The 51,587-nt window shown below is 70.0% G+C and carries 52 protein-coding genes; 18 read left to right on the top strand and 34 right to left on the bottom strand.

What is annotated here, in order from left to right:
- The first annotated feature begins 25 nt into the window (after positions 1-25).
- Together GAS53_RS17370 and GAS53_RS17365 are read left to right on the top strand one after the other, a co-directional pair.
- On the top strand, positions 26-247 hold the full coding sequence (locus GAS53_RS17370; RefSeq protein WP_151478512.1) for a hypothetical protein: 222 nt from the start codon (positions 26-28) through the stop codon (positions 245-247).
- Positions 248-325: 78 nt separating this feature from the next.
- Positions 326-1,540 (top strand): TerD family protein, encoded by a 1,215-nt coding sequence (locus GAS53_RS17365; protein ID WP_151478528.1) that lies wholly within the window; start codon positions 326-328, stop codon positions 1,538-1,540.
- Positions 1,541-1,800: 260 nt separating this feature from the next.
- Here GAS53_RS17365 and GAS53_RS17360 read toward each other — a convergent pair whose 3' ends face one another.
- From GAS53_RS17360 to GAS53_RS17340, 5 genes are all read right to left on the bottom strand, one after another.
- Positions 1,801-2,817 carry a 1-aminocyclopropane-1-carboxylate deaminase gene (locus tag GAS53_RS17360; protein ID WP_151478511.1) on the bottom strand — a complete coding sequence of 339 codons (1,017 nt, stop codon included), beginning with the start codon at positions 2,815-2,817 and terminating at the stop codon, positions 1,801-1,803.
- Positions 2,818-2,831: 14 nt separating this feature from the next.
- Positions 2,832-3,479, bottom strand: coding sequence for a GntR family transcriptional regulator (locus GAS53_RS17355; protein ID WP_151478510.1), 648 nt, complete (start codon positions 3,477-3,479; stop codon positions 2,832-2,834).
- Between the two features lie 110 nt (positions 3,480-3,589).
- Positions 3,590-4,795, bottom strand: coding sequence for an SMI1/KNR4 family protein (locus tag GAS53_RS17350; RefSeq protein WP_151478509.1), 1,206 nt, complete (start codon positions 4,793-4,795; stop codon positions 3,590-3,592).
- Between the two features lie 141 nt (positions 4,796-4,936).
- Positions 4,937-6,520 (bottom strand): TROVE domain-containing protein, encoded by a 1,584-nt coding sequence (locus GAS53_RS17345; protein ID WP_151478508.1) that lies wholly within the window; start codon positions 6,518-6,520, stop codon positions 4,937-4,939.
- A gap of 508 nt (positions 6,521-7,028) precedes the next feature.
- Positions 7,029-8,489 carry an alkaline phosphatase PhoX gene (locus tag GAS53_RS17340; protein WP_151478507.1) on the bottom strand — a complete coding sequence of 487 codons (1,461 nt, stop codon included), beginning with the start codon at positions 8,487-8,489 and terminating at the stop codon, positions 7,029-7,031.
- Positions 8,490-8,793: 304 nt separating this feature from the next.
- On the opposite strand from GAS53_RS17340, the gene GAS53_RS17335 reads away from it, so the two are divergent.
- Positions 8,794-9,030 (top strand): hypothetical protein, encoded by a 237-nt coding sequence (locus GAS53_RS17335; protein ID WP_225858955.1) that lies wholly within the window; start codon positions 8,794-8,796, stop codon positions 9,028-9,030.
- Between the two features lie 122 nt (positions 9,031-9,152).
- Here the strand turns inward: GAS53_RS17335 and GAS53_RS17330 are convergent, their stop codons facing one another.
- The gene (locus GAS53_RS17330; RefSeq protein ID WP_151478506.1) at positions 9,153-10,580 is read right to left on the bottom strand and encodes a hypothetical protein; all 1,428 of its coding nucleotides are present in this window, start codon (positions 10,578-10,580) and stop codon (positions 9,153-9,155) included.
- Between the two features lie 315 nt (positions 10,581-10,895).
- Here GAS53_RS17330 and GAS53_RS17325 point away from each other — a divergent pair, with 315 nt between their 5' ends.
- Positions 10,896-12,728, top strand: coding sequence for an endonuclease/exonuclease/phosphatase family protein (locus GAS53_RS17325; RefSeq protein WP_151478505.1), 1,833 nt, complete (start codon positions 10,896-10,898; stop codon positions 12,726-12,728).
- Between the two features lie 130 nt (positions 12,729-12,858).
- Here the strand turns inward: GAS53_RS17325 and GAS53_RS17320 are convergent, their stop codons facing one another.
- The 3 genes from GAS53_RS17320 to GAS53_RS17310 all read right to left on the bottom strand — a co-directional run bounded on the left by GAS53_RS17320 (position 12,859) and on the right by GAS53_RS17310 (position 15,046).
- Entirely contained in the window at positions 12,859-13,596 is a 738-nt protein-coding gene (locus GAS53_RS17320; RefSeq protein WP_151478504.1) for an SRPBCC family protein, read from the bottom strand.
- A 29-nt stretch (positions 13,597-13,625) separates the two neighbouring features.
- Positions 13,626-14,258: an ArsR/SmtB family transcription factor gene (locus tag GAS53_RS17315; RefSeq protein ID WP_151478503.1), complete on the bottom strand. Its 633-nt coding sequence runs from the start codon at positions 14,256-14,258 to the stop codon at positions 13,626-13,628.
- Positions 14,259-14,344: 86 nt separating this feature from the next.
- Positions 14,345-15,046 (bottom strand): antibiotic biosynthesis monooxygenase, encoded by a 702-nt coding sequence (locus GAS53_RS17310; protein WP_151478502.1) that lies wholly within the window; start codon positions 15,044-15,046, stop codon positions 14,345-14,347.
- Positions 15,047-15,172: 126 nt separating this feature from the next.
- Between GAS53_RS17310 and GAS53_RS17305 the strand changes: the two genes are divergently transcribed.
- The gene (locus tag GAS53_RS17305; RefSeq protein ID WP_151478501.1) at positions 15,173-16,210 is read left to right on the top strand and encodes a YihY/virulence factor BrkB family protein; all 1,038 of its coding nucleotides are present in this window, start codon (positions 15,173-15,175) and stop codon (positions 16,208-16,210) included.
- Positions 16,211-16,319: 109 nt separating this feature from the next.
- Here GAS53_RS17305 and GAS53_RS17300 read toward each other — a convergent pair whose 3' ends face one another.
- The 4 genes from GAS53_RS17300 to GAS53_RS55175 are packed head-to-tail and all read right to left on the bottom strand — an operon-like array spanning position 16,320 to position 18,073.
- Positions 16,320-16,790, bottom strand: coding sequence for a DUF3618 domain-containing protein (locus GAS53_RS17300; RefSeq protein ID WP_151478500.1), 471 nt, complete (start codon positions 16,788-16,790; stop codon positions 16,320-16,322).
- Entirely contained in the window at positions 16,787-17,200 is a 414-nt protein-coding gene (locus tag GAS53_RS17295; RefSeq protein ID WP_404829243.1) for a phage holin family protein, read from the bottom strand. Before GAS53_RS17295 ends, GAS53_RS17300 begins: the two co-directional genes overlap by 4 nt.
- 52 nt (positions 17,201-17,252) lie before the next feature.
- Positions 17,253-17,936 (bottom strand): hypothetical protein, encoded by a 684-nt coding sequence (locus tag GAS53_RS17290; protein WP_151478499.1) that lies wholly within the window; start codon positions 17,934-17,936, stop codon positions 17,253-17,255.
- On the bottom strand, positions 17,933-18,073 hold the full coding sequence (locus tag GAS53_RS55175; protein WP_192583144.1) for a hypothetical protein: 141 nt from the start codon (positions 18,071-18,073) through the stop codon (positions 17,933-17,935). The genes GAS53_RS17290 and GAS53_RS55175 overlap by 4 nt, the downstream gene beginning before the upstream one ends.
- A 162-nt stretch (positions 18,074-18,235) precedes the next feature.
- Between GAS53_RS55175 and dapA the strand changes: the two genes are divergently transcribed.
- Positions 18,236-19,144, top strand: coding sequence for a 4-hydroxy-tetrahydrodipicolinate synthase (gene dapA / locus GAS53_RS17285; RefSeq protein ID WP_151478498.1), 909 nt, complete (start codon positions 18,236-18,238; stop codon positions 19,142-19,144).
- Here dapA and GAS53_RS17280 read toward each other — a convergent pair.
- Complete coding sequence (locus GAS53_RS17280; protein ID WP_151478497.1) at positions 19,131-20,351, bottom strand: WD40 repeat domain-containing protein; 1,221 nt, start codon at positions 20,349-20,351, stop codon at positions 19,131-19,133. The two genes, dapA and GAS53_RS17280, sit on opposite strands and share 14 nt — an antisense overlap.
- Positions 20,348-20,920 carry a SigE family RNA polymerase sigma factor gene (locus GAS53_RS17275; protein WP_151478496.1) on the bottom strand — a complete coding sequence of 191 codons (573 nt, stop codon included), beginning with the start codon at positions 20,918-20,920 and terminating at the stop codon, positions 20,348-20,350. The genes GAS53_RS17280 and GAS53_RS17275 overlap by 4 nt, the downstream gene beginning before the upstream one ends.
- A 131-nt stretch (positions 20,921-21,051) precedes the next feature.
- On the opposite strand from GAS53_RS17275, the gene GAS53_RS17270 reads away from it, so the two are divergent.
- A complete protein-coding gene (locus GAS53_RS17270) occupies positions 21,052-21,555 on the top strand; it encodes an HAD domain-containing protein (protein WP_151478495.1) in 504 nt (167 codons plus the stop codon).
- Between the two features lie 138 nt (positions 21,556-21,693).
- On the opposite strand, the gene dapD is transcribed toward GAS53_RS17270, so the two are convergent.
- From dapD to GAS53_RS17240, 6 genes are all read right to left on the bottom strand, one after another.
- Positions 21,694-22,683: a 2,3,4,5-tetrahydropyridine-2,6-dicarboxylate N-succinyltransferase gene (dapD, locus tag GAS53_RS17265; RefSeq protein ID WP_151478494.1), complete on the bottom strand. Its 990-nt coding sequence runs from the start codon at positions 22,681-22,683 to the stop codon at positions 21,694-21,696.
- Positions 22,684-22,772: 89 nt separating this feature from the next.
- Entirely contained in the window at positions 22,773-23,663 is an 891-nt protein-coding gene (locus GAS53_RS17260) for a CU044_5270 family protein (RefSeq protein WP_151478493.1), read from the bottom strand.
- 2 nt (positions 23,664-23,665) lie between these two features.
- Complete coding sequence (locus GAS53_RS17255; protein ID WP_151478492.1) at positions 23,666-24,256, bottom strand: RNA polymerase sigma factor; 591 nt, start codon at positions 24,254-24,256, stop codon at positions 23,666-23,668.
- A gap of 103 nt (positions 24,257-24,359) precedes the next feature.
- Positions 24,360-24,896: a TetR/AcrR family transcriptional regulator gene (locus tag GAS53_RS17250; RefSeq protein ID WP_151478491.1), complete on the bottom strand. Its 537-nt coding sequence runs from the start codon at positions 24,894-24,896 to the stop codon at positions 24,360-24,362.
- A 28-nt stretch (positions 24,897-24,924) separates the two neighbouring features.
- Positions 24,925-25,245 carry a DMT family transporter gene (locus GAS53_RS17245; protein ID WP_151478490.1) on the bottom strand — a complete coding sequence of 107 codons (321 nt, stop codon included), beginning with the start codon at positions 25,243-25,245 and terminating at the stop codon, positions 24,925-24,927.
- Positions 25,246-25,307: 62 nt separating this feature from the next.
- A complete protein-coding gene (locus GAS53_RS17240; RefSeq protein ID WP_151478489.1) occupies positions 25,308-25,673 on the bottom strand; it encodes a VOC family protein in 366 nt (121 codons plus the stop codon).
- A gap of 149 nt (positions 25,674-25,822) precedes the next feature.
- On the opposite strand from GAS53_RS17240, the gene GAS53_RS17235 reads away from it, so the two are divergent.
- Both GAS53_RS17235 and GAS53_RS17230 read left to right on the top strand, forming a co-directional pair.
- On the top strand, positions 25,823-27,598 hold the full coding sequence (locus GAS53_RS17235) for a hypothetical protein (RefSeq protein ID WP_404829242.1): 1,776 nt from the start codon (positions 25,823-25,825) through the stop codon (positions 27,596-27,598).
- Positions 27,599-28,035: 437 nt separating this feature from the next.
- On the top strand, positions 28,036-28,893 hold the full coding sequence (locus GAS53_RS17230; protein ID WP_151478488.1) for an AbfB domain-containing protein: 858 nt from the start codon (positions 28,036-28,038) through the stop codon (positions 28,891-28,893).
- Between the two features lie 110 nt (positions 28,894-29,003).
- On the opposite strand, the gene GAS53_RS17225 is transcribed toward GAS53_RS17230, so the two are convergent.
- The 8 genes from GAS53_RS17225 to GAS53_RS17190 all read right to left on the bottom strand — a co-directional run bounded on the left by GAS53_RS17225 (position 29,004) and on the right by GAS53_RS17190 (position 35,552).
- Positions 29,004-29,336: a metal-sulfur cluster assembly factor gene (locus tag GAS53_RS17225; protein WP_151478487.1), complete on the bottom strand. Its 333-nt coding sequence runs from the start codon at positions 29,334-29,336 to the stop codon at positions 29,004-29,006.
- The gene (gene sufU, locus GAS53_RS17220) at positions 29,333-29,800 is read right to left on the bottom strand and encodes a Fe-S cluster assembly sulfur transfer protein SufU (RefSeq protein WP_151478486.1); all 468 of its coding nucleotides are present in this window, start codon (positions 29,798-29,800) and stop codon (positions 29,333-29,335) included. The genes GAS53_RS17225 and sufU overlap by 4 nt, the downstream gene beginning before the upstream one ends.
- A 16-nt stretch (positions 29,801-29,816) precedes the next feature.
- Entirely contained in the window at positions 29,817-31,073 is a 1,257-nt protein-coding gene (locus GAS53_RS17215; RefSeq protein ID WP_151478485.1) for a cysteine desulfurase, read from the bottom strand.
- Positions 31,070-31,834: a Fe-S cluster assembly ATPase SufC gene (gene sufC, locus GAS53_RS17210; protein ID WP_151478484.1), complete on the bottom strand. Its 765-nt coding sequence runs from the start codon at positions 31,832-31,834 to the stop codon at positions 31,070-31,072. Before sufC ends, GAS53_RS17215 begins: the two co-directional genes overlap by 4 nt.
- 7 nt (positions 31,835-31,841) lie before the next feature.
- Positions 31,842-32,165, bottom strand: a complete 324-nt coding sequence (locus GAS53_RS17205; protein ID WP_151478483.1) for a non-heme iron oxygenase ferredoxin subunit — start codon at positions 32,163-32,165, stop codon at positions 31,842-31,844.
- Positions 32,165-33,346: a Fe-S cluster assembly protein SufD gene (gene sufD / locus GAS53_RS17200; RefSeq protein ID WP_151478482.1), complete on the bottom strand. Its 1,182-nt coding sequence runs from the start codon at positions 33,344-33,346 to the stop codon at positions 32,165-32,167. The genes GAS53_RS17205 and sufD overlap by 1 nt, the downstream gene beginning before the upstream one ends.
- 62 nt (positions 33,347-33,408) lie before the next feature.
- Complete coding sequence (gene sufB, locus GAS53_RS17195; protein ID WP_151478481.1) at positions 33,409-34,830, bottom strand: Fe-S cluster assembly protein SufB; 1,422 nt, start codon at positions 34,828-34,830, stop codon at positions 33,409-33,411.
- The gene (locus GAS53_RS17190) at positions 34,827-35,552 is read right to left on the bottom strand and encodes a helix-turn-helix transcriptional regulator (RefSeq protein ID WP_151478480.1); all 726 of its coding nucleotides are present in this window, start codon (positions 35,550-35,552) and stop codon (positions 34,827-34,829) included. Before GAS53_RS17190 ends, sufB begins: the two co-directional genes overlap by 4 nt.
- A gap of 160 nt (positions 35,553-35,712) precedes the next feature.
- Between GAS53_RS17190 and GAS53_RS17185 the strand changes: the two genes are divergently transcribed.
- From GAS53_RS17185 to GAS53_RS17170, 4 genes are all read left to right on the top strand, one after another.
- Positions 35,713-36,552 carry an aminoglycoside N(3)-acetyltransferase gene (locus GAS53_RS17185; RefSeq protein WP_151478479.1) on the top strand — a complete coding sequence of 280 codons (840 nt, stop codon included), beginning with the start codon at positions 35,713-35,715 and terminating at the stop codon, positions 36,550-36,552.
- A gap of 68 nt (positions 36,553-36,620) precedes the next feature.
- The gene (locus GAS53_RS17180; RefSeq protein ID WP_151478478.1) at positions 36,621-37,544 is read left to right on the top strand and encodes an ABC transporter ATP-binding protein; all 924 of its coding nucleotides are present in this window, start codon (positions 36,621-36,623) and stop codon (positions 37,542-37,544) included.
- Positions 37,541-38,335, top strand: a complete 795-nt coding sequence (locus GAS53_RS17175; protein ID WP_151478477.1) for an ABC transporter permease — start codon at positions 37,541-37,543, stop codon at positions 38,333-38,335. The genes GAS53_RS17180 and GAS53_RS17175 overlap by 4 nt, the downstream gene beginning before the upstream one ends.
- Positions 38,336-38,400: 65 nt before the next feature.
- Complete coding sequence (locus GAS53_RS17170; RefSeq protein WP_151478476.1) at positions 38,401-39,408, top strand: COX15/CtaA family protein; 1,008 nt, start codon at positions 38,401-38,403, stop codon at positions 39,406-39,408.
- A gap of 64 nt (positions 39,409-39,472) precedes the next feature.
- On the opposite strand, the gene GAS53_RS17165 is transcribed toward GAS53_RS17170, so the two are convergent.
- The 4 genes from GAS53_RS17165 to GAS53_RS17150 form a co-directional block, all read right to left on the bottom strand.
- Positions 39,473-40,243, bottom strand: coding sequence for a nucleotidyltransferase domain-containing protein (locus GAS53_RS17165; RefSeq protein ID WP_151478475.1), 771 nt, complete (start codon positions 40,241-40,243; stop codon positions 39,473-39,475).
- Positions 40,244-40,261: 18 nt separating this feature from the next.
- Positions 40,262-41,368: an amidohydrolase family protein gene (locus tag GAS53_RS17160; RefSeq protein WP_151478474.1), complete on the bottom strand. Its 1,107-nt coding sequence runs from the start codon at positions 41,366-41,368 to the stop codon at positions 40,262-40,264.
- Between the two features lie 181 nt (positions 41,369-41,549).
- A complete protein-coding gene (locus GAS53_RS17155) occupies positions 41,550-41,906 on the bottom strand; it encodes a hypothetical protein (RefSeq protein ID WP_151478473.1) in 357 nt (118 codons plus the stop codon).
- Positions 41,907-42,005: 99 nt separating this feature from the next.
- On the bottom strand, positions 42,006-42,965 hold the full coding sequence (locus GAS53_RS17150) for a heme o synthase (protein WP_192583145.1): 960 nt from the start codon (positions 42,963-42,965) through the stop codon (positions 42,006-42,008).
- A 354-nt stretch (positions 42,966-43,319) separates the two neighbouring features.
- Between GAS53_RS17150 and tkt the strand changes: the two genes are divergently transcribed.
- The 5 genes from tkt to pgl are packed head-to-tail and all read left to right on the top strand — an operon-like array spanning position 43,320 to position 50,006.
- Positions 43,320-45,422: a transketolase gene (gene tkt, locus GAS53_RS17145; RefSeq protein ID WP_151478471.1), complete on the top strand. Its 2,103-nt coding sequence runs from the start codon at positions 43,320-43,322 to the stop codon at positions 45,420-45,422.
- 34 nt (positions 45,423-45,456) lie between these two features.
- A complete protein-coding gene (gene tal, locus GAS53_RS17140) occupies positions 45,457-46,575 on the top strand; it encodes a transaldolase (protein ID WP_151478470.1) in 1,119 nt (372 codons plus the stop codon).
- A 1-nt stretch (position 46,576) separates the two neighbouring features.
- Entirely contained in the window at positions 46,577-48,103 is a 1,527-nt protein-coding gene (gene zwf / locus GAS53_RS17135) for a glucose-6-phosphate dehydrogenase (protein WP_404829244.1), read from the top strand.
- Positions 48,100-49,227 carry a glucose-6-phosphate dehydrogenase assembly protein OpcA gene (gene opcA / locus GAS53_RS17130; RefSeq protein ID WP_151478468.1) on the top strand — a complete coding sequence of 376 codons (1,128 nt, stop codon included), beginning with the start codon at positions 48,100-48,102 and terminating at the stop codon, positions 49,225-49,227. Before zwf ends, opcA begins: the two co-directional genes overlap by 4 nt.
- Entirely contained in the window at positions 49,224-50,006 is a 783-nt protein-coding gene (pgl, locus tag GAS53_RS17125) for a 6-phosphogluconolactonase (RefSeq protein WP_151478467.1), read from the top strand. The genes opcA and pgl overlap by 4 nt, the downstream gene beginning before the upstream one ends.
- Positions 50,007-50,139: 133 nt before the next feature.
- Here pgl and GAS53_RS17120 read toward each other — a convergent pair whose 3' ends face one another.
- Complete coding sequence (locus tag GAS53_RS17120; protein WP_151478466.1) at positions 50,140-51,525, bottom strand: FAD-binding oxidoreductase; 1,386 nt, start codon at positions 51,523-51,525, stop codon at positions 50,140-50,142.
- Between the last annotated feature and the right edge of the window lie 62 nt (positions 51,526-51,587).

The following is a 51,587-nucleotide window of genomic DNA, read 5'->3' as shown; positions in this document are numbered from 1 at the left end:
CTCCCCCACCCCCTACCATCCCCCCATGCCCCGCCCCAACGGCTTCACCTACGAGCACCACCCCGACGGCACCGTGAACATCACACACGGCACCCGCCCCGCCACAACCCTCCGAGGCCCAAGAGCCACCCAGTTCCTCGCGGAGGTGGAATCCGGCGACCCCCAGCTGGTCATGGCCCGCTGGACCGGCAACTACAAACACGGCAACGAACGCACGGCCCGCAACCACCCCCGCAACCGCCGCTGACCCAAAGCCGCTGACCCGATTGGCGGCCAGGTAAGGGAACGGTAAAGCGGGCCCGCTCGTTCACCGGGCATGACAGCTATGACCCCCGGCTCGAACATCCCTCTCCCCGTCACCCGCGTGACGGTGGACGTCGCCGCCCCGGTGCGGCTAGACGTATCGGGCCTGCTGCTCACCGCCGACGGCAAGGTGCGCTCCGACGACGACTTCATCTTCTACAACCAGCCGACCGGCCAGGGCGTGACATACCGCTCCGGCGGCGGCACCAGCCCCGACTCGATCACGGTCGACACGACGGCCGTGCCCCCGGGCATCGAGAAGATCGTCGTCACGGCAAGCCCGGACGCCGCGGGCCAGACCTTCCAGGGCATCGAACCGACGGCAACGATTCGCAACGCGGACGACAACTCCGTACTGGCGACCTTCACACCCCCGCAGCTGGGCTCGGAGACGGCCCTGGTGATCGTCGAGGTCTACCTGCGCAACGGCGCATGGAAGGCCCGAGCGGTCGGCCAGGGATACTCGAACGGCCTGGCGGGCATCGCCACGGACTTCGGCGTGACGGTGGAGGAACCGGCCGCTCCGGCCCAGCCGACGCCGGTCGCCCCGCCCGCCCCCACGATCCAGGCCCCGGTGACACCCCCGGCCCCGCCGCTCACCACGCCCCCGGCCCCCTCCGCACCCCCGGCGGCACCCGCACCCCCCGCCCCGGGCGCCGGAAAGATCAACCTCGACAAGGGCCGCGTAAGCCTCCAGAAGAACCAGACGGTCTCCCTGGTCAAGGGTGGCCGCCCGTTCCTCGCCCAGGTGAAGATGGGCCTCGGCTGGGAGCCGGCGTACCGGGGCAAGGACATCGACCTGGACGCGTCGGTCATCGCGTACGGCCCGCAGCGCAACCACATCGACAGCTGCTATTTCGGCAAGCTCTCGATCGTGAACGGCGCGATCAAGCACTCCGGCGACAACCTCACGGGCGAGGGCGGCGGCGACGACGAGGTCATCACGGTCGACCTCGGCCGCCTCCCCCAAGAGGTCACCGGACTGGTCTTCACGGTGAACTCGTTCTCCGGCCAGAAGTTCACGGAGGTCGCCAAGGCCTACTGCCGCCTCCTCGACGCCGCCACGGGCGAGGAGCTGGTCCGCTTCGACCTCACCAACGCCGAGTCCCAGACCGGCGTCATGATGGCCAAGCTGATCAAGCAGTTCTCCGGCGAGTGGGAAATGACGGCCCTCGGCAACTTCGTCAAGTCCCGCACGGTCCGCGGCATGGTGAAGCCGTCCGCCCAGGCGCTTTAGCAGTCCCCTGCCCCGCGACATCCACCCTCCCGAGCGGGGCGGGGCAAAGCCGGGGAAGCCGGGAGGAGAAGCGGAACGGCCCCGCACCCGCGACTCAACCGGGGGCGGGGCCGTGCCGGTATGTCATGCCCGCCACAGCCGTACGCCCGAGAGCGACGGGCAGACATACCGGAACGGCCCCGCCCCCACCCACAAACCGCAGGCGCAGCCCAGCCCAGCCCAGCCCGCAGCAGCCACCCACCCATCTACCCTCGACAGAATCAGAACAACGCGCTGTACGCATTGAGCGCGGGCTGCCCACCCAGATGGGCGTACAGCACGGTCGAATCCCGCCCGATCTCCCCACGCGCCACCAGATCGACCATCCCGGCCATCGACTTCCCCTCGTACACCGGATCCGTCACCATCCCCTCGGTCCGCGCCGCGAGCCGCATCGCCTCCAGCGTGGTCTCGTCGGGAATCCCGTACGTGCCCGCGTGATACCGGTCGTCCAACTCGACGTCCGACTCGTCCAACTCCTTCTGTACGCCGATGAGTTGGCCCGTACCCCGGGCGATCCGCGCGATCTGCTCACGCGTGCGCGCGGGAGCCGCCGACGCGTCGATGCCAAGCACTCGCCGCGGCCGCCCACCACCCTCCTCCAAAGCCGCGAACCCGGCGACCATGCCCGCCTGCGTCGACCCGGTCACCGAGCAGACGATCACGGTGTCGAAGAAGACCCCCAACTCCCGCTCCTGCTCGGCGACTTCATAGGCCCACCCGGCGAACCCGAGCCCGCCGAGCGGATGATCGGAGGCACCGGCCGGAATGGCGTACGGCGTGCCGCCCGCCTCCTCGACCTCCCGCAGTGCCTGCTCCCAGCTCTCCTTGAACCCGATCCCGAACCCGGCCCGCACGAGCCGCACATCCGCGCCCGCGAGCCGGCTGATCAGAATGTTGCCGACCTTGTCGTACACGGAGTCGGGCCACTCCACCCAACTCTCCTGCACCAGCACGCACTTGAGCCCGGCGCGGGCGGCGCAGGCGGCGACCTGCCGGGTGTGGTTGGACTGCACCCCGCCAATCGAGACGAGCGTGTCGCACCCCTTGGCGAGCGCGTCCGCGACGAGGTACTCCAGCTTGCGGGTCTTGTTCCCGCCGTACGCGACACCGGAGTTGCAGTCCTCCCGCTTGGCCCACAACGAGGCACCACCGAGCTGCGCGGTGAGCCGCTCCAGCGGATGCACGGGCGACGGCCCGAAGAGCAAGGGGTAACGGTCGTACGAGGAAAGGGACATGGATCCTCCCGGGATCAGTCGCCGTCAGCGAGGCCTTCGAGCCCCCGCCAGATCTCCGCGGTGACATGGACGGCCTCGGCCACGTCACCGTTCGCACACGCCTCGATGAGCCGCTCGTGCAGCCCGGCCGAACGGCAGTTGCCGCCCTCACCGAAGCGCTGCCGCTCCAGCCGCCGGATGAGCGGGGTGTAGCGGGCGATGGTGGCGGCGGCCGCGCGGTTGCCGCTCACCCGCACCAGGACGTCGTGCAGTTCGTCGTCGGCGCGCAGGGCCGCGTCCACGTCGCCGCCGCGGACGGCGGTCGCGAACCGCTCGTTGGCGGCGCGCATCACTTCTACATCCGCACCGCCCAGCCGCGGCACGGCGACCCGAGCGGCCAGTTCATGCATCGCCCCGACAACGGCCGCGGCATCCCGCACATCACCGGCGACCACGGGCGTCACCCGCGTATAGCTCTGCGGCTTGCTCTCCAGCAGCCCCTCGTCGACGAGCCGGGCGAAGGCCTCGCGCACAGGCGCCCGGGACAGCCCGAGCCGCTCGGCGAGCTCGGCGTCGCGCACCGCCGCGCCCGGTTCGATGTCCCCGGCCACGATGGCGTCCCTGATCGCTTCGTACGCCCGGTCCCTGAGCAGGGTGCGGGGCACTGGTCGGATGGTTCCCACAAATTGAAATGTTAGATGTCAGCAACGGACGAGCACAAGACCGCGCCCCGCCCTCCAACGGCAGACCCAGACGGCCAGATCGGACGAGAAGGGATTCGGATGGGAAGGGCTCATGTCCCCAGGGCTCGCCGGCATTCTTCGAGAGCGAAGGACCCGAAGTTGTCGCCAACCTGCTCCAGGACGTCGCGGCCCTCGGGATGCCACGCGTACACGGGGTACTCGCCGTCCCGGTCCGGTCGGGAGGTGTCGAGGACGATCACGTTCCACACGTCGTCGTGCATGATCACCATGAAGTGATGCGGCAGTCCCTCCGCGGCACGATCGTCCAGGGTGTGTTCGACCGTGCCCAGCAATACGTCTCCCATGGCCGGCGTCCGGTACACGCCGGGGAATTCAGCGGGCGGAACGTCCCACGTACCGAACTCCTCCAAAAGCCGCCGGTACGAGGGCGGGAACGTGAGTCCCATCTCTTGTTCGGCCCGCTCGACCATGGCCTGGGTGCACCCGTCGCCGTGGTGCGAGATGTCCTCATTCTCGCGAACCAGCCGAATCACCCGCTCACTCGCCTCGACAGCCCGGTGACTGTAGGGGGTGAAGTGCAGATGCAGGCAGTCCCAGCACACGAACTTGGCCGTGTTGTGGCGCTCGTCCCAGTAACGCACCGCCCACGCCCGGCCGAGGTTCCTCGCCACTCTTTGAGCGATCCCCACGCCCTCCCGTACGTGCTGACGCAGAGCCGAGCTGCTTCCGGGCCGATCCTTGGACCATGCCATCAGCTGATCCGTCGTGGCCTCGGGAAACCCCAGAGACTCGGCCGGAACCGAGCGGGTGAAGTCACCGATGCCCGGCCACGGTCCCGCATCCGCCACATACAGCGGAGAGGCGTCGCCTTGGGCACGGACGAGTATCTGGCGTGGCTCTTCACCGTGATCACCCCGGAAAGCACGCTCGATGGCCGCACCGCTCAGGTCTTCGACGACGACAGCGCCGTCCCTCACTGACTCCGGCAGGTGGGCGCGATCTTCTTCCCCGCGCAGGATGATGGGACCTCCCGGAGCGATGATCGTCGCGTCAAGGCGGACGGCCAGCTCCGCGAGGATGTCGAAGATCCCGCCGGGGCCGGGGCGGTCGAACGTGATGCTGTGCTCGTGGATGAACACTTCGGCTTCGTAGCCGTCGGCGGCCCGGATCCACACATCCTGGGACGCGTCGTAGTTGTTGACCGCGTGCGGTTCCAGCACGGCGCGTATCACGTTCGGGTCCGGCGGCACCGGTTCGCCGCCGACGAACCGGTACAGGTAGATGCTGCTGCTCATTGAATGATCCTCGTTGTACGAGATGCCGGAGGCGACCCCGCCCGTCGGTCGGAAGTTGACCAAACAGCACCGGGCCGCACCTGCGGACCCGTACAAGCGTGTGGCCCGCACCGAAGTGCGGGCCACAGCACCTACCGTCCTTCAAGCAGTCCAGGGCCAGTCGGCGTCCCGGGCCGCCTCAAGAAGCGGGACCATCCGGAAAGCCGCGTCCGAGAGGCCGCCGAACGTGTGGCGGTTGCCCTTACCCGACGGACCGTGGCCCGCCCGGTACCCGGCCAGGTTCCAGGTGTAGACCGGGACATGCGCCGGAACCTGCTCGGTCGGGTCGCCGTAGTGGCTGTACGTGGCCTGCTCGTCCGTGACGATCAGGACGCGGTCGTGCTTCTTGTAGTGCTTACGCACCGCCTCGGTCGTGTTGGTGCCGCCGAGGTCGCCGAAGCGCTCCAGCACCTTGAGCACCGACTCGCCCTTGCGGAACTTCACACGACCGCTCGTCGTGCCGAACTCGACGAGATCCGCGTCCGCCGCCCGCAGCGCGAGCGCCGTGCCGAAGATCGCCGCCGCGTCGGCCCGGTCGAGCTCCGAGCGGTCGGACAGCCGCGAGTAGAACATCGAACCCGAGCGGTCGACGAGCACCAGCGTCCGGCCGGGCAGCGCAGGCACGTTGGCCAGCGAGTGGCCGAGCGCCTGCTCCAGCGGGTACGACCAGCGCAGCGACGGCGCGTGCTGGTACGCGGCGAGGTAGCGGAACGGGAACTGCCGCGAGCGCGCGACCTCCGCCGGGTCGCTGATCTTCACGGCGACCCGGGCCGCCACCTCGTCCGAGACTCCCGCCTCGTCGCAGTTCCGCAGGTTGCGCACCAGCGCCATGGCGCCCATGGACGGGATCACGGCCTCCCAGGCCGCCTTGTCCATCGGGCCCTGCAGCCAGCCGGCCAGCGCCTCCCACGTCATCCCGGCCGCCGCGAGCCGCTCAGCGCCGTCCGCCGACGTCACCACCGCACGCCGCTCCGCCACCGGCAGCGCCATCAGCTCGCGGTGCGCGGTGAGCACACGGTTGGACGCGGGCGGCACGGCGGTGTCCGGGTTGTGCCGGCGGTCGAGGGCGTACTGGAACAGCTCGCCCTGCCACGGCTTGTCCGGGTCCGGTGCCGCGTGCACGAGGTTGAGGATGTCGCCGAAGCGGTAGCCCTTGGACGCCGTGTCGTACTTCAGCAGCGACTTGCCGCTGTAGAGCCGGCGTACGGCATCGGCGATGCCCCGCTTCACGGGCTTGGGCACGTTACGGCCGTACAGCGCGGTCCAGTACGCGAGCAGCTCGCCGGGCTCGTCCGGGCGTCGCAGCACGGAGGCGACGACCTGCCGGTTCGCCGGGCCGTCCGTGGCACCCGCGTCGAGGCGCGCCTTGACGTACTCGGCGGCGCCCACGATCGACGCGGTCCGCATGTTGCCCTCGCCGCGCAGCCAGCCGAGCATGCTCGCGGTCCAGGACGGGTCGCTGACGGCCAGCTCACGGACGAGCCGCGCGAACCGGTCGTCGCGGGCGGCGCCGGTCTCGTAGAAGGTGTTCTGCGAGACGAAGTTGGCGATCGCCAGCAGGAAGAGCTCGGAGCGCGGGTCGCGCTCACGGCCGCGGCCGCCCTCGTACGTCCGCAGAATGCGACCGGTCGAGGTCACGCGCGAAGTGCCCTGTGCCTTCGCCGCCTTCGTGTTGAATCGCGCCATGATGAATTCCCCCGAATTCGTTCGCATTTCGGAGGGAGGTGCAGCAAATGGAATGTGCCCGAGGTCGAGGTCGGCGGCGGGCTTATCTCCTGACGCGTCTGCCAGTTCCGCCACATCGACCGAATCGATGACGGGATTCGAACCCGCACGGTCTCCCATCAGGTCCCGAAGTATCCGCAGCCTGCGCACCGGGCACACACCATATGCTGCGCCTCCCGAGATCAAGTCGGCGGCGGCCTGGATTCTTTGGAAGAGAAGTAGCCGCTGCCATCGCACCGGGAGGTGCATGAAGTTGTGGTGTCCAGAGTTCAAGGCCGGCGGAACCGACGTAGGTGCTCTAACCCCTGAGCTACACCGGCGCGTTGTACCGGTGGCGGGACTCGAACCCGCGGCCGCCCCATTATCAGTGGAAGTAGGTCCTGCCTTCGCACCTGGACGTTCATCACTGTAGGAGGCGTACCGCGGGACGGGCGAGCGAATTAATTCCCGGCGTATGGAATCGGGAGGGTCAGCCGCGCTTCTGGCGCTTCCAGGGACCGGTGATGGCGAGCAGGATGCCCGGGTCCTGGATGTTGGCGTACAGGGTCTTTCCGTCGGGCGAGAAGGTGACGCCGGCGAACTCGCTGTACTCCGGCTCCTCTTCGGTGCCGACGTTGAGGTCGTTGCGGGCGATGGGGTACGTGCGGCCGCTGTCGGTCGCGCCGAAGAGGTGCGAGACGCCCTCGCCGTCCTCGGCGAGGACGAGGCCGCCGTAGGGGGAGACGGTGATGTTGTCGGGGCCGTCGAAGGCGCCGTCGACAGACGGGTCGGGGTTCACGCCGAGGAGGACCTTCAGGGTCAGCGTGCGGCGCTTGGGGTCGTAGAACCAGACCTGGCCGTCGTGCTCGGCGCCGGGGCTCTCGTCACGGGCGTACGAGGAGACGATGTACGCGCCGCCGTCGCCCCACCACATGCCCTCGAGCTTGCGGGCGCGGGTGACCTCGCCGGTGTCGAACTGCTCGCGCACAGCGACCGTCTTGGCGTCGCGGTCGGGTACCTCGACCCAGTCGACGCCGTACACGGTGCCGATCTTCGTGGCGCGGGACAGGTCGTCGACGTAACGGCCGCCGGAGTCATAGCACTTGGGCGCCTGGAGTACGCCGGCGTCGTCGGCGAGGGTACGGAACTTGCCGCGGCCGTGGGTGAAGCCCTGCGGCGGGACCCAGCGGAAGAACAGGCCGTTGGGGTCCGAGTCGTCCTCGGTGAGGTAGGCGTGCCCGCGCTTGGGGTCGATGACGACCGCCTCGTGGTCGTAACGCCCGAAGAACTTCAGGGGCTTGGGGTTCCGGTTGGCACGGCGGTCGGCGGGGTCGACCTCGAAGACGTAGCCGTGGTCCTTGGTCATGCCGTTCTCGCCGGCCCGGTCGGAGTTCTCCTCGCAGGTGAGCCAGGTGCCCCACGGGGTGCTGCCGCCGGCGCAGTTGGTGGAGGTGCCGGAGATGCCGACCCACTCGGCGACCGCGCCGCCCGGACGCACCTCGACGACCGTGCAGCCGCCGGACGCGGCCGGGTCGTAGACGAGGCCCTCGGTCAGCGGCACCGGGTACTTCCACTTGGAGCGCGGGCCCTTGAGCTCGTGGTTGTTGACGAGCAGGGTCGTGCCGCGCGGGCCGTCGAAGGTGGCCGTGCCGTCATGGTTGGAGGGGGTGAACTCGCCCGACTCCAGCTTGGTCTTTCCGCTGTAGGTGATGACGCGGTACCGGAACCCTGCGGGCAGCGCGAGGATGCCCTTGGGGTCGGGGAGGAGGGGACCGTAGCCGACGGCTCCGCCGTGCCGGTCGCCGGAATCCGCGTCGTCGCCCGTGGTCTCGGTGTCCTGGGAGGCGAGGGCTCCGGGGGCGGTGGCGAAGGCCCCGACGCTGCCGACCAGGGCGACACCGGCGCCGGTGATCGCGGATCGTCTGGCGAAGTCCCTGCGGGTGAGCGGCATGCTGTTCTCCTGTGACGCTGGAGTGTGACCGTGGCGAGTGGAGGGTGGCGGACCCGACTGTCGGCCACACGGTCCCGCCCGTGGCTGAACACCGGTTGAACGCGGGCCGACATCCCAGGGCCCCCTTCCGTGAATCCGGCTTCCGTGAATCCGGCTTCCGTGAATCCGGCTTCCGTGGATCCGGCCGGATCCGCCCGTCCGGGCCAACGGCACCCCATACGGCCCAGCAGTCCTCGCATCCGAACTACTGGTCGGAATAATCTCCATACCAAGGACCCGCACGACCTATGGGAGGCGAGCCGAAGTGGACGCACGTCAGGCGCGCCGCCTCCACGAGGACCGGCTGATGGCGCTGGCCAACGTGACCGGGGTCGGGACCGGGCAGGACGAGGACTCCGGCGAGGACGTGATCGTCGTGTTCGTCACCCGCAAGGTCCCCCGCGACCGGCTCCGCCCCGAGGACGTGATCCCCGACGAGCTCGAGGGCGTGCCGGTACGGGTGCTCGCGATGGGCGAGCCCGAGGAACCGGCCGAGCCGTAGCAAATCAGCCCCTCCGGCGTTTGAGGAGCGGGGGTCCAGGGGGCAGAGCCCCCTGGCGGGGTCTGGGGCGGAGCCCCAGGGGATGGGACGGGTAGGGGCGGCGGGGGCGAAGAAAACCCCCCTCAACCCCCTTGCTGCGACCGCGCCTTGAACGCCGCCTTACGAGCCTCTTTGGCCACCTTCTTGTCGGGATGCAGCCGCCCCATCGCCTCCAGCACATCAGGCGTGGCGGGATGGTCGACCCGCCACGCCGCCGCGAAGAAGCTGCTGTGCTGCGCCGCGAGCCCCTCGACGAGGGACTGCAGCTCCGCCGAGTTCCCCTCCGCGGCAAGCTGCGCGGCAATCGTGTCGACGGTCAGCCAGAAGACCATCTCCTCGGACGGCGCCGGCACGTCCGGCGCACCCCGCTCGGAGAGCCACACCCGCGCGAGCCCGCCCAGCTCGGCGTCGTCGAGCACCTCACGGAGCGCCGGCGAGGCCTCCGTGCCGACCAGCGACAGCGCCTGCTGGCAGCACAGCCGCCGCAGCGGGGCCCCGGCGTCGGAGCCCCGGGCCGCGGCGAGCAACTCCCGTGCGGCGGCGAGGGGTTCACGCCGGGCGAGCCACTGCTCGGTCTCGGCCTGCGCGGCCGCCGGCGGAAACGTGGCCGTGCCGTCGAGCAGTACGTCCGCTCCCTTGTCCGCGAGGTCCCCCACCGCGGGCGCCGTGAACCCGGCCTCAAGGAGCCGCGCCCGGATCCCGTACACCCCGAGCGGGGTGAGCCGCACCATCCCGTACCGCGAGACGTCCGTGTCGTCGACCGCCGCCGCGGGCTCCTCGTCGGTGTCGGCCATGAGCGCCTCGTCGACCGGCTGGAAGTCGACGAGCCCGGCCGGCTCCAGGAGCCGGAACTGGTCGTCGAGCCGCATCATCGCGTCCGACACCTGCTCCAGGACGTCGTTGGTGGGCTCGCCCATGTCGTCGGGCACGATCATCGACGCGGCGAGCGCGGGCAGCGGCACCGGCCCGTCGCCGGGCCCGTCCTCGCTGGCGGTCAGCAGATAGAGGTTCCCGAGCACGCCGTCGAGGAACTCCGCTTCCGCGTCGGGATCCCAGCCGAGCGCGGAGAAGTCGATCTCGCCGCCGTCGTCCATGGCCTCCACGATGTCGTCGAGGTCGGGCACGCTCGCGTCGGCGAGCACCGTCTCAAGGGCGCCGAGCCACAGTCCCAGCACATCCTGCGGTGCCCCGGAGAGGACGAGGCCCAGGTCGGCGCCCGCGGCGACCGTGCCCTCCTCCTCGTCCACGATCTCGACGAGCCCGGTGTCCACGGCCACCCGCCAGGCCTCGCTCGCGAAGGCCGCGGCGTCCTCGCCGTCGAGACCGAGTTCCGCGGCGGCCGCCGGCAGCTGTTCCTCGACGAGTTCGCCGCCGGCCCCGACCCGGGTGTCCTGACCGGCCCAGCGGGCGAGCCGCACGGCCCGCGAGAGGAGCGGCGTGGCGAGCGCGTCCCGCGCGAGCTCCGCTTCGGAGTGCAGACGCACCGGCGGCAGGGGGGAACTGTCTGACATCGGCTGGTTCTCCTAGGACATGGGGGGTGCGCGGGCCGCCCGGGACAACGCCCGCCGGCCGCCCCGGCAACTGCAGCCTCAGCCTAGACGGATTTCAACCCATGCCGCCCGGTTCATGAACCTGTCAGAAGTCTTAACCCGGGAAACCTTGACAAGTGCCTTGGCCAGACACGAGATTGACGCGCGTAGAAACTCACGAGTAGCACCTCGCTCCGGCTTCTACGCGCGTCACCACCGCCCCACCGGTTGTCGCGACTCCCCCACTGCTGCTCCACCCTCGTCCCGGCGCCCACGCACGTCCCCGGAGGGATCCCGTTGCCGAGCAAGTCTTCCGCGCGCATAGCCGCGCTCACCGTCGCAGCCGTCTGTTCCACGGTCTCCGCGGTGGTTCTCACCACGCCCGCCCAGGCCGATTCCGTAGCCGTCCATGACATCCAGGGCTCCACCCGGACGTCCCCGCTCGCGGGCCGGCAGGTCACGGACGTGGCCGGCATCGTGACGGGCGTACGGACCTACGGTTCGTCCCGTGGCTTCTGGATCCAGGGTCCGTCCGCGGACGACAACCCGGCCACCAGTGAGGGCGTCTTCGTCTTCACCAGTTCCACGCCGAAGGTCGCCGTCGGCGACTCGGTCACCGTCTCGGGCACGGTCACGGAGTTCGTGCCGGGCGGCGCCTCGTCCGGCAACCAGTCGATCACCGAGATCACCAAACCGACGGTGACGGTGGTGTCGAGCGGCAACGCGCTGCCCGCGGCCACGGTCATCAACAGCCGTTCCGTACCGGCCGCTTACACGCCTGAGGGCGACACGGCGGCCAACGGCTCGGTCAACGGCCTCACGCTGCGGCCGAAGAAGTACGCCCTCGACTACTACGAGTCCCTCGAGGGCATGAACGTCGCGATCGGCTCGTCGCGCGTGGTCACCGCGACCGACCCGTTCTCCGAGCTCTGGGTGACGGTCAAGCCGTGGGAGAACCCCAACCGCCGCGGCGGCACCGTCTACGGCGCGTACTCCGCGCAGAACACCGGCCGGCTGCAGATCCAGTCGCTGGTCCCGACCGCCACGCAGCCGTTCCCGACCGCGAACGTCGGTGACACCCTGAAGGGCACCACCGAGGGCCCGCTCGACTACACCCAGTTCGGCGGCTACACGCTGACCGCCCGCACCCTGGGCACGGTCGAGACCGGCGGTCTCGAGCGCGAGACGACGCGCAAGCAGTCGCGCTCCGAGCTGGCGGTGGCGACGTACAACGTCGAGAACCTCGACCCGACGGACGGCACGTTCGCCGCCCACGCGGCCGCGATCGTGGACAACCTGCAGTCGCCCGACATCGTGTCCCTGGAGGAGATCCAGGACAACAACGGCGCGAAGAACGACGGCACGGTCGCCGCCGACCAGACGATGCAGAAGCTGGTCGACGCGATCAAGGCGGCCGGCGGCCCGGCGTACGACTGGCGGTCCATCGACCCGGCGAACCTCGCGGACGGCGGCCAGCCGGGTGGCAACATCCGCCAGGTGTTCCTCTACAACCCGGCGCGCGTCTCCTTCGTCGACCGCGCGGGCGGCGACGCCACGACCGCCGTCGGCGTCACGAAGGTGCGCGGCAAGGCGGCGCTGACCCTGTCCCCCGGCCGTATCGACCCGGCCGACGCCGCCTGGGACAACAGCCGCAAGCCGCTCGCGGGCGAGTTCGTCTTCCGCGGCAAGACGGTCTTCGTGATCGCGAACCACTTCGCATCGAAGGGCGGCGACCAGTCGCTGCACTCGCAGTTCCAGCCGCCGGCGCGCAGCTCGGAGACCCAGCGCCACCTCCAGGCGACCGCGGTGAACGCCTTCGTCAAGGACATCCTGGCCGCGCAGAAGAGCGCGGACGTCGTCACGCTCGGCGACATCAACGACTTCGAGTTCTCGCAGACGACGAAGCTCCTGGAGGCCGACGGCGCCCTCTATCCGGCGATCAAGTCCCTGCCGAAGAGCGAGCGTTACAGCTACGTCTACCAGGGCAACAGCCAGGTCCTCGACCAGATCCTGATCAGCCCGTCGATCCGCAAGGACTGCGACTTCACGTACGACAGCGTGCACGTCAACGCGGAGTTCTCCGACCAGATCAGCGACCACGACCCGCAGGTGCTGCGGTTCCGCCCGTAGCCGCTCCGCCGGTAGGCCACTGAGGCTCGTACGCCACTTGAGCCTCGTAGGTCACTGAGCCCGGCCCCGCTGTCAGGGGGCCGGGCTCAGTCGTGCGCCGGGAAGGGGCAGTCCTGCCCCGGGGAGCGGCTCAGGCTCCGTACACCCCGTTCAGCCAGCCCTGCCAGGCGGCTTCGTTCTGCTTGGCGTCGGCGCCCGGTGCGAAGTCGTGGACGCTCACGCCGACCGGCGCGCCCCAGTGGTTGCGCCCGAAGAAGCGGATGAGGGCGTCGTCGGTGCGCAGCCCGATGAAGTACGGGGTGCGGTAGTCGACCACGGCGTCGAGGACCTGGCCGTCGGGGCCCTGGGCCCGCACGCGCGCGCCCTCGGCGGCGTCGTCCGCGAGGCCGAGCGCCCGGCCGACGGCGGTGAAGGCGTCGGACGCCTTGGACGCCTCGGGTCCGTCGAACGCGGCGAAGGCGACCGGGCGGGCCGCGAACTTCGTCAGGTACTCGCGCAGGGTGTGCAGGTAGAAGTCCGTGTGCTTGTTCGCCCCGTCGTACTGGTTGTCCCAGTCGTCGACGAAGATGCCGCTGTGCACGTACCGCACCCAGGCGCGGCGGCCGCCGTCGCGCGGCTCGACGGTGTAGTCGAGCTGGTTGAGGGTCTGCCCGGAGCTTTCGTCCATGCCCTCGAGGCGGTTGGTGTACTTGTGCGGCGGGTCCCAGGCGGTGACCGTGGATCCCCAGGGACCCTGGCCGCCCTCGCGCGGCTCGGGGGCGTCCATCGGCCACAGCCAGCCGCCGGTGCCGTTGATGATGGCGTCCCACACCTGGTCGGGTGTGGCGTCGACCTCGAACTCGCGGGCGATCTCGAATTCCTTGGACATGGTGGGCTCCTGCGCGTCAAATGGGCTTGTCAGTCGGTGAGTTCGGCAGCCGCAGGGGCTGTCTCGGGTGACGGTGTCGCGGGCTTGACCGTGGGATGGACGGCTACGACGATCCGGTGGTCGCGGCCGCCCTCGGCGTCGGGGGCGTCGTACTTGCGGATCAGGGCGCTGACGCCCGCCGTCAGCTCCTGGATGAACGCGGCCCGGTCGGCGGCGGAGGCGAAGCGCACCTCGCCGTCCAGCGCGTATGTCGCCAGCCGCTTGCGGGCCTTCGTCGCACCCGTGATGAGTGTGCCGACGTCCCGCACGAGCCGGGCGCCGAGGGCGAGCAGCCAGCGGGCCGAGAGCTGGTCCCGGAAGCGGTCCGGGTCGGGCTGCACGGCGGCGAGCGCGAGCGGCGAGATGACGTACGACGCGGCGGTCGCCCGCATCAGCCGCTCGGTGACGTTGCCCTTGCGGCGCTCGCCCGCGAGCTCGACCAGGCCGTGGCGCTCCAGCGTCTTCAGGTGGTAGTTCACCTTCTGCCTCGGCAGTCCGACCTTGCCGGCCAGCATGGCGGCCGACGCGGGGCCGACCGCCAGCTCGGCAAGGAGCTGGGCCCTTATGGGGTCCAGCGAGACGGCGGCTGCCGCCGGGTCCTCGATCACGGTCACGTCCAACATGACTCCACCGTCTCACCGAAAACTTTTTTTGTCCAGACGGTTGGAGTTGTCGGTGGGGAACTCGCGCTGCCGAGCCGGCCCGACGCTCACTCGGGGACGAGCCCCAGGGCGTACGAGTAGCGGCCGACCGTGGACTGCTTCAGCCCGGGATACCTCTGTACGCGCTCCCACTGCGGCGTGCTCGACCCGACGCCGTCGCCCGGTGCGGCCATCGCCTCGATGTGTGCCTGAGCGCTCTCCCACTCGGCGTAGTTGAGGACCTTCGTGCCGTCGGTGCTCAGATGGAAGTGGGCGGAGATCCCGCCCGGACGCGGCTTCGGCTCGCTCTCCAGAGCCTCGAACACCGCGTCCACCCAGGTGCGCTGCCGCTCGGGGTCCGGCCCTTCGAACTCGATCTCGACGATCACGACGCAGCCGGGCACCCGGGTCTCCTCCTCCCGGACGCCACTGCGGTAGCGCCGGTACCGGTCGAGCGCCACCCGCTCGATCCCGGGCACGGCCATGTCGATCTCGTCCACCCGCTCCTGCCGGTGGACCTTCACGAACGCCTCGTAGTCCTGCTCACTCCTCCACTGCGAGTGGTGCAGCAGGGTCGTGCCGTCGTCCCCGGCGTAGACGTAGTACCCGAGCAGCCCGTCGGCCGGCCACGGCCTGCGCTCCCAGGCGGCGGCGATCGCCTCGACCGTGGCCCGCTGCCGCTCGGGGGTTCCCACCCGCCAGGTACTGAAGAACGGGGCTCCGACCTCGGGACGGGTCAGGTCGGGGTGCGCATGGATACGACGGGTCATCACGGACTCCAGTGATCGCTGTTCGGCATCTGCGACCCACCCTCCAACCTCAACCAAACTTCAGGTCAAGCCGTGACGTGTGTGCTCAGGGGATTCGCCACCGCGTTCGGGGAGACTCGCCAGGTCATGGAAGAGAACCGGCCCCTGACAGAGAAGGACGGCCCGAGCGAGTTGCCCAGGCGCTCGTGGTGGGCCGTGGTGCGGCGCACGGCGAAGGAGTTCCAGGACGACGAACTCTCCGACCGGGCCGCCGCGTTGACGTACTACGGCGTCCTGTCCCTGTTCCCCGCGATCCTGGTCCTGGTGTCCCTGCTGGGCGTGGTCGGCGACCGCGTCACCGACAGGCTGCTCGACAACGTCGAGGACCTCGCACCCGGCCCCGCCCGGGACATCCTGCGCGACGCGGTGGTGCAGCTGAGCGACAGCGGCGGCACGGGCAGCGTGCTCGCGATCGTCGGCCTCCTCGCGGCGGTCTGGTCCGCGTCCGGCTACGTCGCAGCGTTCATCCGCACCTCGAACGCCGTGTACGACCTCCCGGAGGGCCGCCCGGTGTGGAAGCTCACCCCGCTGCGGCTCGTCCTGACGGTCGTCCTGATGCTGATGCTCGCCGCGAGCGCGTTGATCGTGGTGTTCACCGGCCCGCTCGCGGAGCGCGTGGGCACGGCGATCGGCCTGGGCGACGCCGCGATCACGGCGTGGTCCATCGCCAAGTGGCCCGTCCTGGTCCTGCTGGTCGTCCTGATGATCGCCCTGCTGTACTGGGCGGCCCCCAACGTCCGCAGCCGCGGCTTCCGCTGGGTGAGCCCCGGCAGCGTGCTCGCCGCGGTGATCTGGCTGCTGGCCTCGGCGGGGTTCGCCGTGTACGCCGCCAACTTCGGCTCGTACAACAAGACGTACGGCACACTCGCGGGCGCCATCATCTTCCTGGTGTGGCTCTGGCTCACCAACCTGGCGATCCTGCTCGGCCTGGAGCTCGACGCGGAACTCGCCCGCGAGCGCGCGATCACGGACGGACATTCGGCGACCGAGGAGCCGTACGTGGAGCCGAGGGACATCCGGAAGTGGCCCGCGCGCCTTCGCACGTCGTGGACGCGGACGCACACGAAAGGCCATGCGGGCCCCACGAGCCATACGGGCCACCCGACGGGCGGCGGGACCCCGTAGGTCCCCGGCGGATGCACGACGAGCGGTGAATGCACGACGAGCGGCGGGGCCGAGTGGATCGGCCCCGCCGCTCCGACACCGACCGGTGCCCGGTGTCAGCTGCCCGGTGTCAGTGGTGGTGGTGTCCGTTGTGCCGCCGCCGCAGCAGCCCGGCCGCGACCACCGCTCCGGCCCCGGCGATCAGCACCGGGCGGGGGTGCCGCAGCCCGGCCTGAACGACCGCGGTCGTGGCGGTGCGTACGGGCTGGGGCACGTGGTCCTGCACGACGTGCCCGGCCTGTGTCGCCTTGCTCTGCACGACATGCCCGGCCTGGACGGCCTTCCCCTGCACGGTGTGCCCGGCTTCGGCGGCCCTGCCCTGCACGACATGCCCGGCCTCGGACGCCTTCCCCTTCAGTTCGGCACCCCGGGCCCGCGCACGGCCCCGTACATCGGCCTTGGCGGCCAACTCCTCGACGGTGTCGCCGAGTTGCCCGCGGGTCTCCTCGATCTGCTGCCGCAGCTCCTCCGGACCCTTGGCCCCTCCGGCGGCCTTGCCCGCCGTCCCGCCGGCCTCCGCGGGATCGTTCCTGTCCTTCATCGGTGTGCCCTTCCCTTGATCTCGTCGACGTCGGCCCGGACGCTGTCGAGCGTCTCCTCGGGCAATGGCGGGGCCGCGCGGCCGAGTTGCGCACGGCCGGTCTTCGCCAGCACGCCCGCGACCGCGAAGAGCACGGCCGTGACAATGAGTGCCGACGCCCACACGGTGAGCACCAGGGAGAGCGCGGCCACGGCGGTGGCGGACAGGGCCATCAGACCCACGTAGGCGATGGCACCGGCCGCGCCGAGCAGCCCGCCGCCGCGCCCCGCGCGCCGCCCCTTCTGCGCCAACTCCTCCTTGGCGAGCCGCACTTCCTGTCGTACGAGTTCGGAGAGCTGTTCGGTGGCCTGCCCGACGAGTTCACCCACCGAGTGACGCTCGTCCGACCGCCGGTCCATGGTCCCGGTCACGGCGTCCCGCCTCCTTTCGTCCGGGACGCCCGGGTACCCCGCCGCGGCGCCGCTACCCCTGTCCGGCCCCGGCGCCGGGCCCCAGCCGCGCCAGCTGGCTCTGGAACCAGTCGAGCCGGGCCTGCAGCAGCGCCGCCTCGGCGACGAGCTCGGAGACGCCGAGCCCCTCGGGCAGGTCGGCGCCGACGGTCCGTACGGCGCCGCCTCCGGCCCGTACCCGCAGCCCTTCCCCGCCCAGCCGCGCGAAGGTCGCCAGGGAGACGGCGGCACGGCCGCGTACGCATCCGGCGCAGGAGGCCGCCAGGCCCCGCCAGCCGGGTCTGCCCCACCCCGCGTCGGCCAGCGCCACGGCCACCGCGCCGCACGCGCAGGGTCCGACCGTGGCGGTACGCACCCGCTGCCGCGCATAGCGGAAACCGAGCTCGAAGCGGATGTACGTGCCGAGGACCGTCACTTCGAGGAGTACGGCGGCCCGGTGCTCGGCGGTGCACAGCATCGCCTCGGCCGACGCGCGGTCGTGCACGCAGTGGAAGCCGCAGTCGCAGCGGCGGTGCGGCGCCCGGTGCCGCAGACCGTAGACGCAGCGCGCCTCGTCCAGCACCCCGTACGGCAGCGCGCCGCCCAGCGACACACCGGTGAACCCGGCCCGGGTGCCGTCCTGGGACAGCATCGGGTGGGCGATCTTGAATCCGGTCGGCGGCTCCGCCGGACGTTCCTCGGGGAGCCGCACCCTCATCGCGCGACCGGAACCTCTTCGACCGCGGACTCCGCGGGCTGCAACTCCTCGATCCCCTCGACGAGTTGCAGCTCCTCTTCCGTCTCCCGCGGCTGCTCCTCCGCGACTCCGGTGGCGAGTGCCTTGCCGAGCCTCATGACGCCTCCCGTGACCGATCACCAACTGCCATCCTGGCCATGGTGACGCAAACCGGGGCGAGTGCCTAGAGCGCCCCGGGGAGGGTTTTCGTAGCATCCCTTACAAGTATCTCGTAGGAGAATTAAGTGGAGCTACCAGGTCGGGGTGTCGAGACTACCCCCATGACCACACCACGACGCACTGCCACCGCTCCCTTCGGCCGCGCGCTCTGCGCGATGGTCACCCCCTTCACCGAGGAGGGACTGCTCGACCTGGACGGTGCGCAGCGGCTGGCCGCGCGGCTGGTGTCCGAGGGCTGCGACGGGCTGGTGCTGTCCGGGACGACCGGCGAGTCCCCGACCACGACGGACGCCGAGAAGTCGGCGCTCGTGCGGGCGGTGGCCGAGGCGGTCGGAGACCGTGCCGCGATCGTCGCGGGCATCGGGACGGCCGACACCCGCCACACCGCCGAGCTCGCGCTGGAGGCCGAGAAGGCGGGCGCGGACGGCCTGTTGGTGGTCACGCCGTACTACAGCAGGCCCCCGCAGGACGCCGTCGAGGCGCACTTCCGGGCGGTCGCGGACGCCTCCGGACTGCCGCTCGTGCTGTACGACATCCCCGGCCGCACGGGCACGCGCATCGAGCCGGAGACGATGCTGCGGCTCGCCGAGCACCCGCGGATCGTGGCGGTGAAGGACTGCGCGTACGACCTGCTCGGCACGCAGAAGGTGCTGGCCGGGACGGAGTTGGCGTACTACACGGGCTGCGACGAGTACGTGCTGGCGCTGTACGCGATCGGCGGCGCCGGATACATCAGTACGGTCTCGAATGTGACCCCGCGACCCTTCCGGGCGATCCTGGACGCGTTCGACGCGGGGAACACGGGCGAGGCGGCCCGGCTGCAGCAACTGACCATCCCGCTCACGGAGTTGATGATGGCCTCCGGCCTGCCCGGCACGGTGACGGCGAAGGCCCTGCTGGGCGCCCTCGGTCTGCCGGCCGGACCGGTCCGGGCACCGCTGCGGCCCGCCGGCCAGGGAGCGGTCGACGGGCTGCTGGCGGCGTACGGCGAACTGGTCAGCGCGAGCTGAAGAGCGGCGTCCACCGGCCGGGGTAGTCGTCACTCGCCTTGCGGAAGTCGCTCAGCGGTACGACCTGGTTGGTGCCCATCGTCACCAGCAGCAGCTGGTTGCGGAACTCCCCCTTGCCGCTGCACCTCTCGGGGTCGCAGCCCCAGGCGACGAGCCGCTTGTCGTCGGCCCAGGCGAGCAGCTGCTGAGCCGGCAGCTTGGCGACGCGCTTCCCCGTCTTCGCGTCGTTGACCGCGACGGCGACCTCCTTGCCACCTCCCGCGAATTCCCCCGCCGCGAGTTTCCCGTCGGGCGAGAGGCCCGCCTCGGCGTAGGTGAGGGCCCTCTCCTCCGCGGGCCAGGCGGCCTCCTCACCGTTCAGGTCGTAGTACTCACGGGACGGCTGCATCGCCCGGTTCGCGTAGACGAGTTTGCCGTCATGGCTCCAGTCGAAGTCCTCGCGGGAGTTGCCGAACCAGCCGAACTCGTCGGGCTTGTCCGCGACCTTGTGCCAGTCCGACTTGCCCGAGTCCACGTCCACAATGGTGAATCCGGTCCGGCTCTGCACGGGCCCCGGAACCTCCTTGCCGTTGACGTTCTGCTTGTGGTCGGCGAAATCGCGGTCGGGGTTCTTGTTGTAGGTCGTGGCGACGAGCTTCGTGCCGTCCGGCGAGAAGGAGACGCTCGCGACGCCCCGGTCCATCGGGATCCAGCGCTCCACCTTGCCGGTGATCATGTCGAGCAGCCCGATGCGCTTCGCGGGCAGCTCGCCCTCCAGCACGGCCGCGGTGCGTGTGCCCGGTGCGACGTCCAGGTAGGCCCACTTGGCCTTCTCGTACTTGCCCGTCTTCTGGTCGAGGAGCCCGTATGTGCGGGTGCGGACCACGTCACCGCCCGGCTGCTTGACGCTCTTGTGGACCCAGAAGGCGGCCAGCACCGTGTCCCCCGCCGCGATCAGGTCCTTCGGCGGCGACTGGTTGGGGTGCCCGATGATGTCGCTCTTGTTCATCTCGCTCGCGGGCCGGACATCGTCCCCGCCGCTGTTCAGCAGAGGGACGGCCACCGCGACGGCGATCACGGCGGCGGTGACGGCCGCGGTGGACGCGATCCTGCGGGAGCGGCGCCGCCGCCGGACGGCCAGCACCCGGTCGGCGAAGGACGGGGGCACGGGCACGCTGTCCGCGGCCTGCTCGTGAAAGGCGTCACGCACCAGTTCGTCGACGTTCACGGACGCACCTCCACGGGCGAGTAGTCACGGGACGGCTGCTGCTCGGCGTCGGCCGGGCCCAGTGCCGCCAGTTCGGGCGCGAGGGAGCGCAGCTTGGCGAGCGAGCGGTGCGTGGTGGACCGCACGGTCCCGACCGAGCAGCCGAGGATCCGGGCGACGTCGGCCTCCGGCAGGTCCTCGAAGTACCGCAGCACCAGCACGGTCCGCTGCCGGGCGGTGAGCCGCGCCAGCGCCCCGCGCATCATGATCCGCAGCTCGGCCGCGGAAGTCTCGGCCGCGGTGGAGGCGTCCGTCCCGCCCGTCCCCTCGGGCGGCTCGGCGACCGTCAGCTCCCGCCGAGGCCACTTCAGCCGCCACCGGCTCACCTGCTGCCGGTACAGGATCTGCCGTACGTACGCCTCCGGCTCGTCGATCCGCTGCCACCGTCCGGCGGCCTTGATCAGCGCGTTCTGCAGCAGATCCTCGGCCGCGTGCCGGTCCCCGCCGCTGAGCAGCACCGCGGTCTTCAGCAACGCCGACGACCGGTTCTCCACGAACTCCCGGAACCGCTCCTGCCCTTGGGCATCCATCGTCACCTTCTCTTCCCCGCGGGCTCTCTCCCCCGCTCCCACCCCTACGGACGCGCCCGGACCTCCGCCGCTATGCCTGCGGACTCAGAAGAATCTCAGCCGTCCGCCCCGCCCTGCCTTACGGTCCTCCCATGAGCCGCCCTCTGCTGTTCCTCGACGTCGACGGCCCCCTCAACCCGTACGCGGCGAAGCCGGAACGACGGCCCGACGGCTATACGACGATCCGGGTGGCCCTGACGCCCGGGCGGCCGCTGCGGGTCTGGCTGAACCCCGACCACGGGCGCGCCCTGCTGGGACTCGGGTTCGACCTGTGCTGGGCCACCACCTGGATGGACGCCGCGAACGAGTGGATCGCCCCGGTCATCGGCCTCCCCGAGCTCCCGTACGTCGACTTCACCGGCGCCCTGTTCGCCGACCGGCCCGACGGCGTGCACTGGAAGACGGAACGGATCGTGACGTACGCCGACGGCCGCCCCTTCGCCTGGGTCGACGACGAACAGAGCCCGGCCGACGACAGGTACGTGGCCACCCACCACCCCGCCCCCGCCCTCCTCCACCACGTCAGCCCCCGACTGGGCCTACGCGAGCCCGACTTCAGAACACTGGCGGAGTTCGCCGCGACCGCCCCGACATAGCCGAGTGCCCTCCCGCGAACGGCGGAAGGGCACCAGGGGAATCACTCCGGGCTGGGCCGAGCCCCGTAAGGGGCGCGGGGAACTGCGCGACCAGCCACGAACAACCCGCAGCCGACGAACTACCTAGTTATGACGGTGCTAGTTGTGACTGTGCAGAACCTCATTGAGCCCGCCCCACACCGCATTGTTCGGCCGCGCCTCCACCGTGCCGGTGACCGAGTTGCGGCGGAAGAGAATGTTCGACGCGCCGGACAACTCGCGGGCCTTGACGATCTGCCCGTCGGGCATCGTGACGCGGGTACCGGCGGTGACGTACAGGCCCGCCTCGACCACGCACTCGTCACCCAGGGCGATCCCGACGCCCGCCTCCGCACCGATCAGGCAGCGCTCGCCGATGGTGATGCGGACGTTGCCGCCGCCGGAGAGGGTGCCCATGGTGGAGGCGCCGCCGCCGATGTCCGAGCCGTCGCCGACCACGACCCCCGCCGAGATACGGCCCTCGACCATGGACGTGCCGAGCGTGCCGGCGTTGAAGTTCACGAAGCCCTCGTGCATGACCGTGGTGCCCTCGGCGAGGTGCGCGCCGAGGCGGACCCGGTCGGCGTCGGCGAGGCGTACGCCCTTCGGGGCCACGTAGTCCGTCATGCGCGGGAACTTGTCGATGGACGTCACGGCGAGGTGGAGGCCCTCGGCGCGGGCGTTCAGCCGGGCCTTCTCCACGTCGTCCACCGCGACCGGGCCGAGCGAGGTCCAGGCGACGTTGGCGAGGTGCGCGAACATGCCGTCGAGGCTCTGGCCGTGCGGCCGCACCAGGCGGTGCGAGAGCAGGTGGAGGCGCAGGTACACGTCGTGCGCGTCCATCGGCTTCTCGTCGAGCGAGGCGATGACCGTGCGGACCGCGACCACCTCGACGCCACGGCGGGCGTCCGGGCCGATCGCCTTCGCGGCGCCCGCGCCGAGCAGCTCCACGGCACGCTCGGCGGAGAGCCGCTCGGTGCCGGCCGGGCCGGGCTCGGCGGTCAGTTCGGGCGCGGGGAACCAGGAGTCCAGAACCGTGCCGTCGGCGGCGAGCGTGGCGAGCCCGGCGGCGACGGCGCCGGTGGTGCGAGAAGCAGTCGTGTCGGTCATGAGGGAAACCTAACCGCCCGGGGCCACCAGGGTCGAACCGGTGCACCCGGCATCTCACGTGCCGGGCGCACCACCCCCTCAGCCACGGCTCAGGGCCGCTCCCCCTTCTCGTCGACGAGCCCCATGGCGAGCCGGGCGCCGCTGATCACGACCTGGTCCTCGCCCTCGAGGTAGCGGTAGCCGCTGGAGAGGTACGTCGTCGGGTCGAGCAACGTCTCGTCTCGGCTCCCGCCCAGACTGCCGCCCTTCAGGTAGAGCGCGATCGCGTCGCGTCCCGCCGCGTCCTGGACCTCGGCCGCCTGCACACCGGGGATCGTGGCCATGGCCCGGTACACCTTGGCGAGCCCTTCGGGGTCGATCACATACGCCCGGCTGATGATCGCGGTGAGTGCCCGGTACTCGTGCTGTGTGCGGGTCTCCTCCGGGTCGGTGACGTTGAAGAAGGCCCGTGCCTCGGCGCGTACCCGCTCGGGATCGTCGGGCAGGCTCTTGAGGAACGCGTACTGCTCGCGGGGCGAGTGGTCGTCGCCCGCCTTTCCGTCCTCCATGGACGGATCGGCGTACTTGATCCAGTTCTCGCTCGTGTGGGGCCCCGGCTGCTCGTCGTCCGTCGTGTTCGTCTCGACGGACTTGAGGTAGACCCACTGGCCGTTGCGCGGGCCGGCGGGGGGACGCGCCGCGATGACGTCCGCCGCCTCGTTCAGCAGGCCCTTCGCGCTGCCGAGCTCCAGCGTGTAGCCCGGCTGGGATCCTGCTTGCGTACGTCCGTCATCGCCGACCACCTGCGTACCGATCACCGCGGCCGCCGTGATCGCCGACGCGGCCCCGACCATGGCGAACCGCCAGTCGGCGCGCAGTCTGCGGCCGCGGGCGCCGCGTCGTGTCTCCCGCAGCAGTCGGTCGCGCCCTTCGGCGAGCCGGGCGCGGGACGGGGCGGGGGCGTCGGCCCGCAGTTCACGGACCGCTGTCATCTCGTCCATGGTCAGACCGCCTCCGTCGTGTCGAGGGTGAACGCGGGATCGGCGCCGAGTGCCGAACGGACCTTGCGGCGGGCGCGGTTGAGGCGTGAGCGAACGGTGCCGACGGGGATGCCGAGGGCCTCGGAGACCTCGACGTACGTCAGCTCCGCCCAGGCCACGAGCAGCAGTACGTGTCTGTCCCCGGCGGACAGCGAGGCCAGCGCCCCGGCGAGCGGGCCCTGTGCCGCCACCCGGCGGTCGGTGTCCTCGACCCATGAGGCGGCGACGGGATCGTGTCCGGTACGGGCCAGCGCCTTGAGGGCCCGTACTTCGGCGCGGCGCTGCTTGCCGATGAGGTTGCCCGCGATGCCGTACAGCCAGGGGCGCGCGTTGCTGCGCGTGAGGTCGTAGCGGGCGCGGATTCGGAAGGCCGTGAGGAAGGTGTCGGCGGTGATGTCGTCGGCCGGGCCTTCCCCGAGTCGCCGGGTCACATACCGGTGGATGTCCGGCGCGTACTGGTCGTAGAGGCGGGCGAACAGCTCCGGGTGCTCCAGCGACTGGACGACGATCTCCGCGTCGTGCACCTCGGCCTCCGGTGCCGGTGGTCCGGTCACAAGTCCTCCCCCTGCTTCGTCATGTCGGGCGTTTCACCCGCTGTTCCCCGCAGGGGCCCAGAAGGTTCACGGCTGACGCACAGCAACGCCGACCGGGGACGGTTCAGGGAATCACCCGTGCCAGCACCTCCCGCGTGTACGCCTCGTCGTACTCCGTCCCCGTCAGCAGTACCTGCAGACAGATCCCGTCCGTCAGCGCGACGAGAGCCCGTGCGGTGACCGGGTCCGTGCGGCGGCCGATCCGGTCGGCGAGATCCTGACACCACTCGGCGGCGACGGGCCGCAGGGCCGGCCGACGCAGCGCGGCGAGGTAGAGCTCGTACTCGAGCTCCACACTCGCCCGGTCGCGCCCGAGCCACTCGCCCAGCAGGCCGGCGAGCTCGCCGGCCAGGTCAGTGCCGGGGTCCTCGAGGGCTCCCCGCGAGGCGACGACCTTCGCGAAGCCCTCGTTCGTCTGCCGCAGCGCGGCGACCATCAGCTCGTCGAGGGTCGTGAAGTGGTACGTCGTCGAGCCGAGCGGCACATCCGCCTCGGCCGCGACCGAGCGATGGCTCAGCCCGGCGATGCCCTTGGCGGCCACGACCCGGATCGCCGCGTCGATGATCCGCTGCCGCCGCTCGGGATCGTAGCGCCGGGCCATCAGCCGACTCCTTCCGTACGGGGCCGCATCAGTGCGCCCCGCCCAGATTCAGCACCACGACGCCCCCGATGATCAACACGATCCCGGCGAACTTCGCGGCATTCACGCCCTCGCCCAGGAACACCATTCCTATCGCCGCGACGGCCGCGGTACCGACCCCGGCCCAGATCGCGTAGGCCGTCCCGACCGCCACGGTCTTCAGCGTCTGCGCCAGCAACACGAAAGCGACGAGATAGCCGAGAGCGGTGACCAGCGAGGGCCACAGCTTGCTGAAGCCGTCGCTGTACTTCATGGCGGTCGTGGCGGCGACCTCTGCGGCGATGGCTCCGGCGAGCAGTGCGTATCCCATGTGTACGAGTGTACGCATCGATACGTACACCCGTACACATGAAGGGGTCGGGAAAGACGGTTTCAGTCGAGAAGCGTCTTCTTCGGTCGCAGTACGCAGAATTCGTTGCCCTCGGGATCGGCCAGTACGGTCCAGGTCACGTCCTCGCCCTGGCCGACATCGGCCCGGCGCGCCCCCAGCGCGAGCAGCCGCTCGACCTCGGCGGCCTGGTCGTCCGGCGTGAGGTCGATATGCAGCCGGTTATTGACCGTCTTGCGTTCCTCGACCGGTACGAAGCAGATCCCCGGCAGCGCGTCCGGGGCGGACGCGATGATGATCTCTTCCTCGGCCTCGTACACCACGCGCCAGTCCAGGACTTGGCACCAGAAGCGGGCGAGCGACGGCAGATCGTGTGCGTTTACGACGAGTTGATACCAGCGGACAGCCATGTGCCGCAGTCTGCCCAAGTCACCCCCGCCGTCGCCACCAGACTTACGCCGGCCGGACGACGACCTTGTACGGATCCGCGCAAGAGCGGCTGCCGTTTGCGCGTATTCCGTTGTAGAGCCGGTGAGTTACCAATGGTTACGGTGCGGCCATGAGCAGAGGAGCCGCACATCGCAACAGGCCCTGGGCGCGTGCCATGGCCGCCGGAACGCTCGCCGCGGCGGCGCTGACCGTGGCACCGTCGGCGGACGGGACACCGGGCCGTACGGAGACCGCCGTGGAGTCCACGTCCCCGGTCACCGGCGTCATAGAGACCGAGGTGTCGGTACGGATCCCGCTGCCGGCCTCGGTCGGCAGTCACCCGGCGTCCTGCGACCGGCTGTCGTATCTGCGCTACCGGTCCGCGGACGGGCCCTCGAAGTCCGCCGACGCCGACCGGATCCTGGTCGCCCAGCCCGGCATCCTGGAGGGCGCGGGCGCCTTCGACAGCGTGGCCCGCAACACGGTGAAAGCCGCGGCCGGCAAGGGCGAGCACATCGAGTTCTGGGCGCTGGACCGGCGCTCCAACTGTCTTGAGGACAACGCCGGGATCGCAACGGGCAATGCCACCAAGGCCGTTGACTACTACTACGGTGGCAAGCAGGTCGACGGGCGCAAGTTCGACGGCTTTCTGACCAGCGATCGGACGGGCTGGCTCGCCGAGGTCGGCCTGGAGCAGACCGTACGCGACCAGTACGACCTGCTGTCCGCGGAGCTGCCCGACCAGAAGCTGCGCAAGGACAAGGTGCTGTGCGGCGGGCACTCGCTCGGCGGTGTGCTCACCGGCGTCTTCGCCACCTGGGACTTCGACGGGAACCCCGCGACGAAGGCGGATGCGGGCTTCAACCAGTGCGCGGGCTACTTCGCCCTGGACACGACGATCTCCACCTCGCTCGACGACCTGAACGGTTCGTCGTCCGGCCCCGGCGGATCCCTGTTGCCGGGGCTGATCCCGGACACGAGCATCGGTTACACCGCCGTACAGGCCGGGCTGCGCACCGGAGTTCTGCCCCGTTTCCTCGCGCTGCCCGCGGTGCTCAATCCGGAGACGATGAACCTGCTCGCGCTCAGCGGTCTGGCCGCCCGCAACGCGCCCGGCGCCGAGTCCGCGCTGCTCGACTCGGTCCCGTCGAACGCCAACATCGAGACGACCGGCCGCATGCTGTTCTCCAAGAACTCGGAGGTCTTCCTCAAGGGCAGCCCCACCATCCGCGACTTCCGGCTCACCAACGCGGCGGTGCTGGGCGCCTTCATGGACGACCACTCGGCACCGCTCGCCTTCATCCAGACGAGCGTGGGCTTCTTCGACAGCGCGGGCAGCACAGGCGGTGCGGGCAGTGCCGACGGCGGCCGTGCCAGGATCGTGGACAAGAACTTCCCGGCCTCGAACAACGACCCGGCCCAACCAGCCCTGTTCGGTACGGAGCTGAAGGCGATCCCGGACGAGCCGGGCGGCCCCCTCTACACCTGGCGGAACTTCGACCGGGTGGGCGCGGCGGACGACCCTGTATACCGCTCGGCCAATGGCGCGCCCTTCACCACCGCCGCCAAGGAGGTCACGGACATCGGGGAGTTGGCCCGCAGCCTCTCCGAACAGCCGCTGGACTTCACGGAGGACTACTTCCCGACCAGGCTGGTCACGGACATCCAGCTGATCGACGATCCGCAGCTCGCGGGCAAGTTGGTGCACAAGGAGGGCCTCACCGCGAACCCCAAGGTCACGTTTGTCGCGGGCGACGGGATCCTGGCGGACCACATTCCCCAGGACGAGAACCCCGTGGTCCTGCCTGGCTACCAGCACCTGGACGTGCTCACGGCGGCCCCGGTCCAGAACGACGGAAACCGCGAACGGATCGCCACGCTTCTGTCGGCCTTCGCGACGCGTTAGCCGCTGAAGCCCCTGCCCCTGAAGCTCCTGAAGCTCCTGAAGCTCCTGAAGCTCCTGAGAAGAACTCCCCCATCACCAATCTCTCCCCCTCGGCGTCCGAGCTCCTTCGGCCCGGACTCCTCGAAGCCCCGGACTCCTCGGACGCCGAGATACCCTCCAAAGGGCCCTGATCTCGAATCCTTAAGCCTTGAACTATCTTCCCCGGCTGCCGAATTCGACGATGCCCGCCAACTGACTCGCAGACACCCCGAGTTCCCGTGTGAAACCGCTCTCAGAAACGCTTACTCAGCGGTCACAAGTTCCACTAAGGTTCCCCTCGTCGCGCATGCGGATCCCCCGGCCACAGCCGTCCCGCGTGCCCGCGACCCACGCCGCCTCCTGTGCCACCACACATGACCAATCCGCGTCCGCCTTCGGCGACGCTGAGGGAACCGCACATGCCAGAAAAAAAGCCCGGGTCCGCTCCCGACCCGTCCACCCGCCCGCCGAAGGTGTGGGAAACCGGCGAGACCCTGGACGAGTCCCGCATACCCGGGACACGCCGGCTCTGGCTGGCCGGAGCAGCCCTCGTGGCGGTCCTCGCCTCCACCGTGACAGCGGTCACCGTGCTGGAGAACGGTCCTGACACCTCGTCGGAGGACCGGAAGGAGAACACCACCTCCGCCGCCGACGAGCCGGTCGTGCCCACCCCGCCGCCCGCCACGGCGCCCAGCGGGAAGAGCGGTCTGGCCTCCCCGGAACCCTCCGGCGCGAGTGCGGACGCTGCCACCTCGCCCGAGGACCAGCAGGGCGGCGCCGAGCCCGACTCGGTCCCGCGGCCGTCGAAGCCCGGCTCCGCCGACAAGCCTCCCGCGTCCACTCCCTCGTCCTCGCGGAAGTCCGTCCAGGCGGTCAACTACCCCGACCGCTACTGGCATCTCGGCGACGACACGGTACGGCTCGACCAGGTGAACTCGGGAAGTTCGGCCGAGACCAGGCGGGAGTCCTCCTTCGAGCTCGTCCCGGGCCTCGCCGACTCCAGCTGCGTCTCCTTCTCCCTCGGCGGCGGCCGCTACCTCCGCCACTACCAGTTCCGCCTCCGTGCCGACGGCCACAACGGCTCCGAGCTCTTCAAGCAGGACGCCACATTCTGCCCCCGTCCGTCTGCGTTCTCCGACGCCGTCATGCTGGAGGCGGTCAACTACCGCGGCCGCTTCCTGCGCCACCGGAACTTCCAGCTCCGCCTGGAGCCGTTCGAGAACAGCGGCCTCTACCGGGCGGACTCGGCGTTCCGGCTGGTCAAGGGCTTGGGCTGAGCGGTTCCCCGGCAGCCGAACCGAACGGCTCTCCCGGAGATCAAACGAATGCGGCCCCCGGCACAAGAGCCGGGGGCCGCACACATACACACAGAGGTCAGACACAGAACTCAGACGTTGAAGCCCAGCGCCCGAAGCTGCTCACGGCCGTCGTCCGTGATCTTGTCGGGGCCCCACGGGGGCATCCACACCCAGTTGATGCGCAGTTCGTTGACGAGGCCGTCCGTGGCGGACTTGGCCTGGTCCTCGATGACATCGGTGAGCGGACAGGCCGCCGACGTCAGAGTCATGTCGATCGTCGCGATGTTCGCGTCGTCGATGTGGATACCGTAGATCAGCCCGAGGTTGACGACGTCGATGCCCAGCTCGGGGTCGACGACGTCGTACAGGGCCTCGCGGAGCTCCTCCTCCGAGGCGGGCTTCATCTCGATGGTCTCGCTCATGCCGTCTTCCTTTCAGCGGCGTCCGAGCCCAGGGCCTGGGCCGTCGCGTCCTTCCACGCCATCCAGCTCAGCAGCGCGCACTTCACACGGGCGGGGTACTTGGAGACCCCGGCGAACGCGACCGCGTCCTCCAGGACCTCCTCCATCGCGTCGTCAGGCTCGATGCGGCCCTTGGACTGCATCAGCTCCAGGAAGGTCTCCTGGATCTTCTGCGCCTCGGCGAGTTCCTTGCCGACGAGCAGTTCGTTCAGCACGGAGGCCGAAGCCTGGCTGATGGAGCAGCCCTGGCCCTCGTACGAGACATCGCTGATCTTCGTGCCGTCGTACTTCACGCGCAGGGTGATCTCGTCGCCGCACGTCGGGTTGACGTGGTGCACCTCGGCGTCGCCATCCCGCAGACCACGCCCGTGCGGGTGCTTGTAGTGGTCCAGGATGACTTCCTGGTACATCGAATCCAGCTTCACGATTCCAGCCAGCTCCTCAGCCGAAGAAGTTCCGTACGTGCTCCAGGCCGTCGACCAGTGCGTCGATCTCGGCCGGCGTGGAGTACAGATAGAACGACGCTCGCGTGGTCGCAGGAATTCCGTACCGCAGGCAGACAGGCCGTGCGCAGTGGTGGCCGACCCGTACCGCGATGCCCTGCTCGTCGAGGACCTGGCCCACGTCGTGCGGGTGGATGTCACCCAGTGTGAACGAGATCGCCGCGCCACGCTCCTCGGCCGTCGTCGGGCCGATGATCCTGATGTCCGGGACCTCCGCGAGCCGCTTGACCGCGTACTCGGTGAGCGCGTGCTCGTGGGCGAGGATCTTGTCCATGCCGATCGCGGACAGGTAGTCGATCGCCGCGCCGAGGCCGACCGCCTGCGCGATCGGCGGGGTGCCCGCCTCGAACTTGTGCGGGGCGGGAGCGTACGTCGACGAGTGCATCGACACCGTCTCGATCATCTCGCCGCCGCCGAGGAACGGAGGCAGGTCCTCGAGGAGCTCCTGGCGGCCCCAGAGGACGCCGATGCCCGTCGGGCCGCACATCTTGTGGCCGGTGAAGGCCACGAAGTCGGCCTGTAGGGCCTGCACGTCCAGCGGCATGTGCGGGGCTGCCTGCGAGGCGTCGATGCAGACCAGCGCGCCGACCTCCTGCGCGCGGCGCACTATCGCCTCGACCGGGTTGATCGTGCCCAGGATGTTGGACACGAGCACGAAGGAGACGATCTTCGTCTTCTCGGTGATGATCTCGTCGATGTTGGACAGATCGAGGCGGCCGTCGTCGGTGAGGCCGAACCACTTCAGCTTCGCGCCCGTGCGCTGCGACAGCAGCTGCCACGGAACGATGTTGGAGTGGTGCTCCATCTCCGTGATGACGATCTCGGTCTCGTGGTCGACCCGGTAGGGCTCGTCGGCCCAGCCGAGCATGTTGGCCACGAGGTTGAGCGACTCGGAGGCGTTCTTGGTGAAGATCACCTCGTCGCGGCTCGGCGCGTTGATGAACGCGGCGACCTTGTCGCGCGCGCCCTCGTACAGCGCCGTGGCCTCCTCGGCGAGCACATGCACACCGCGGTGGACGTTGGCGTTGTACTGCTCGTAGTAACCACTGAGTGCGTCCAGCACCTGGCGCGGCTTCTGCGAGGTCGCCGCGTTGTCCAGGTACACGAGCTTCTTACCGTCGTGGACCTGGCGGTCCAGGATGGGGAAGTCCTTGCGGATCGCCTCGGTGTCGAGGAGGCCCGGCAGCTGTGTCACGCGGATGCGCCACCCTTCGTGTAAACCTCGTAGCCCTCGTTCTCCAGCTTGTCGGCGAGCTCGGCGCCGCCGGACTCGACGATCCGGCCCGCGGAGAAGACGTGCACGTAGTCGGGCTTGATGTAGCGCAGGATGCGCGTGTAGTGCGTGATCAGCATGGTGCCCACCTCGCCGCTCTCGCGGACGCGGTTGACGCCCTCGGAGACGACGCGCAGGGCGTCGACGTCCAGGCCGGAGTCGGTCTCGTCGAGGATCGCGATCTTCGGCTTGAGCAGCTCCAGCTGAAGGATCTCGTGGCGCTTCTTCTCACCGCCGGAGAAGCCCTCGTTCACATTGCGCTCGGCGAAGGCCGGGTCCATGTTGAGACGCTGCATGGTCTCCTTGACCTCCTTCACCCACGTACGCAGCTTGGGGGCCTCGCCGCGGATCGCGGTGGCGGAGGTGCGCAGGAAGTTGGAGACCGAGACACCGGGGACCTCGACCGGGTACTGCATCGCCAGGAACAGGCCCGCGCGGGCGCGCTCGTCGACGGACATCCCCAGGACGTCCTCGCCGTCGAGCAGCACGGTGCCGCTGGTGATCGTGTACTTGGGGTGACCCGCGAGCGAGTAGGCGAGAGTCGACTTGCCGGAGCCGTTCGGGCCCATGATGGCGTGCGTCTCGCCCTGCTTCACGGTGAGGTCGACACCCTTGAGGATTTCCTTCGTGCCGTTCTCGACCTCGACGGTGACGTGCAGGTCTCGGATTTCAAGCGTTGCCATGGGTGCCTCAGGACTCCTGGGAGAGGGAGACGAGCACGTCGTCCCCTTCGATCTTTACGGGGTATACGGGGACGGGGCGCGTCGCGGGAAGGCCGGACGGCTTGCCGGTACGGAGGTCGAAGCTGGAGCCGTGCAGCCAGCACTCGATCTGGCAGTCCTCCACCTCGCCCTCGGAGAGCGAGACGTTCGCGTGGGAGCAGATGTCGTAGATCGCGAACACCTCCCCCTCGGTCTGCACGACCGAGACCGGCGTGCCGTCGAGTTCCACCCGCTTCGGGGTGTCCTCCTCCAGCTCGCTCAGCCCGCAGGCGCGTACGTACGCGGTGGCCATCAGACCGACGCCTCCAGCTCCTCGTCGATCTTCACGAGAAGGCGCTCTTCGATGTCGTCGACGCCGATCTGCTGGACCAGCTCGGCGAAGAAGCCGCGGACCACCAGGCGGCGGGCCTCGTCGGCCGGGATGCCGCGGGCCATCAGGTAGAAGAGCTGCTCGTCGTCGAAGCGGCCGGTGGCGCTGGCGTGCCCCGCGCCGACGATCTCGCCGGTCTCGATCTCGAGGTTCGGCACGGAGTCGACACGGGCGCCGTCGGTCAGAACCAGGTTCCGGTTCATCTCGTAGGTGTCCGTGCCCTCGGCCTTGGCCTCGATGAGGACGTCGCCGATCCACACGGCGTGGGCGTCCTGGCCCTGGAGCGCGCCCTTGTAGGCGACGTTCGACTTGCAGTGCGGAGTGTTGTGGTCGACCAGGAGGCGGTGCTCCTGGTGCTGGCCGGCGTCCGTGAAGTACAGGCCGAAGAGCTCGGCCTCGCCGCCGGTGCCGGCGTACGCGACGCGCGGGTGAAGGCGGACGAGGTCGCCGCCGAAGGTGACCACGAACGACTTGAAGGTGGCGTCGCGGCCGATCAGCGCGTTGTGCTGGCCCACGTGCACGGCCTTGTCGTCCCAGTCCTGGACGGAGACGACGGTCAGCTTGGCGCCGTCGCCCAGGATGTAGTCGACGTTGGCTGCGAGCACGGCGTCACCGGTGTGGTCGATGATGACGACGGCCTCGGCGAAGGCTCCGAGCTCGACGACCTGGTGGCCGTAGGCGATCCCGCCCTCGCCGTGCACGGCGATGCGGATCGGCTCGGTGAGCACCGTCTCCTTGGGGACGGTGACGACTCCGGCCTTCTCGAACGCCGAGTAGGCCTGGGCGGCGACACGGTCCACCGGGGTGCCCGCCTTGCCGATGCGCGCGTCGTCACGGCCGACGGTCTCGACGATGACGCCCTCGGGCGCGTCGATGTCGACCTTCACGCCGTCGCCGGTGGCGACCGCGGTGCCGTCGTGCAGCCCGCGCAGCCGCTCCAGCGGCGTGAACCGCCACTCCTCCTCGCGGCCGTGCGGGACCGGGAAGTCCTGCACGTCGAAGGACGGGGGCGCACTCATGCGCGTGGCGACGGTCGACTCGGCGGCCACCGCGATCTGGCCGGCGGTGGTGGATCCCACCGGGATGTTCTGAGCCTCAGCCATGGCTGTCGGTCTGCTCTCTTTCCTACGTCAAGAAATCTGGCGACTGCTTCGGACGACGGGTCTTAACCGACCGCGCCTTCCATCTGCAGCTCGATCAGCCGGTTGAGCTCGAGGGCGTACTCCATGGGCAGCTCCTTCGCGATGGGCTCGACGAAGCCGCGCACGATCATGGCCATCGCCTCGAACTCGCTCAGACCGCGGCTCATCAGGTAGAAGAGCTGGTCCTCGGAGACCTTGGAGACGGTGGCCTCGTGGCCCATGGAGACGTCGTCCTCACGCACGTCCACGTACGGGTACGTGTCCGAGCGGGAGATCGTGTCGACGAGCAGCGCGTCGCAGAGCACGTTGGACTTGGAGCCGTGGGCGCCCTCGCCGATCTCCACCAGACCTCGGTAGGAGGTACGGCCGCCACCGCGGGCGACGGACTTCGACACGATGTTGGACGAGGTGTTCGGCGCCATGTGGACCATCTTGGAGCCGGCGTCCTGGTGCTGGCCCTCGCCCGCGAAGGCGATGGACAGGGTCTCGCCCTTGGCGTGCTCGCCCATCAGGTAGACGGCCGGGTACTTCATCGTCACCTTGGAGCCGATGTTGCCGTCGATCCACTCCATGGTCGCGCCCTCGTACGCCACGGCACGCTTGGTGACCAGGTTGTAGACGTTGTTCGACCAGTTCTGGATGGTCGTGTAACGGCAGCGGGCGTTCTTCTTGACGATGATCTCGACGACCGCGGAGTGCAGCGAGTCCGACTTGTAGATCGGGGCGGTGCAGCCCTCGACGTAGTGCACGTACGCACCCTCGTCGACGATGATCAGCGTCCGCTCGAACTGGCCCATGTTCTCCGTGTTGATACGGAAGTAGGCCTGGAGCGGAATCTCGACCTGCACGCCCTTCGGCACGTAGATGAAGGAGCCGCCCGACCACACCGCGGAGTTCAGCGACGCGAACTTGTTGTCGCCGACGGGGATGACCGTCCCGAAGTACTCCTTGAAGAGCTCCGGGTGCTCCTTCAGGGCCGTGTCGGTGTCCAGGAAGATGACGCCCTGCTCCTCCAGGTCCTCGCGGATCTGGTGGTAGACGACCTCGGACTCGTACTGGGCCGCGACACCGGCGACGAGGCGCTGCTTCTCCGCCTCCGGGATGCCGAGCTTGTCGTACGTGTTCTTGATGTCCTCGGGCAGGTCCTCCCAGGACTCCGCCTGCTTCTCCGTGGAGCGTACGAAGTACTTGATGTTGTCGAAGTCGATGCCCGAGAGGTCGGAGCCCCAGTTCGGCATGGGCTTCTTCTCGAACAGGCGCAGGCCCTTGAGGCGGAGCTTGGTCATCCACTCCGGCTCGTTCTTCTTCCCGGAGATGTCGCGGACGACGTCCTCGTTGATGCCGCGCTTGGCAGAGGCGCCGGCCGTGTCGGAGTCGGCCCAGCCGTATTCGTACTTACCCAGACCCTCGAGTTCGGGGTGGGCAGTCTCCGTGGGGAGAGTCATGCGGGGTTCCTCCCGGCCGTGCTTGCAGATGCGTTGTCGGTGGTCTTGGGGGCTGCCCTGGGGATGAACGTCGTACAGACGCCGTCGCCGTGGGCGATGGTTGCCAGTCGCTGCACATGTGTGCCGAGCAACTGGGAGAAGATCTCGGTCTCCGCCTCGCACAGCTGCGGAAACTGCTCGGCGACATGGGCGACCGGGCAGTGGTGCTGGCAGAGCTGCTCGCCGACCGGTGCGCTGCGCGCCGTAGCAGCGTACCCGTCCACGCTCAGGGCCTTGGCCAGGGCTTCCGTGCGCTTCTCGGGCGCGGCGGCCTCGACGGCCTTGCGGTACGCCTCGGCCTGGGCGGCCATCCTGGCGCGGGCGAAGGCGACGACGGCCTCGTCCCCGCCCTCGCGCGCCGCGATCCAGCGCAGGGCGTCCGCGGCGAGCTTGTCGTAGGACTGGTCGAAGGCGTCCCGGCCGCAGTCGGTCAGGGCGAACACCTTGGCGGGCCGCCCGCGTGTACGGGCGCCGTAGACCCGCTTCTCACGGGCCTCCACGACGTCGTCCGCGACCAGCGCGTCGAGGTGCCGTCGCACGGCGGCCTGGGTGAGGCCCAGCCGGCCTGCGAGGTCGGCGACGGTCGACGGGCCGTGGTCCAGGATGGATCGCGCGACCCGGTTGCGCGTGGAGCGCTCCCCGGTCGCGAGTTCCTCCTGCGGAGCCGCGCCAACGTTTTTCACAACGCCATTGTTGCGTAATTCCTCAGAGACTGACAAGCCGCGTCCATGCCACCCGGGGTGCGGTGCATCACTTAGGTAAACCTAATCTGACCTGCGGGAATGATCTTTGATCGATCAATTCGGTGGCGCGGTGAGGGGTTGTCGAGGAGACTGCCCAACCATGCCGACACCCCCTCCGACCGGCCCACTCGTCACCCGCGCCACCCTCGCCGCGGACCTGCGCGCGCTCGGCGTACGCCCCGGCGAGACGCTCCTCGCGCACTCGTCGCTCCGTTCCCTCGGCTGGGTCAGCGGCGGCCCGGTCGCCGTCGTCCAGGGACTGCTCGACGCGCTCGGTCCCGACGGCACACTCGTGGTCCCCACCCAGTCCGGCGATCTCTCCGACCCGGCGCTGTGGAGCAACCCGCCCGTGCCCGAGGAATGGTGGGAGACGATCCGCGCCACGATGCCGGGGTACGACCCGCTCGTCACGCCCACGCGCGGGGTGGGCGTGATCCCGGAGACCATACGCACCTGGCCGGGCGCCCTGCGCAGCGCACACCCGCAGACCTCGTTCGCGGCCCTCGGACCGCGCGCGGCGGCGATGGTCGACGGACACGCCCCGGACTGCCGCCTCGGCGAGCGCAGCCCCCTGGCCCGCCTCGAGGAGATCGGCGCCCGGGTGCTGCTGCTCGGCGCGGGTTACGACACCTGCACCAGCTTCCACCTGGCCGAGTACCGGATCCCCTCACCGCGCGTCGAGGTCGGACGCCCCGTCCGTACGCCCGAGGGGTCCCGCTGGGAGATCGTCACGGAGGTCTCCATCAGCTCGGAGCAGTTCGACGAACTGGGAGCCGACTTCGAACGGGACCGTCCGGTCGTACGGGGCCGGGTGGGCGCGGCCGACGCACGGCTGTTCCCCGTGGCCGACGCGGTGGCGTACGCGGAGCGGTGGCTGTCGCTGCACCGCTCGCGCGAGGAGTGGATCACCGATGACGCACCGGCGTCGCGTCGCCCGTGACGCGACCCGCCCTCCGTGCTCCCCTCGGCCGTCCCTAGACTTGGCGCCCATGCGAAGTGAGGCCGCCCATGCGAAGTGAGCCTGTCGTCCAGATCAAGGCTCTGGTCAAGCGATACCGCACGAAAACCGCGGTGGACGGCCTCGATCTGGTGGCCCGGGCGGGCATCACCGCCGTACTCGGACCCAACGGCGCCGGCAAGACGACCACCGTCGAGACCTGCGAGGGATACCGCAAACCGGACTCGGGAACCGTCCGCGTACTGGGCCTCGACCCGATACGCGAGGCCTCCGCCCTGCGCCCCCGCATCGGCGTGATGCTCCAGTCCGGCGGTGTCTACTCGGGCGCCCGCGCCGACGAGATGCTCCGCCATGTGGCCAAGCTGCACGCGCACCCGCTGGACGTGGACGCGCTCATAGAACGCCTGGGCCTCGGCAGCTGCGGCCGTACGACGTACCGGCGGCTTTCGGGCGGCCAGCAGCAGCGCCTCGCGCTCGCCATGGCCGTGGTCGGCCGCCCCGAACTGGTCTTCCTGGACGAACCGACCGCGGGCCTCGACCCGCAGGCACGCCGGGCCACCTGGGATCTCGTACGCGATCTCCGCGCGGACGGTGCCTCGGTCATCCTGACCACGCACTACATGGACGAGGCCGAGCAGCTCGCCGACGACGTGGCGATCATCGACGCCGGCCGGGTCATCGCCAAGGGCTCCCCCGAGGAGCTGTGCCGCGGCGGCGCCGAGAACACCCTGCGCTTCAGCGGCCGCCCCGGGCTCGACGTGGCCTCCCTCCTCAAGGCCCTCCCCGCGGACTGCACGGCGGCCGAGCTGACGCCGGGCTCGTACCGGGTGGGCGGCAAGGTCGATCCGCAGCTGCTCGCGACCGTCACGACCTGGTGCGCCCAGCACGGGGTGATGCCGGAGAAGATCTCGGTGGAGCGGCACACCCTGGAGGACGTCTTCTTGGAGCTCACCGGTAAGGAGCTGCGCGGATGACCGCGGGAACGGACGCCCGGGCCACGGGCGAGGGCACGTACACGCCGAGGCCGGGAGCCGCCCCGCTCCCCCGCATGATCGCGGCGCAGGCCGCGCTCGAGACGAAGATGCTGCTGCGCAACGGCGAGCAGCTGCTCCTGACGGTCATCATCCCGACGCTGCTGCTGGTGCTGTTCAGCGCGGTGGACATCGTCGACACGGGCGAGGGCGAGGCGGTCGACTTCCTGGCGCCCGGCATTCTCGCGCTCGCCGTGATGTCGACGGCCTTCACGGGCCAGGCGATCGCGACGGGCTTCGAGCGGCGGTACGGCGTGCTGAAGCGGCTCGCCGCCTCGCCGCTGCCGCGCTGGGGGCTGATGACGGCCAAGACGCTCTCCGTCCTGGTCACCGAGATTCTCCAGGTGATCCTCGTGACGGTGATCGCCCTCGCGCTGGGCTGGTCACCGGAGGGCAATCCTCTCGCCGTGCTGCTGCTCCTGGTCCTCGGCACGGCCGCGTTCTCGGGCCTCGGTCTGCTGATGGCGGGCACCCTGAAGGCGGAGGCCACGCTGGCCGCCGCGAACCTGGTCTTCCTGCTGCTGCTCGTCGGCGGCGGGGTGATCGTGCCGCTGGACAAGTTCCCGGACGCGGCACAGGACCTGCTCGGCCTGCTGCCGATCGCGGCCCTCTCGGACGGTCTGCGGGACGTGCTCCAGCACGGGGCCGGGATGCCGTGGGGCGACCTCGGGATCCTCTCCGTATGGGCGGTCGTGGGTCTGGCCGCCGCCGGGAAGTTCTTCCGCTGGGAGTGACGCGTGAGCGGCGGGGAAGCGGCTAGCAGGGCCCTCGTGAAAGCGTGCACAAGCGGCCCCCTACGATGGAGACCGTGCCAAACGTGACCCGAGCCGATGCCGCTCAAGCCGTGCGCAACCCGCTCGCCTTCATCGCCGAACGCTGGACCCCGTCACCCCGGACGGTCCAGCGAGCCGCACTCGCCGCACTCGTCATGGCGGTGCTGATCGTGGTCACCGGTGGTGCCGTCCGGCTGACCGGCTCGGGCCTCGGCTGCCCGACCTGGCCCAAGTGCACCGACGACTCGCTCACCACCACGAGCGAGATGGGCGTGCACGGGATCATCGAGTTCGGCAACCGCATGCTGACGTACGCGCTGTCCGCCGCGGTCGGCTGGGCGATCATCGCCGCACGCTCGCAGAAGCCGTTCCGGCGCAGCCTCACGCGGCTCGGCTGGGCGCAGTTCTGGGTCGTCATGGGCAACGCGGTCCTCGGCGGCATCGTCGTGCTCGTCGGCCTCAACCCGTATACGGTCGCCGCCCACTTCCTCCTCTCCACCGCGCTGATCGCCGTCGCCACGGTGATGTGGCAGCGCACCCGCGAGGGCGACGACGTCGCGCGTCCGCTGGTCGGCAAGTCGGTGCAGCAGCTTGTGTGGGTCCTGGTCGCCGTGACCGTCCTGCTGATCGCGGTGGGCACGGTCGTCACCGGCTCGGGCCCGCACGCCGGCGACTCGAGCGAGGTCGAGCGCATCCCGCTGAACTGGGAGAACATCACCAAGCTGCATGCCGTCCTGGCCTGGGTCGTGGTGACGCTGACCTTCGCCCTGTGGTTCGTCCTACGGGCCGTCGACGCCCCCAAGGGCCCCCTGCACCGCACCCGCGACCTCTTCCTGGTGCTCCTCGGACAGGGCGCCATCGGGTACGTCCAGTACTTCACCGACCTTCCGGAGGTCCTGGTCGGCCTCCACATGTTCGGCTCCTGCCTGGTGTGGATCGCCACGCTCCGCGTCCTGCTGGCACTGCGGGAACGGCCGGAGGCCGTGACGGAACTGCCGGGACAGTCGACGGAATCGGCACTCACGCGCGCGTGAGCCAACGGAATCAACCTTCACGCGCGCGTGAGTCGTTCGTAAGCCATTCACAGGCGGCCGTAAGTCATCCGTAGGCAGCCACGAGATCGTCCATCGCGGGGCCGAGGTAGGTCCGCGTCAGCTCGGCCCTGCGTGCCGTCCACTCCGCGGTGGGCGGCTCCGCGGTGGGCGGCGCGGGGTCCTCGTACCGCCGTCGCCGTATGTCCTCGACCACCTCGACGGGCGCGCCGAGTCCCGGCAGCAGGCCCAGGGCCTCCCGCTTGGATATCAGGCGGCCATCCTTCAGGGTGACCGCGGCACGGGCGTACGTGACGAGCCCCAGGTCCACCCAGACGTCCTGTGTCCAGTTGCTGACGCGGTCGACCTCCCGCCGCCAGAAGTCCCGCTGGTCGCGCACGACGAACTCGGCGAGTTCACGGTCCGACACCGGCGGCAGCAGGTCCTCGGGGGACTCGCCGTGCAGGACCAGACCGAAGGTGTGCAGCTCGCGCCTGGTCACCGGCGTGACGGGCCTCTTGAACAGCTGCTCGTGCGCCCAGGTGAGGTGGCGCCACTCCGTGCCCGCCGCCGTCCGGGGCGTCAGGTAGCTGCAGTGCAGGTGGGCGGCGAGCGGCTCGGCACGCAGGCGGGCGTGCAGTCGCGCCACCCGCCAGACGGTCCTCGCCGTGATCGGGTCGTCCAGGACCGCGATCAGGTCGAGGTCGCTGCGGCCCTCCTGGTAGTCGCCCCCGGCGAGCGATCCGTGGGCCCACGCTGCGGCCGGCCGCAGCTCTTTCAGCCCGGCGAGGAAGCGGTCGAGTAACCGGGCGGTCGCGTGATCGTCTCTGTCTGCCATCCGTCCAGTCTGGACACCTCACTCCACCCCGTACACCCGGCGCGCGTTCCCCGCGGCGATGAGCCCCGCCACCCGCTGCGCGTCGGCCAACGACCAGGCGCCCTCGGCGACCCAGGTGCCCAGCACCCGGGCGAGCGCGTCGCGGAAGAGACGTGCTCCGACCACATGGAGTTCGGGCAGGCCCTGTGCGCCGCTGGAGAAGATGAGCTTGCCGAAGGGGGCCAGCTCCAGGATCTCCGAGAGCACGGCCGCCGCCCGGGCCCCCGTACGCACGAGCGCCGCGCCCAGGTCGGCGTACACATGCGGGAAGACCCCGGCGAGATGCGCCGCGTGACGGTGGTACGGATAGCCGTGCAGCAGAACCAGATCGGTGCCGAGGCCGGCCGTGGCACGGGCGAAGTCGGTGAGCAGGACGGGGTCGGTACGGTCGATGCGCAGGCCGGGTTCGCCGAGCCCCGCGTGGAGTTGGAGCGGCAGGCCGGAGGCGACCGCGATCCACAGCAGGTGTCTGAGCAGGACCGGATCGCTCAGCGCCCCGCCCACCCTGCGGCCCGCCAGCCACCGGCCCGCCGCGCCCCGCACCTCTCCCGGTCCGGGCGGCTCCGGCGCGAGCGCCAACCCGTGTCGTACGCCCGCCACCGATGTGAAGGCCACGGCGTTCGCGGCCGCCCCGTGCACCGACTCTGCGAGATTGGCGAGAAACGACTCGACGGTCCCCGAGGTGTCGGCGACCTGCTCGGCGAGCAATTCCAGGCGGACGATCTCGTGGGCGTGCGCGCCCCCCGTGGAGGCCATCTCGCCGGGGCCGGTCAGATCGCCGGGCAGACCGGTGTCGACCAGATACGTCGTGATCCCGCTGCCCCGCAGCAGCCTCCGCCCCGACTCCAGGACGCCGAGCTCCCGGCGTCGCGCGAGATAGCGGGCGGGCGGACAGTGCGGCTCCAGTCCCAGCAGGGGCGGACACCAGCGGCGTACAGCGAACCCGGTCTGTGTGTCGAAGAACGTGGTCCCGGCGGCGGGCGGGCCCTCGCCCCGGGCGAGGTGGGCCTCGAAGGTGCCGAGGCCCAGCTCCGTCCGCAGCACGCCGTGGCAGTACTGGTCCACCAGCGACGGCGTTTCGATCATCCGGCCTCCCCCACGAGTGGGCCCTGCCATTTACAGGGCCTAACGGGTGAGGTGGGTCTCAGGTGTTGGTTCGGGTTGTTTCTGAAAGTGCGGGCCCGTCGTGGCTGGTCGCGCCCACGCGGCGGAGCCGCATATGTCACAGCCCCGCGCCCCTAAAGGGGCGCGGCAGCTGAGGCCCGCCTTAGGCGTTGCGGGGGCCGCCCAGTTGGATGCCTGCCATGCGCGTCCACTCGTACGGGCCCGTCTTGACCTTGTTCGCGAACTCGCCGTCGAACGACTCGTGGACGGTGATGCCGGACTTCTTCACGGCCTGTTCGGCGATGGGGTAGGTCGGGGCCACGAGGTCGCCCCAGGTGCCGTCCTCGGCGACGAGGACGATCCGGGCGCCCTTCTGGCCGAGGTACGCGATCTGCCCCTCGGCGCCGCCGTGCGCCTGGGCGAAGGAGGAGATCTGCTTGACGAGCTTCGCCACGCGGCGTTCCGTCTTCGCGTCCTGCGTGGGGCTCGCGCCCTCGTCAACCTGCTGGGTGTCTGCCATGGCCAGGATGCTACCGACGGGTAGATCGCCTGGCGACGCCCGGCCCAAGTGGCCTTGCCCACGCACGCCGCCCCACAACGGCGCCCAGTACGCAGAGCGTCAGCGAAGGAAGGGGTCCACCGCTACCGCCACGAAAAGCAGCGACACGTAAGTAATCGACCAGTGGAAGAGCCGCATCTCCTTCAACTTGGCGCCGACGGCGCCATCCCTCGCGCGGGACTGCAGCCCGTGCGCCTCCCAGAGCCAGAAGCCGCCGGTCACGACGGCGACGACCGTGTAGAACCAGCCGGTGTAGCCGAGCGGCGTGAGGAGCAGGGAGACGGCGACCATGGCCCAGCTGTAGAGGACGATCTGCCGCGCGACGACCTTGTTGGAGGCGATGACCGGCAGCATCGGCACGCCCACGCGCGCGTAGTCGTCCTTCACCTTCATGGAGAGCGGCCAGTAGTGCGGCGGCGTCCAGAAGAACATGACCATGAAGAGGATGACCGGCGCCCACGACATGGAGTTGGTGACGGAGGACCAGCCGATGAGGACCGGCAGACAGCCGGCGATGCCGCCCCACACGATGTTCTGCGAGGTACGCCGCTTGAGGATCATCGTGTAGACGACGACGTAGAAGAGGAGAGCCCCCAGCGACAGCCAGGCGGACAGCCAGTTGACGGTCAGGCCGAACAGCAGCGTGGAGACCACGGCGAGCGTGATGCCGAAGGCGAGGCACTCCCGCGGGCTGACCATGCCGGTGACCAGCGGACGCTGCGAGGTGCGCGCCATGAGCGCGTCGATGTCCCGGTCGATGTACATGTTCAGGGCGTTGGCGCCGCCCGCGGAGAGGAAGCCGCCGACGCAGGTGAGGAGCACCAGCTTCAGATCGGGCACACCCTGCTGCGCCAGGAACATCACCGGAACGGTGGTGATCAGCAGCAGTTCGATGATCCGCGGCTTGGTGAGAGCGACGAACGCCTTGACACGGGCCCCGAACGGCCGGTGGTGGTTCGTACCCTGGCTCGTCCCACCGACTACTCCCGCAGGACGGGATTCAACGGCCGTCACGCACACCCCTGACAGAGACATCCCAGCAAGCCCCGGGTGTGAACTCCCGGTAAAGGCTCGCGCGTACCACGCCACTGTAGACGTTGCCCAGACCCCGACCTTCGCGGGGGTCCTGTCGTGTTGAAAGGGCCCCGCGAAGGACTGAACGGCATCGGATTGAGCAGTCGGATGAGCGGCTCCGTATTCACTTGCCGAATACGGAACGCGCCGGTCGGGAGGCGGGAGAGGGAGAGTCCCGGCAGTCTGGAATGACTCGAAAAATTGCGCGTTCCCACGGGGGTAGGCTCGACAGCGGCCGGTGGGCGCGACGTGCACCGGCATTCGACATGTGGAACATGTGGAGAGGAGCCCTGACCCAGGGTGAGCACCAAGCCGACCACAACAGACCTCGAGTGGACCGAGTTGGACCAGCGGGCCGTCGACACCGCCCGCATCCTGGCCGCCGATGCCGTACAGAAGGTCGGTAACGGCCATCCGGGTACGGCGATGAGCCTGGCACCCGCCGCCTACACCCTCTTTCAGAAGGTGATGCGGCACGACCCGGCGGACCCGGACTGGACCGGTCGCGACCGGTTCGTGCTGTCCGCGGGCCACTCTTCTTTGACCCTCTACACCCAGCTCTACCTGGCGGGCTTCGGCCTGGAGCTGGACGATCTGAAGTCCTTCCGGACGTGGGGCTCCCGGACCCCGGGGCACCCCGAGTACGGGCACACTCCCGGCGTGGAGACGACGACCGGCCCGCTGGGCCAGGGCGTCGCCAACGCGGTGGGCATGGCGATGGCCGCCCGCTACGAGCGCGGTCTGTTCGACCCGGAGGCCGCCCCCGGCACCTCCCCGTTCGACCACTTCATCTACGCCATCGCCGGTGACGGCTGCCTCCAGGAGGGCATCTCCGCCGAGGCGTCCTCCATGGCCGGTCACCAGCAGCTCGGCAACCTGATCCTGCTGTGGGACGACAACCACATCTCGATCGAGGGCGACACCGAGACGGCCGTCTCCGAGGACACGGCTCTGCGGTACGAGGCGTACGGCTGGCATGTGCAGCGCGTGGAGCCGAAGGAGAACGGCGACCTCGACCCGGCCGCCCTGTACGCGGCGATCGAGGCCGCGAAGCAGGTGACCGACAAGCCGTCGTTCATCGCGATGCGTTCGATCATCGCCTGGCCGGCGCCGAACGCGCAGAACACCGAGGCCGCGCACGGCTCGGCGCTCGGCGAGGACGAGGTCGCGGCCACGAAGCGCGTGCTGGGCTTCGACCCGGAGAAGTCGTTCGAGGTCGCCGACGAGGTCATCGCGCACACCCGCGCGTTGAGCGAGCGCGGCCGTGAGACCCGCGCCCAGTGGGAGAAGCGGCTCCAGGAGTGGCGCAACAACAACCCCGAGCGCGCGGCCGAGTTCGACCGCGTCGCCGCGGGTGAACTGCCGGCCGGCTGGGAGGAGAAGCTCCCGGTCTTCGAGGCGGGCAAGGGCGTCGCCACCCGTGCCGCGTCCGGCAAGGTGCTCCAGGCGCTCGGCGCGGTCATCCCCGAGCTGTGGGGCGGCTCCGCCGACCTGGCCGGCTCGAACAACACGACCATCGACAAGACGTCGTCGTTCCTTCCGGCGGACAACCCGCTGCCGGAGGCGGACCCCTACGGCCGCACGATCCACTTCGGCATCCGCGAGCACTCCATGGCCGCGGAGATGAACGGCATCGCGCTGCACGGCAACACCCGTATCTATGGAGGCACCTTCCTGGTGTTCTCCGACTACATGCGCAACGCCGTCCGGCTGTCCGCACTGATGCACCTGCCGGTGACGTACGTGTGGACCCACGACTCCATCGGTCTGGGCGAGGACGGCCCGACCCACCAGCCCATCGAGCACCTGGCCTCGCTGCGCGCCATCCCGGGCCTCAATGTCGTCCGCCCCGCGGACGCCAACGAGACCATGATCGCCTGGCGCGAGATCCTCCGCCGCTACACCAAGGTCTTCGGCAAGGGCGCCCCGCACGGCCTCGCGCTGACCCGTCAGGGCGTGCCGACGTACGAGCCCAACGAGGATGCGGCGAAGGGCGGTTACGTGCTCTTCGAGGCCGAAGGGTCCGAAGGACAGAGCGCAGTGCCCGAGGTCATCCTCATCGGCACCGGTTCCGAGGTGCACGTCGCCGTGGAGGCGCGCGAGCAGCTCCAGGCCTCCGGGGTGCCGACGCGGGTGGTCTCGATGCCGTCCGTCGAGTGGTTCGAGGAGCAGGACCAGGGGTACCGGGACTCGGTGCTGCCGCCGTCCGTCAAGGCTCGGGTCGCGGTCGAGGCCGGTATCGGTCTGACCTGGCACCGCTTCGTCGGGGACGCCGGTCGCATCGTTTCCCTGGAGCACTTCGGTGCTTCGGCCGACGGCAAGGTCCTCTTCCGCGAGTTCGGCTTCACTGCCGAGAACGTCGCCTCCGCCGCCCGGGAATCGATCGCCGCAGCCCAGCGCTGACGCTGACATACGACACGTAGGAGATGCATTTTCCATGACAGACGCACTCAAGCGCCTCTCCGAGGAAGGCGTCGCGATCTGGCTGGACGACCTGTCGCGCAAGCGGATCACGTCCGGCAACCTCGCCGAACTGATCGACCAGCAGCACGTCGTGGGCGTCACCACCAACCCGTCGATCTTCCAGAAGGCGATCAGCGGCGGCGACGGGTACGAGCAGCAGCTCGCCGACCTCGCCGCCCGCAAGGTCACCGTCGAAGAGGCCGTCCGCATGATCACGACGGCGGACGTCCGGGACGCCGCCGACATCCTGCGTCCGGTCTTCGACGCCACGCAGGGCCAGGACGGCCGGGTCTCGATCGAGGTCGACCCGCGCCTGGCGCACAACACCAAGGCGACCGTCGCCGAGGCCAAGCAGCTGGCCTGGCTCGTCGACCGCCCGAACACGCTGATCAAGATCCCGGCGACCAAGGCGGGCCTGCCCGCGATCACCGAGACGATCGGCCGGGGCATCAGCGTCAACGTCACGCTGATCTTCTCGCTGGAGCGCTACCGCGAGGTCATGGACGCCTACCTCTCGGGCCTGGAGAAGGCCAAGGCCGCCGGCCTCGACCTCGCCAAGATCCACTCCGTGGCGTCGTTCTTCGTGTCCCGCGTGGACACCGAGATCGACAAGCGGATCGACGCCCTGGGCACTCCCGAGGCGAAGGCCGCGCGCGGCAAGGCGGGTCTCGCCAACGCGCGGCTCGCCTACCAGGCGTACGAGGAGGTCTTCTCCTCGGACCGCTGGCTCGCCCTCGACAAGGCGCAGGCCAACAAGCAGCGTCCGCTGTGGGCCTCGACCGGCGTCAAGGACAAGGCCTACAAGGACACCCTGTACGTCGACGACCTGGTCGCGCCGAACACGGTGAACACCATGCCGGAGGCGACCCTGTTCGCCGCCGAGGACCACGGACAGATCACCGGCAACACCATCGCCGGTACGTACGAGCAGGCCCGCGCCGAGCTCGACGCCGTCGAGAAGCTCGGGATCTCGTACGACGACGTGGTCCAGCTCCTGGAGGACGAGGGCGTCGAGAAGTTCGCGTCGTCCTGGAACGACCTGCTCAAGTCGACCGAGGCGGAGCTCCAGCGCCTCGCCCCCTCGGAGGGCTGAAATCTTGTCAAGCAGCAATCCGCTGCGTGACCCGGCGGACCGACGGCTCCCGCGTATCGCGGGGCCGTCGGGCCTCGTCATCTTCGGGGTCACGGGCGATTTGTCCCGTAAAAAGCTGATGCCTGCTGTTTACGACCTCGCCAACCGCGGCCTGCTGCCCCCGGGCTTCTCGCTCGTCGGCTTCGCCCGCCGCGAGTGGGCGAACGAGGACTTCGCGGAGGTGGTCCACGACGCCGTCAAGGCGCACGCCCGTACGCCCTTCCGCGAGGAGGTCTGGCAGCAGCTCATCCAGGGGATGCGCTTCGTCCAGGGCACCTTCGACGACGACGACGCGTTCGAGCGGCTGCGCGAGACGATCGGCGAGCTGGACAAGGCGCAGGGGACGGGCGGCAACTTCGCCTTCTACCTCTCCGTGCCGCCGTCCGCCTTCCCCGTGGTCATCCAGCAGCTGAAGAAGCACGGCCTGGCCGACCAGTCGAGCGGCTCCTGGCGGCGCGCGGTCATCGAGAAGCCCTTCGGCCACGACCTGAAGTCGGCCGAGGAGCTCAACGCGACCGTCGAGGAGGTCTTCGCCCCGGACCAGGTCTTCCGCATCGACCACTACCTGGGCAAGGAGACGGTCCAGAACATCCTGGCGCTGCGCTTCGCGAACCAGATGTTCGAGCCGATCTGGAACCGCTCGTTCGTGGACCACGTACAGATCACGATGGCCGAGGACATCGGCATCGGCGGCCGCGCCGGCTACTACGACGGCATCGGCGCCGCCCGTGACGTCATCCAGAACCACCTCCTCCAGCTGATGGCGCTCACCGCCATGGAGGAGCCCGCCTCGTTCGACGCGGACGCGCTCGCCGCCGAGAAGACCAAGGTGCTCGGCGCGGTGAAGCTGCCGAAGGACCTGGGCAGGAGCACGGTCCGCGGTCAGTACGCCGAGGGTTGGCAGGGCGGCGAGAAGGCCGTCGGCTACCTCCAGGAAGACGGCATCGACCCCCAGTCGAAGACCGACACGTACGCGGCGATCAAGCTGGAGATCGACAACCGCCGCTGGGCGGGCGTCCCCTTCTATCTCCGTACGGGCAAGCGTCTGGGCCGTCGCGTCACCGAGATCGCCGTCGTCTTCCAGCGTGCCCCGCACTCCCCCTTCGGCCACACGGCGACGGAGGAGCTGGGGCAGAACGCGATCGTCATCCGCGTCCAGCCCGACGAGGGCATCACGGTCCGCTTCGGCTCCAAGGTGCCCGGCACCTCGATGGAGATCCGGGACGTCTCGATGGACTTCGCGTACGGCGAGTCCTTCACGGAGTCCAGCCCGGAGGCGTACGAGCGGCTGATCCTCGACGTACTGCTCGGCGACTCGAACCTCTTCCCGCGCACCGAGGAGGTCGAGCTGTCCTGGGAGATCCTCGACCCGATCGAGGAGTACTGGGACAAGCACGGCAGGCCGGCGCAGTACCCGTCCGGAACGTGGGGGCCCGTCGAGGCGGACGAAATGCTCGAGCGAGACGGACGGAGCTGGCGTCGCCCATGAAGATAGATCTCACGGACACCACGGCCAGCAAGATCAACAAGGCGCTCGTGAAGGGCCGCCGGGCCATCGGCACACCTGCCGTCGGCATGGTCCTCACCCTCGTCATCGTCACCGACGAGGAGAACGCCTACGACGCCTTGAAGGCGGCCAACGACGCCTCGCGCGAGCACCCTTCGCGCACCCTCGTGGTCGTCAAGCGCGTCTCCCGCTCGCCCCGCGACCGCACGAAGTCGCGCCTCGACGCCGAGGTACGGGTCGGCGCGGACGCGGGCACCGGCGAGACGGTCGTCCTGCGGCTGTACGGCGAGGTCGTGGACCACGCCCAGTCCGTCGTACTCCCCCTGCTCCTGCCGGACGCCCCGGTCGTGGTCTGGTGGCCGGTGGGCTCCCCGCGCGACCCGGCCAAGGACCCGCTGGGGGCGCTGGGCCAGCGCCGGGTCACCGACAGCTACGCGGCGGAGAAGCCCGTCGACGAACTGCGGGCCCGCGCCGAGACCTACGAGCCGGGCGACACCGACCTGGCATGGGCGCGGATCACCCCGTGGCGCTCGATGCTGGCCGCCGCCCTCGACCAGATCAGCTGCGAGGTCATCTCCGCCGAAGTGGCGGGCGAGGAGTTCAACCCGAGCGTCGAACTGCTCTCCATGTGGCTCGCCGACCGGCTCCACGTACACGTCCGGCGCGCGATCTCCGCCGGTCCCGGCCTGACCCAGGTACGCATGGAGACGACCATCGGCCCCATCACGCTGCACCGGTCGGACGGAGCGATGGCCACGCTGGCGCTGCCGGGCCAGCCGGACCGCGCGGTGGCGCTCAAACGCCGCGAGACGTCCGAGTTGCTCGCGGAGGAGCTGCGGCGGCTCGATCCGGACGACACGTTCGCGTCCTCCCTGCGGTTCGGGGTGGACCGGCTGGGAGGGATCCAGTCCGCCTCGCAGCGGGCCGAGGCGCTCGCTCACACCCCGGGACCCCTGCCGGTCCGGACGGTGCCGGACTCGGCAGCCCCGGGCCGCACGTCCGCGCAGGCTCCGCCGCCCGCCGCCCCGTCGGGCGACAGCAACGGCGACGCCGGCCGGCCCACTCCGGCACAGATGCCCCCGGTCAAGAAGGCAGATCCGCAGTGAGCACTCCGCAACTGGTCGTGCATCACGACAAGGAGCTGATGGCGCAGGCCGCCGCGGCCCGGCTGATCACGAAGATCGTGGACGCGCAGGCCTCGCGCGGCTACGCCTCTGTCGTGCTGACCGGTGGCCGCAACGGCAACGGCCTGCTTGCGGCGCTCGCGGCCGCGCCCGCCCGGGACGCCATCGACTGGGGCCGGCTCGACCTGTGGTGGGGCGACGAGCGCTTCCTGCCCGAGGGCGACCCGGACCGCAATGTCACCCAGGCCCGTGAGGCGCTCCTCGACTCGGTGCCGCTGGACCCGAAGCGCGTGCACGCCATGCCCGCGTCGGACGGTCCCTACGGCAAGGACGCGGATGCGGCGGCCGCTGCCTACGCGGCCGAACTCGCCGATGCCGCCGGGCCCGAGAACCACGGCCCGGTCCCGTCCTTCGACGTGCTGATGCTGGGTGTCGGCCCCGACACCCATGTGGCGTCGCTCTTCCCGGAGCTGCCCGCGGTCCGCGAGACGGAGCGGACGGTGGTGGGCGTGCATGGCGCTCCGAAGCCGCCGCCGACCCGTGTCACTCTCACCCTGCCCGCGATCCGGGCGGCCCGTGAGGTGTGGCTGCTCGCGGCGGGCGAGGACAAGGCGCAGGCCGCGGCCATCGCCCTGTCGGGCGCGGGCGAGATCCAGGCCCCGGCCGCCGGGGCGTACGGCCGCCAGCGCACGCTGTGGCTCCTGGACGCGGCGGCGGCTTCCCAGCTGCCGAGGTCGCTGTATCCGCCGGCTTCGCCCTGAGTCCACCAGCTCCACCAGCTCCAGCAGCTCCAGCAGCTCCAGCAACCCACCAGCTCCACCAGAAAGCCCCAGGTCAGCGACCTGGGGCTTTCGTTGTCCGCTTCCTCAAGGGATCTCTCAGAGCTCACAGGGCTCACGGGGCGATGTTGTGGTTGAGGCGGAACAGGTTTCCCGGGTCGTAGCGCCGTTTGATGTCAGTCAACCGGGCGTAGTTTCCCCGGTAGTTGGCGCGTACGCGGTCCTGGTCGTCGCCGTCCATGAAGTTCACGTAGCCGCCCTCCGCGGAGTGCGGCCGGAGGGCGGCGTAGAAGCCGCGTACCCAGTCCTTCTGGGCCTCGCAGTCCTCGCGGCTGGTCAGGGTGGGACTGAGCGCGGTCGCGAAGTCGGCGTCGCGGTAGGAGAAGGCGGTCTCCTCGGGCGCGACCCGGTGGCAGGCGCCGTCGAGGGGGAAGACGACCGTCACGCTCTGGATGGAGGGGGTCGAGGCGCCGTGCTCGACGTACGCGTCGATGGCACCGTCCGGCAGGCCCTGGCTGAAGGTGCCCTTCCAGTAGTGGAAGAGCCCCGGGGGCACCAGTTCGTCGAAGAGGGTGTTGATCACCGGGTAGGGCATGCGTCCCACGCTCTGCCCCAGCACCGGGCCGAGCGCGGCGAGACGGGCACGGACCCGGTCGTCCTGGTCCTCCGGCCCGGTCCAGCAGGTGACCACTCCGCACACCGGCCGCCCGTGCCAGCGCTCGGGGAGGAACGGAAGCGGCGGACCGAGCCCGACCACGAGCAGCGCGCCGAGCTGCTCGTCTGATTCGGCGATCAGCTCCCGGTAGCGGCGGATCACATCGCCGTCGAGCGGGTAGAACGTCGGACCGCCGAGGATGTCGGCGATGGGGTGCAGCCGGTACGCGAAGGACGTGACGACGCCGAAGTTGCCGCCGCCACCGCGCACCGCCCACATCAGGTCGGCGTTGCGCTCCTCCGTGCAGGTCAGGAAGTGTCCGTCGGCCGTCACCAGGTCGACCGAGACCAGGTTGTCGCAGGCCAGGCCGCAGCGGCGGGCCAGATAGCCCATGCCTCCGCCCGTGGTCAGACCGCCGACGCCGGTCGTCGAGACGATCCCGCCGGTGGTGGCCAGTCCGAAGGCGTGCGTGGCGTGGTTGACGTCGGCCCAGGTGCAGCCGCCCTCGACCCACGCCGTACGCGTCTGCGGGTCGACGCGGATCCCGCGCATCCGTCCGAGGTCGAGGACCACACCGTCGTCGCAGGTCCCGTAGCCGGGGACGCTGTGGCTGCCGCCGCGTACCGCGAGCGGCAGCCGCGTCTCGCGGGCGAAGTCCACGGTGGCGATGACATCGCCCGTGTCGACGGCCCTGACGATGATCGCCGGCCGCTTGTCGTGCATGGCGTTGTAGACCTTGCGGGCCACGTCGTAGTCGGGGTCGCCGGGCTCGACGATGTCGCCGCGCACGACACCCCGCAGCCGCTGCAGCTGCTGCTCGTCCAGGGCTGGTGTGTAGGTGGTCATGACCGCCGCCTGCTTTCCGTGGCGTCGGGGAACGGGTTGCACCTCCGGTGTACGCGCGGCGC

The organism is Streptomyces albicerus (assembly GCF_008905045.1).
Taxonomy (GTDB): Bacteria; Actinomycetota; Actinomycetes; order Streptomycetales; family Streptomycetaceae; genus Streptomyces; species Streptomyces albicerus.
Note: the sequence above shows the minus strand (reverse complement) of the source record. Positions and strands in the feature narration are given on the sequence as shown.

What these genes read in the sequence shown, in the direction of transcription:
- GAS53_RS17370 (WP_151478512.1), top strand. Translation starts at nt 26, where the DNA reads ATGCCCCGCCCCAACGGCTTCACCTACGAGCACCACCCCGACGGCACC.
- GAS53_RS17365 (WP_151478528.1), top strand. Translation starts at nt 326, where the DNA reads ATGACCCCCGGCTCGAACATCCCTCTCCCCGTCACCCGCGTGACGGTG.
- GAS53_RS17360 (WP_151478511.1), bottom strand. Translation starts at nt 2,817, where the DNA reads ATGTCCCTTTCCTCGTACGACCGTTACCCCTTGCTCTTCGGGCCGTCG.
- GAS53_RS17350 (WP_151478509.1), bottom strand. Translation starts at nt 4,795, where the DNA reads ATGAGCAGCAGCATCTACCTGTACCGGTTCGTCGGCGGCGAACCGGTG.
- GAS53_RS17345 (WP_151478508.1), bottom strand. Translation starts at nt 6,520, where the DNA reads ATGGCGCGATTCAACACGAAGGCGGCGAAGGCACAGGGCACTTCGCGC.
- GAS53_RS17340 (WP_151478507.1), bottom strand. Translation starts at nt 8,489, where the DNA reads ATGCCGCTCACCCGCAGGGACTTCGCCAGACGATCCGCGATCACCGGC.
- GAS53_RS17330 (WP_151478506.1), bottom strand. Translation starts at nt 10,580, where the DNA reads ATGTCAGACAGTTCCCCCCTGCCGCCGGTGCGTCTGCACTCCGAAGCG.
- GAS53_RS17320 (WP_151478504.1), bottom strand. Translation starts at nt 13,596, where the DNA reads ATGTCCAAGGAATTCGAGATCGCCCGCGAGTTCGAGGTCGACGCCACA.
- GAS53_RS17315 (WP_151478503.1), bottom strand. Translation starts at nt 14,258, where the DNA reads ATGTTGGACGTGACCGTGATCGAGGACCCGGCGGCAGCCGCCGTCTCG.
- GAS53_RS17310 (WP_151478502.1), bottom strand. Translation starts at nt 15,046, where the DNA reads ATGACCCGTCGTATCCATGCGCACCCCGACCTGACCCGTCCCGAGGTC.
- GAS53_RS17305 (WP_151478501.1), top strand. Translation starts at nt 15,173, where the DNA reads ATGGAAGAGAACCGGCCCCTGACAGAGAAGGACGGCCCGAGCGAGTTG.
- GAS53_RS17300 (WP_151478500.1), bottom strand. Translation starts at nt 16,790, where the DNA reads ATGAAGGACAGGAACGATCCCGCGGAGGCCGGCGGGACGGCGGGCAAG.
- GAS53_RS17290 (WP_151478499.1), bottom strand. Translation starts at nt 17,936, where the DNA reads ATGAGGGTGCGGCTCCCCGAGGAACGTCCGGCGGAGCCGCCGACCGGA.
- GAS53_RS55175 (WP_192583144.1), bottom strand. Translation starts at nt 18,073, where the DNA reads ATGAGGCTCGGCAAGGCACTCGCCACCGGAGTCGCGGAGGAGCAGCCG.
- dapA (WP_151478498.1), top strand. Translation starts at nt 18,236, where the DNA reads ATGACCACACCACGACGCACTGCCACCGCTCCCTTCGGCCGCGCGCTC.
- GAS53_RS17275 (WP_151478496.1), bottom strand. Translation starts at nt 20,920, where the DNA reads ATGGATGCCCAAGGGCAGGAGCGGTTCCGGGAGTTCGTGGAGAACCGG.
- GAS53_RS17270 (WP_151478495.1), top strand. Translation starts at nt 21,052, where the DNA reads ATGAGCCGCCCTCTGCTGTTCCTCGACGTCGACGGCCCCCTCAACCCG.
- dapD (WP_151478494.1), bottom strand. Translation starts at nt 22,683, where the DNA reads ATGACCGACACGACTGCTTCTCGCACCACCGGCGCCGTCGCCGCCGGG.
- GAS53_RS17260 (WP_151478493.1), bottom strand. Translation starts at nt 23,663, where the DNA reads ATGGACGAGATGACAGCGGTCCGTGAACTGCGGGCCGACGCCCCCGCC.
- GAS53_RS17250 (WP_151478491.1), bottom strand. Translation starts at nt 24,896, where the DNA reads ATGGCCCGGCGCTACGATCCCGAGCGGCGGCAGCGGATCATCGACGCG.
- GAS53_RS17245 (WP_151478490.1), bottom strand. Translation starts at nt 25,245, where the DNA reads ATGGGATACGCACTGCTCGCCGGAGCCATCGCCGCAGAGGTCGCCGCC.
- GAS53_RS17240 (WP_151478489.1), bottom strand. Translation starts at nt 25,673, where the DNA reads ATGGCTGTCCGCTGGTATCAACTCGTCGTAAACGCACACGATCTGCCG.
- GAS53_RS17235 (WP_404829242.1), top strand. Translation starts at nt 25,823, where the DNA reads ATGAGCAGAGGAGCCGCACATCGCAACAGGCCCTGGGCGCGTGCCATG.
- GAS53_RS17230 (WP_151478488.1), top strand. Translation starts at nt 28,036, where the DNA reads ATGCCAGAAAAAAAGCCCGGGTCCGCTCCCGACCCGTCCACCCGCCCG.
- GAS53_RS17225 (WP_151478487.1), bottom strand. Translation starts at nt 29,336, where the DNA reads ATGAGCGAGACCATCGAGATGAAGCCCGCCTCGGAGGAGGAGCTCCGC.
- sufC (WP_151478484.1), bottom strand. Translation starts at nt 31,834, where the DNA reads ATGGCAACGCTTGAAATCCGAGACCTGCACGTCACCGTCGAGGTCGAG.
- GAS53_RS17205 (WP_151478483.1), bottom strand. Translation starts at nt 32,165, where the DNA reads ATGGCCACCGCGTACGTACGCGCCTGCGGGCTGAGCGAGCTGGAGGAG.
- sufD (WP_151478482.1), bottom strand. Translation starts at nt 33,346, where the DNA reads ATGGCTGAGGCTCAGAACATCCCGGTGGGATCCACCACCGCCGGCCAG.
- sufB (WP_151478481.1), bottom strand. Translation starts at nt 34,830, where the DNA reads ATGACTCTCCCCACGGAGACTGCCCACCCCGAACTCGAGGGTCTGGGT.
- GAS53_RS17185 (WP_151478479.1), top strand. Translation starts at nt 35,713, where the DNA reads ATGCCGACACCCCCTCCGACCGGCCCACTCGTCACCCGCGCCACCCTC.
- GAS53_RS17180 (WP_151478478.1), top strand. Translation starts at nt 36,621, where the DNA reads ATGCGAAGTGAGCCTGTCGTCCAGATCAAGGCTCTGGTCAAGCGATAC.
- GAS53_RS17175 (WP_151478477.1), top strand. Translation starts at nt 37,541, where the DNA reads ATGACCGCGGGAACGGACGCCCGGGCCACGGGCGAGGGCACGTACACG.
- GAS53_RS17170 (WP_151478476.1), top strand. Translation starts at nt 38,401, where the DNA reads ATGGAGACCGTGCCAAACGTGACCCGAGCCGATGCCGCTCAAGCCGTG.
- GAS53_RS17165 (WP_151478475.1), bottom strand. Translation starts at nt 40,243, where the DNA reads ATGGCAGACAGAGACGATCACGCGACCGCCCGGTTACTCGACCGCTTC.
- GAS53_RS17160 (WP_151478474.1), bottom strand. Translation starts at nt 41,368, where the DNA reads ATGATCGAAACGCCGTCGCTGGTGGACCAGTACTGCCACGGCGTGCTG.
- GAS53_RS17155 (WP_151478473.1), bottom strand. Translation starts at nt 41,906, where the DNA reads ATGGCAGACACCCAGCAGGTTGACGAGGGCGCGAGCCCCACGCAGGAC.
- tal (WP_151478470.1), top strand. Translation starts at nt 45,457, where the DNA reads ATGACAGACGCACTCAAGCGCCTCTCCGAGGAAGGCGTCGCGATCTGG.
- opcA (WP_151478468.1), top strand. Translation starts at nt 48,100, where the DNA reads ATGAAGATAGATCTCACGGACACCACGGCCAGCAAGATCAACAAGGCG.
- GAS53_RS17120 (WP_151478466.1), bottom strand. Translation starts at nt 51,525, where the DNA reads ATGACCACCTACACACCAGCCCTGGACGAGCAGCAGCTGCAGCGGCTG.